Here is a 56,988-nt window from a genome sequence, read left to right as displayed (position 1 = left end):
GCCTCCGATTTCGGCCAGCACCCGATAGAGCACGCGCGCATCCGCCTCCTCGTCGGCGACGCTCCGGCGCGGGATGCCGTCGCGATAACGGCCGCGATAGGTCTTGAGCATGGCGGCGTCGGCCGTGCCGGTCAGCGGCGCGACCTTGTCCCAGGCCGCATCGGAGGTGACGAGCAACTGCTTGGCCTTGCGGGTCATCGCGATGAAGCGCGCCACCGCGTCGCGATGGTTCGCCGCCCAGCTCTCGTCGAAGACATAGCCGACCGCGGAAACCGCTCCCTTGGCGCCGAGCTTCGGCAGAATGTCCTCGATGCCGGCGAGGCGCCGGAAGCCCTTGGCCTCCAATTGCGCGCAGAAATTCCAGAAGTTGAGGCTCGCGTCCATCTCGCCGTCGGCCGCCTTGGCGGCGATCAAGGGCGGCGCACCATAGGCGATGGTCGCCTCCGATTTCAGGTCGATGCCGTCCTGCTTCATCCGCGCCTGAAGCAGCAGCCAGCTCTTGTCGATGGGGCCACCGCCGACTCCGAGCTTGCGGCCCTTGAGGTCGGCGAGGGTCTTGATCGGCGAGGCCGCCGGCACCATCACCGCGCCGAGCGCGCTGGAATAGGGATAGAACGTCAGCTTGGCGCCGAGCGCGCGCTCGCGCGATACCCAGAGCCAGTCCGAGAGCATGATATCCGCATTGCCGGCGCGAAGCGCGATCTTGCCGGCCTCGGGACTCGCGAGCTCGGTGACCTCCAGCGACAGGTCGGCCTCCTTGTCGAGACCGCTCGCGCGGATCGTGGCCAGCTCCCAGGAGAAGGTTCCGGTCTTCTGGACCGCAAGACGGATAGTATCCGCGGCGTGGCCGGGTGCAACCAGCGCCAGCGTCATCGCGAGCGTCAATGTTCGACCAAGAAGTTTCATCACCTTGTGAGCCGTTTCCTCGAAGCGAGTGCTTTTCAGGACAATACGCATAGCATAGCTTCCATCGCAACCAGCGGGAGGATGCTGATGGATTTGGCCGGACAGCTACGACCGATTGTCGCCGCGCTGGCGGTGCTCGCCGCAATCGCGTCTGCGGCGCGAGCCGATGAAGCCAATGATTATCCGACGACGGCGCGCGCCGAATATGTCTATGGCTGCATGAAGGCCAACGGCGAGAGCCGGCAGTCCATCGAGCAGTGTTCCTGCTCGATCGACGTGGTCGCCTCGATCGTGCCCTACGAGCGCTACGTCACCGCGGAAACCGCGCTCAGCATGTCCCAGGTCCGCGGCAATCTCGGCGCCCAGTTTCGCACCTCGGAGCAGGCGAACGCGGCGGTGAATGATCTCAGGCGCGCGCAGGCTGAGGCAGAGGTCAGGTGTTTCTGATACTTGCGCTGCTGCCTTCCCTTCTCCCCCTGTGGGAGAAGGTGGCGCGAAGCGCCGGATGAGGGGTATTTCTCCGCAATTTCGATTGTGAGAGGTGTGCTCGCGGAAGCAACCCCTCACCCGTCTCGCCGCTGCGCGGCGATCCACCCTCTCCCACAAGGCCCACAAGGGGAGAGGGAAATACAGCGCCCTCACGTCGCCGGCTTATCAACATCCCACTCGTTGCGGAACACATGGCCGTCCGTGTCCTTGGCCTCGGCGCGAAAACGCCGGGCGCCGTTGGAGACGTAGGTGAAGCGCAGATTGGGATCTTCCGAGATGGAGATGCCGCCTTCCATCGACAGCACGGGACTGTCGTCCTGCGTCAGCTTCAGCTGGTTGACGAAGAAGGCGGGAATATAAAGCTGCGTGACCTGGTCCATCTGGAGCCCGGAATTGTTGGGATGGCCGATCATGATCTGCGCCTCGCGGACGCGGCTCGCCGGCGCCTCCTCGCGCGCGAATTGCCGATAACGCATCTGGCCGAGATGATTCCGGGCTTCCTCGGCATTCTTTCCCGCCGGTGCCGAGCAGCCGCCGGAGGCTTTTACATAGGTCTTGGAGACATAGAGCTGGCCGTCGCTTAGCTCCGCCACCGCATGGACATCGGTATAGTTGTTGACCCGCACGCGCGTCGAGATTTCGGTGACGTTGGCGTCTGCTCCAAGCTCGAACTTCGCCGCCATCGGTGCCGGGTTGCGGTCGATCACCAGCGTGATCGAACGGATGCGGCGGCTGTCGGCCGGCGAGAGCTTGCTGCGCAAGGTCACCGGGACGATCGCCGCGTCCTCGGCGCGATAGGGCATCTCGATGCCGATCACGCCGGCACCATCGTTCATCGGACGGTTATTGAAAATGTCCTGCACCAGACCCGGCCAGGGATCATAGGCCTCTTCCGCGCTCGCCGGTGCGGCAAGGGCGATGCCGGCAAATGCGGCGATCAAGGTCAGGCGGAGCATATGTCGCATCATGGGTGTGATCCCGTGCGGGCGAAGCGGCACTCGAGCTTCAGCGTAGCGCGTCCGCTACTCCCATTCAATTTCCGAAAATGCTGCGGTTGCGTTGCGGGCGTTGTAGTCGTCGAAAAGGTCCCAACGGGAACGCTCGGATGAGCCCGCTTGATCCGCCGCAGCCCGGATCGATTCGCCCTTCTTGTTGAGCGCGCGCACGTCGGACAGCAGCGTCGAAAGATAACGCCGCTCATCGGCCAATGCGGCAGGCCAGTCGCTCACGGGTCCGTGACCGGGAACGACGAGCTGCGCCGGAATGGTCTCCAATTCCTTCAGCAGGGCGAGCCAGCCACGGATGCTGCCGTCCACCACCGGAATGTGGCGGAGAAAGACGAGGTCACCCGCGAACAGCGTCTTCGTCGTCTCGTCGAACACCGTCAGGTCGTTATCGCTATGCGCCGGCGGCCACGCCCGCAAGGTCAGCCGGCGCGATCCGAGGTCGAGCGTCAGCGTGTCCGTGACCAGCAGCGTTGGCGGAACTATCTTCACGGGATCGATCAATTCGCCACCCATGATCTGCTTGAAGTTGTCCAGGTAGTAAGGCCCGCGCGTTGCCAGTGCCTGCGGCAGCTTGCTGTGGCCGATGAAGCTGGTTCTGTCGGCGATGAAGGCGGCATTGCCGAAGACATGGTCTGGATGTCCGTGGGTGTTGATGACGTAGCGGATCGGCTTGGTGGTGTGGGCCCGCACCGCCGCCAGCAACGCCTCGCCCTCGCGAACGCTGCCGCCGGTGTCGATCACGGCGACCGCCTCCTCGCCGACGATGAAACCGACATTGGCGATGTCGCCCTCGTTCTCGCGCGTCATCAGCGCGATGGTCCCGGAGTGTACGAAGATTCCCGGCGCGACTTCGCTCACAGGCAATTCGGCCGCCGCAGCGCGTGCTAACGTGGCGAGGCCCAGCAGGGCCAAGGCAGCAATCGTTGACGCGAGATGAGACACTTTTCCGCCTCAGTTCGGGGTTTTCTGCGCTGCACACGACAAGCCACCGCAGAGTTTGGCAAAACATGGTGCGTCCTGCGTTGCATGGATAGCATTGGGATGAAACGAGGAGGAAGTGCGATGACGGAGGCCGGGCGACATCGTCGCTGGTTAGTTTCACTATGTCTGATGGTCGCGTCCTGTGCGATCGGCGACGTCGCCGCGGCGCAGACCAACGAAACTGGCGATCTCTCATTCGAACTGGTCGATCCAAAGGTGCTGCGCGTCTGCGCTGATCCGCGCAACCTGCCGTTCTCCAACGAGAAGGGTGAGGGCATCGAAAACAAGGTCGCCGAACTGTTCGCCGAAAAGCTCCAGAGGAAGCTCGACTACGTGTTCTTTCCGCAGGCGACCGGCTTCGTGCGGATGACGCTGGGCGCGCACCGCTGCGACGTCATCATGGGCTTTCCGCAAGGCGATGATCTCGTGCAGGGGACCAATCCCTATTACCGCACGTCCTACGCGCTGGTCGCGAAGGTCGGCAGCGGGCTGGAAGATGTCGATACGCTTGAAGACGCGCGGCTCAAGGGCAAGCATCTCGGCATCATCGCGGGCACGCCGCCGGCCACCAACATGGCGATCGCCGGGTTGATGGGTGATGCGAAGCCGTATCCGCTGATGATCGACACCCGCTATGACAATTCGGCGCAGGCGATGATCGACGACCTTTCCGCCGGGAAGATCGATGCCGGCGTGTTGTGGGGACCGATGGCCGGCTTCTACGCCAAGAAAGCCGGCTCGCTTCACGTGATGCCGCTGGTGAAAGAAACCACCGGGCCAAAGCTGGTCTATCGTATCGGCATGGGCGTGCGTGCCGCCGACCAGAATTGGAAACGTCAGCTCAACAAGCTGATCCAGGAGAACCAGGGCGAGATCAACAAGATCCTGCTCGACTTCGGCGTACCGTTACTGGACGAGAGCGACCGGCCGCTCGGCGCGGAGACGGCCAAGAAGGCGCCATGAGACGGCCTCTTGCCGCTGCGGTCGTCGCCGTCATGCTGGCGGCGCCGGCATTAGCGCAGCAGCAGGAGCCGTTCGAGCCGGAGGGTTTTCGCACCGACAATTACCGTGCGCCGGTGCCGGCGACGCTGGAAGGCGCGCGCGTGCTGACGACGGCGGAAGCCGAGGCGATCTGGCGAGCCAGCAGTGGCGCGTTCATCGACGTGCTGCCGCGCGCGCCCAAGCCGAAGAACCTTCCCGAAGGCACTGTCTGGCGCGATACCCCGCGCAAAAACATTCCGGGCAGCGTCTGGCTGCCGGATACTGGCTACGGCACGCTTCCGCCGGCGATGGACGACTATTTACAGCGCGGTCTTGCGCGGGCGTCACGCGGCGACAAGGCCGCGCTGCTGGTGATCTATTGTCTGGCCGATTGCTGGATGTCGTGGAACGCCGCCAAGCGCGCGCTGGCGTACGGCTATGCCAACGTCGCCTGGTATCCGGACGGCACGGACGGCTGGGAGCGTGCGAAGCTTCCCACCGAGCAGGCGCAACCGGAGCCGCGCCCGGAACAGTGAGCGAGAGACCGTCATGCCCGGGCTTGTCCCGGGCATCCACGTTCTTCCTGAGCGTGGTTAGGCGTGGATGGCCGGGACAAGCCCGGCCATGACGCCGTGTCTACTGCTTCTGCAATTTGGTCAGCGTCCCCGTGCCGTTGGCTTCGGTCGCGGAATAGCTCACCTTGTCGCCGGCATGGACGGTATCGAGCATCGCGGCGTCCTTGGTCTTGTACTCCTGAAGCGCGCCGGCGCCGCCTGCGCTGCCGCCGACCGTGCCCTTCTGCGTCTGCTGGATCGAGATCGTGTTGTTGAGCCGATCGATCCTGGTGACCATTCCGGTCATATCGTCAGCAAACGCGCTGGATGCGAGCATGCCGATGGCCGCAGCGCCTGCGAAGATAAATTTTGCTGTTCCCATCGAGGTCTCCCCGGGTTGGAGCTTCACGTCGACAAGCCATCCTAGATCGATTTGGTTCCGGCAGATAGCGCGGCAAAGAGCTTAAGGATTTTATTGCGAGGACGGGAACCGCGGAGCCGTCAGCAACGCTGACGCTATTCCAATTCCTGCTGGATCACGCGTCCGAGCGCAAACAGGCGCTGGTCGATCGCGGTGGGAACCTCGCAGACGAATCGCACGACCTTGCGGCGATCCTCGAAGATGCGGGTTTCCCAGATCAACTGGTTGCTGAACGCCTCGACCTTGGCCTCGTCGCGTGGCGTTGCGTCCTGCAGCGCCTGAAGCTGGACTGTATCGTCGCGGATCTTGTCCGCGGCCTCACGCTGCTTGCGACTGACCCGTTCGAGCCCCCGCATGACCTGGGAGCGCTGGGCGTTGAGCGTGTCGAACAGGCCGGCGAACAAGAGCTTTGCGTTCCCGGTCTTGTCGGACCCGGAACTGGCCAGAAATTCTTTCACCGACTTCTCGGCGTCATCCAGCGGCGTTTTTCGCGCCGACAGCTTTGAGACCAGCGCGCTGACTTTCGCGTCGTCCTTCCACCGGGTCTCGGCGTCGTCGAGCGCCGGGCCGGCCCAGACGGCCGCGAGCGAGATCTCCGGCACCTTGGCCTGCGTGCAGGGCCAGTCCGGATAGCGCGGATCGGCCGCGCGCGCGGCCGTGCCCGACACCACGACCGCAAGGGCAGTAATGGCAAGAGCCCGAACCTTCATCCTTCGCCTCCGGCAGGCCCGCGCCGTGCTAGCCCGCGCGACGGATCATAGGCGAAAATCGCGCCGGTCATGAACACGATTGTGCAGGTCGCGACCACCGCGAGCGAGATCCAGTTGACCTGCCCGTAGAGCGCAAACCGGATCATCTCGACCGCATGGGTGAACGGATTTGCCTCGCAAACATAATAGAGATAGGGGCTGCCCTCCTGCACCCGCCACAGCGGGTAGAGCGCGGAGGATGCGAAGAACATCGGAAAGATCACGAAGTTCATCACGCCGGCAAAACTCTCGAGCTGCTTGATGCCGGAGGAGATCAGCATGCCGAGCGAGCCCAGCATCAGCCCTGACAGGATCAGCGCCGGCAGCACCGTGAGATAGCCGATCGGCGGAGGGGTGATGTCCCAGAACCAGGCGATCAGGAGGAATGCATAGACCTGAAGCAGCGAGACTGCGGTGCCCGCGAGCAGCTTGCAGAACAGGAGAAACCCGCGCGGCAGCGGGCTGACCAGCAGCGTGCGCATGTTGCCCATCTCGCGGTCATAGACCATCGAGAGCGAGGATTGCATGCCGTTGAAGAGCTGTATCATCGCCATCAGCCCGGGCGCGATAAAGACCTCGTAGAGAATATAGGTCTCGTAGGGCGGGATAATGGAGATGCCGAGCACCTGCCGGAAGCCCGCTGCAAAGATGAACAGCCACACCAGCGGGCGCACCAGCGCGGAGACGAAGCGCTCGCGCTGATGCAGGAAGCGCAGGCCCTCGCGCCAGACGATGCCCGTGAGACAGGTCATGTACTCGGCAAACGAGAATCCGCGCGGTGTGTCACGGGCGGTGATGCTGCTCATGCGGGGCCTCCCGGCATGATCTGCGCGCCCGTCAGCCGCATGAAGGCGGTGTTGACGTCCTGCGCACCGGCTTCCGCAATGACGCGGCCGACCGGGCCCTTGGCCAGCACCTTGCCCTGGTGCAGCACCACGAGGTCGTCGCCCGCATTGATCTCGTCGAACAGATGCGTGGCCCAGAGCACCCCGATGCCTTGTTCGGTGACGAGCTGGCGCACATGGCTGATGATGTCGGCGCGCGCCTTGACATCGAGGCCGACGGTCGGCTCGTCCAGCAGCAGCAGTCGCGGCTGGTGCAACAGCGCGCGCGCGATCTCCAGCCGCCGCATCTGCCCGCCGGAGAGATCGCGCACCTTGCTTGCAGCGCGCTCGCCAAGGCCGATGCGGCCGAGTAAATCGGCTGCGCGTGTGGCGGCCTCGCGGCGGCTGATGCCGTGCAGGGCGGCGTGATAGAGCAGGTTCTGCGTCAGCGACAGATCGAGATCGAGCGTGCGCGGCTGGAACACGACGCCGAGCAGCCGTAACGCTTCGCCGGGGCTATTGCTGATGTCGTGGCCGAAAATACCGACGCGGCCGGTCTGGATGCCGAACAGGCGCGTGATCAGCGAGAACAGCGTGCTCTTGCCGGCGCCATTGAGGCCGAGCAGCGCGGTGAAGCTCGCGGGCTGGACGTTGAAGGAGACGTCGATCAGCGCCCGGCGCGGTCCGTAGGCGTGGCTGACGCCGTCGATCGACAGCGCCGGCACCGCGGCCGGATCCGGCCTCAGTGTGGTCTCGCGTGGCTCGGCGATGGGGGCGGGGCTGGTCATGGCGCGATCGTGATGCCCCAGGGCAGCTCGCCCACCTGAATGGTCTTGATCACCTTCTGCGCGGCCACTTCGATCACCGAGACATCGTTGGAGACGCCGTTGGTCACCAGCAGGTATTTTTCATCCGGCGTGAACGCCATGTGCCAGACCCGCTGGCCGACCAGCAGATATTTCGTCACCTTGCGCGTGGCAGTATCAACCACCGCGACGCGGTTGGCGGGGCCGAGCGCGACGAAGGCGGTCTTGTCGTCCTTGGTCATGCCGATGCCGACCGGCTGGATCGCCTCGCGCCGCAGGCCCGGGATGTCGAACGTCACCTTGCCGATCACCTCGTGCTTTTTGGGATCGATGATCGACACCGTACCGCCGATCTCGGACGACACCCAGAGTTCTGAAGCGTCGTGCTTGAACTCGGCGAAGCGCGGGCGCGCATCGACCAGCACATTGGCGACGATCTGGCGCGAATTGGTATCGATGAAATGCGCCATGTTGGTCGTTTCCGACGTGTTGATCAGAATCTTGCCGTCGGGACTGACGGTCATGCCTTCGGGCTCGACGCCGACCTGGATGTCGCCGAGGCGGGCGCGCTTGTCCAGGTCGATCACCGTCACCGTGTTGTCGTTCTCGTTGGCGACATAGAGCGTCTTGCCGGTTGCATCCTGCGTGAACAGCTCGGGGTCGGGTCCGGAGGGCAGGGTGTCGACGATCGCTTGCGACCTGGCGTCGATCATCTGGATGGTGTCGTCATCGCCGACCGCGACCATCACGAACTTGCCGTCGCGCGTGAATTCGATGCCGCGCGGACGCTGGCCGACCTTGATCGTCTTGGTCACCGTCCAGCTCTCGGTGTCGATCACCGACACCGAGTTGCTCTTCTCGTTCGAGACATAGGCGATGAACGCATGGGCGGGGGGTGCCGTGAGCGCCAGTGCGGACAGCAATCCAACACGCCACATCCGCAGTATTCCGCTGCGGGTTGGCTTCACCTCCCCCGCTTGCGGGGGAGGTCGTATCGCATCGTTAGATGCGATACGGGAGAGGGCTCTTTCACCTTGGGGACTCTCGCTCGTGGAGACACCCTCTCCCCAACCCTCCCCCGCAGGCGGGGGACGGGGCACAGCGTCGTTGTGGTCGCAGCTCGAACTCATCTCACATAGCCCACTTCAGCTTGGCTCACTTCAGCTTGCATTTGCTCTCCGGACGGTCATAGCCGAGCGTGTCGAGCTCGGAGACCTGGTGCAAGAAACCCTCTTGCGGCGAGACCGACACCACCATGCGGCCATCGACCAGCAGGATCGGTTGGCGGAGCTGGAGGTTCCAGTCGCGCAGCGTCAGCTTTGTGCCCTTGAAGGCGGCCACGGAGAAGTCCGGTCCCTTGATGAACTCAGTGACCTTCTTGACGTCCCCGGAATTGGTGCGCGAGGTGCCTTCGCCGACCATGCGAACCGCGGTCCAGGCCTGCATGTCGAGCGCGGTCATCCGCCGTAAGTTCAGCTTCATGAAGCGGTTCTGCATCTGGGTTGCGCCCCATTGGTCCTGGGCCGCGTCCCAGCTGCGCGGCACCAGGCCGGCCGAGCCCGCGACGGGGCGCGGATCCCAGGTGCGGTAGGGCAGGTAAGCGCCGAACACCTCGCTCTCGTCGGCGGCGACCAATACGTCGTAAGTGGGGGCCTGCTGGGTGAACACCGGCATCTGCCGCTGGATCAGCGTCACGCCGCTATCGGTGCGCCGCGCGCCGCCGGTGTCCTCGAAGGTGCGCTCCTGCACGATCTTGGCGCCAAATCGGGTTGCGGTACGCCGGAGCGCGTCGGCAAACAGTTTGTCTGCGTCATGCGAGCCGACCACGAGCAGCCAGCGCTTCCACTGCTTCCACACCAGATACTGGCCGAGCGCGTCGGCCAGCATCGATCGCGTCGGTGCGGTGTGGATGATATTGGCGCGGCAATCGGCCTCGCGCAGCCGCTCGTCGATCGCGCCGGCGTTGAACAGCAGCGTGCCGCGATCGCGCAGGGCGTCGGCGACCTTCAGCAGCGTGTCGGCCGGCAAGTCGGCAATGATGAAGCCGTTATGCGCGGCGAGATCGGTCGCGGCCTGGACCGCATCCTCGCCCTCCTTGACCCGGCGCTCTTCCAGCGCAAAACGCTGGTTGAGAAATTTACCGGTGGTGTTGTTGTCCTCGATCGCGAGGCGTGCGCCGGCGACGCCGTCATTCTCGGCGGGCTGCTCGACCAGCGACAGCGTCGACCTGGTGCCGGCGACACCGAGATAGCCGACGCCGATCTGCACCGGGTCCGCCGCGAGCACTTGCGTCGCCGCCAGACTCAGGCCGATCAGGCCGGGCAACCATCGGATCATGCTTCCTCCGTACGTCTCCCCGGCTTGACCGCCGATGGAGAATTGTCTCCACTAAAGCATGACCGATTTGTCAGGGCATGCAACCCCGCATTTCGTCCTCGCGTGTGTGCGGACTGGAATCACGATCATGCGAGCGCTGCTTTGCTTCGCCGCTTTGCTGTTGACGCCATCGGCAGCGTTGGCCGATCCGCCGAAACTCGCGGTATTCGATTTCGAGCTGATCGACACCAGCCTGCCCGGCGAGTTCTACGGCTCAAAACCGGAGGAGGCGCGGCTCGCGCAGATCAGCGAGCAGCTGCGCAAGGAACTGGCGGACTCAGGCAGGTTCCAGCTGCTCGATATCGCGCCGGTCCGGGACGCCGCCCGTCACAGCAATTTGCAGGTTTGCGGCGGCTGCGACCTCAAGCTAGCTGCGCAATTGGGCGCCGATCTCGAGATCACCGGAATGGTACAGAAGGTCTCGAACCTGATCATCAACCTCAATATCTACCTGCGTGACGTGAACACCGGCAACCTGATCACAGCTGCCAGCGCCGACATGCGCGGCAACACCGACGAATCCTGGTCCCGCACCATGAGCTATCTGATCCGCAACCGATTGCTGGCGCCGAATTACGGGCGGCCGTGAGTCCTCGCCTCTCACCGCGTGCGCCGCTGCACCCTCGCCCCTTGTGGGAGAGGGTGGCTCGCCGCGCAGCGGCGAGACGGGTGAGGGGTTCTCTCCGCGTGCGAGTCTCTCGAGAGTGGAGTTCGAGGAGGTAACCCCTCATCCGGCGCTTCGCGCCACCTTCTCCCACAAGGGGAGAAGGACAAAACCTCACCCCTTCAATCTCTCCGCATGCCAGTGCAGATGATCACTCATGAACGTCGAGATGAAGTAATAGCTGTGGTCATATCCCGCCTGCCGCCGCAGCGTCAGCGGGATGTTGGCCTTGCTGCAGGCGGCTTGCAGCAATTCGGGCCGAAGCTGCTCGTTCAAATAATTATCGGCATCGCCGACGTCGACGAGAAAGCCCGAGAATTTCGCGCCGTCCTCGATCAGCGCCACTGTGTCATGGCTGCGCCAGGCCTCCTGGTTGGGCCCGAGATAGCCGGTCAGCGCCTTGATGCCCCACGGCACCTGTGAGGGCGCCACGATCGGCGCGAAGGCGCTGGCTGCGCGATAGCGGTGAGGGTTGCGTAGCGCCACCGTCAGCGCGCCGTGGCCGCCCATCGAATGGCCCAGCACCGATTGGCGTTTGGGATCGACCGGAAAATTCTCCGCCACCAGCTTCGGCAGCTCGTCGGTGACGTAGCTCCACATCCGATAGTTGCGCGCGAACGGCGCTTCGGTGGCGTCGACATAGAAGCCGGCCCCCAAGCCGAAATCATAGGAATTGTTGGGATCGCCGGGCACGTCGGGCCCGCGCGGGCTGGTGTCGGGCGCGACGAAGATCAAGCCAAGCTCGGCGCAGGCGCGGCGAAATTCGCCCTTCTCGGTCACGTTGGCATGCGTGCAGGTCAGCCCGGAGAGATACCAGACCACGGGCAGCTTGGCGCCCTCCGCATGTGGCGGAACATAGACCGAGAACACCATGTCGGTTCCGGTCGCCTGGCTGGCATGGCGATAGACGCCCTGCACGCCGCCAAAGGATGTGTTGGTCGAGACAGTCTGCATGGTCATGCCGTTTTGCTCCGTGGCATCTCACCACATCTCTGTTGCAACGCCTATGTGACCGAATTCGTGCCGGTGCGCCACGTGCGGCGCAAGATCAGGCCATGCCGCTGTCGATCGCCAGCCGCACCAGTTCGACCGAGGTCTTGACTCCGAGCTTCTGGCGCATGATCGAGGAGGTGTTGGCCACCGTCTTGTAGGAGGATTGCACCAGCCAGGCGATCTCGGACAGGCTCTTTCCGGCGCTGAGCAGCCGCAAGATCTCCATCTCGCGCGCGTTCAGCTTCGACAACGGGTTCTGCGCCAGCGCTGGTCCCGCGAAGGCGATGCGGCGTGCGATCGCGCTCGGCAGATAGGTGCCGCCGCCGCCCACCGTGCGGATCGCTTCGACGAGGTCATCGGGGTCGCCGGTCTTGGAAACATAACCTTTGGCGCCGCACTCGATCGCGCGGGCGGCGAAAGCGGGGTCGTCGTTCATGCTGAACATGATGATACGGGCATCAGCCGCGCGCTCGAGGATGCGGCGGGTGAGTTCGAAGCCGGAAACGGTGGGCAGGTTGATGTCGATGATGCAGAGGTCGGGGCGCTCGACGATGAAGACGCATTCGCCGCTTTCGGCGTCGGCGGCCTCCAGAATCTCGATATCGCCGTCGTCCGCCAGCACGGCTCGGCAGCCGGAGGCGACGATTGGATGATCGTCGACGATCAGAATGCGCATGGGCGTTCCCCGCGTCAGCGCCTCGGCTTGTTGTGAGCCGCATGAGCCGAACAAGACAACGGCGTGTCTCATGTCAGCTCATGCAACCCGGCCAGGATTGCTGTACGCTTTCGATTAGATATCGAGCGCTTCGGGTCTGTCAACGCTATCGGACGGGCACGAGCAGAGCTTGGCGGGGTACGGACGATACCAATGTGGCAAAATCTATCCTTGCGCGGGCGCATCAATCTGCTGCTGGCGCTGCTGCTGGCGCTGGGGCTCGCCGTCAATATCGCCAGGCAGGTGGCGGAGGCGGCGCCGCGCGTGCAGGCCGAGGACCAGAGCGTGATCCGGCTCGCGCGCGAATTCATTGAGATGATCGTGGCGGATCTCAACGACGCCCCCGATCCGGATGCCAGGCTGAACCAGATCGCGCGTGACCTCAACCGCCTCCGCCACGTCAGCATCTCGCTTCACGATTCCGGCGGGATTCCGCTGACGCCGCCGCGAACCGCGGCCGATGACGATACGCCCGGGCCGCCGGCCTGGTTCGTCAGTCTGGTTCATCCCGAGCAGACCGCGGTCAGCGTGCCGGTCTCGGTTCATGGCAAATCCGGCTCGCTGGTGATCACTTCGCATCCCACTGACGAGATCGCCGAGATCTGGGACGCCATCGTCACCCAGCTCGAGGTCGGCTCAGTCATCGCGCTCGCACTGTTCCTGGTAATGATGATGGTGGTGGGCCGGGCGCTCGCCCCGCTGCAGTCCCTGGCGCAAACCATGGCCGAGCTTGAAAGCGGTCGCTACGACGCGCGCGTGGCGCCGGGCGGTGCACCCGAGCTGGCCGCGATCTGCACCAAGCTCAATCATCTGGCGGCGACACTGGGGGAGGCGGTCGAGGACAAGCGCCGGCTCGCCGAGCGCGCGGTCTCGCTTCAGGACCTCGAGCGCAAAGAGATCGCGCGCGAGCTGCATGACGAGTTCGGGCCGTATCTGTTCTCGCTGCGCGCACATGCGAGCGCGCTGGCGAAGCTTGCGGACGGGCGCGCCCCGAACGCCGATGCCGTGCGAAGACACGGCAGCGCCCTGCTGGAGCAGATCAACGCGCTTCAGCAATTCACCCGCCGCGTGCTGGAGCGCTTGAGGCCGGTCGGCCTCGCCGAGCTTGGCCTGGGTCAGGCGCTCGAATCGCTGTCGCGGCTGTGGCGGGAGTCGCATCCCGACGTCGCGATCGAAACCACGATCTCGCCCGCGCTCGGGCCGGTCGGCGAGACCGCCGATCTCACCATCTACCGCGTTGTGCAGGAGGCGCTCACCAACGCGTTTCGTCATGCCGGTGCGACCTCGATCAATGTCGTGATCGAGCCGGCGGAGTCGCCGGGCAGCGATGGCCGCGGCTGCGCCCGGGTGCGCGTCAGCGACAACGGCCACGGCATGGAGCCGGGCCAGAAGCTGGGCTTCGGTCTCGTCGGCATGCGCGAGCGCATTCTGGCGTTGGGCGGCACGCTCCACGTCGCCTCGGGCGATGGCGGCGTCACCGTGGAGGCGTTGGTTCCGACGGCGGCGGCCTGATCGCGAAAGGCCGATCGGGAAGAATTCCCGATTTCGTCGGGAAAACGGGGGCGAGAGTGCCCGACCTTTTGTGGCTGGCGCACGCATGACGGCCGACTACACTTCTCGACGCAATCGGCGACGTTCAGAACAGCCGGCGCTTGGGAATGGGACGGCAGGGATGGGCGTGCGAAAGCTTTTGATGGCCTCGATGTCGACGGGGCTGATGCTTTGGACTGACGCCGCCACGGCGGCGCAGGACGAGGACACCAACGTCCAGAACCTCCCTGCGGTGGAGGTGGTGGCGCCGCAGCCGACCGCGCGTCGCAGCGCGCCGCGCGCGCCGACGCGCGTCGTAAGTTCCGGCAAACCCAACACCCGCATCTACGTCTACCCGACGGCGCCGGGCAATGCGAAGGGCCTTGATGTCGACAAGGTCCCCTCCAGCATCAACGCGGTCGATGCCAGCCAGATCAAGCGCACCGGCTCGATGAACGTCACCGACGCGCTGCGTGACAATGTCGCGAGCGTCAACATCACCGAGGTGAGCGGCAATCCGTTTCAGCCGAATGTCGAGTTTCGCGGCTTCGTGGCCTCGCCGATCGTCGGCACGCCGCAAGGGCTTGCCGTCTACCAGAACGGCGTGCGCATCAACGAAGCATTCGCCGACAGCGTCAATTGGGACCTGATCCCGACCGCCGCGATCCGCTCGGTCACGGTGGTGACCAACAATCCCGCCTTCGGCCTCAACGCGCTCGGCGGCGCGGTCAACCTGCAAATGAAGGACGGATTTACCTATCAAGGCGCCGAGATCGATACGATGGGCGGCTCGTTCGGCCGCATCCAGAGCTCGGCACAATGGGGCAAGCAGGTCGATACCAATTACGCCGTCTACGCCGCGCTGGAGGGCTTGCACGACAGTGGCTTCCGCAACTCCGCGCAATCGGACGTGCGCCGCTTCTACGGCGACATCGGCTACAAGGGCGGGGATAGCGAATTTCACGTCAACATGGGGCTTGCCAACAACAACTTTGGTGCCTCCGCCACTGTTCCCGCCGAGCTGTTGCAGCAATATTGGGGCGCAATCTACACCAACCCGCAGACCACCAACAATCGCGTCGGCTACGTCAACCTGACCGGCAAGGTCGAGGCGACGCCGACCTGGACGTTCGAAAGCACAGCGCATGCACGCGTGTTCGAGCAGCACGTCGTCGATGGCAATCCCACCAGCGTGCAGGAGTGCGCCGTCCCCGGCTTGCTGTGCTTTGGCGACGACACCTCGGCCGCCAATGGCCTGAACGGCGCGCAGCTCGTAAACCCCTTCGCGTCGGGCACGCTGCTCGGCGAGATCGATCGCACGACGACGCGATCGACGACGTTCGGTGTCTCCTCGCAGGCGACCAATACCGACAAGCTGTTCGAGCACGAGAATCGCTTCGTGGTCGGCGCGAGCTTCGACGCCAGCGTCACGCGTTTCAACGCCATGGCCGAGCTCGGGACCATCGGCACCGACTATGTCGTCAGCGGCAGCGGGATTTTTCTGGGACCATCCGGCACACCGGCGACCGGCGAGATGGGCCCGGTGTCGCTGCGCACCGTCAATCAATATTCCGGCCTCTATGCGCTCGACACCTTCAACGTGACCGATGCCTTCGCGATCACCGGGGGGGGCCGCTTCAACCACGCCCGCGTCACGCTGGAGGACCAGCTTGGCACCGCGCTCAACGGCGATCACAGCTACGACCGCTTCAATCCGATCATCGGCGGCACCTACAAGATTACGCCCGAGCTCACCGCCTATGCCGGTTACTCCGAGGCCAACCGCGTGCCGACGCCGCTCGAGCTCGGCTGCGCCGATCCGAACAACCCCTGCTTGATCGCATCCTTCCTGGTCTCCGATCCGCCGCTCAAGCAGGTGGTGTCCAAGACGGTCGAGGCGGGCCTGCGCGGGACGAGGGAGTTGAACATCGGCACGCTCGGCTGGAAGATCGGCGGCTTCCGGGCGACCAATTATGACGACATCATGGGCCTGCCGGTGGCGGGACGGCAGGGTTTCGGCTTCTTCCAGAACGTCGGCGCGACGCGCCGGCAGGGCATCGAGGCCGAGGTCAACCTCAAATCGGAGACGCTCCAGTTCCACGCCAGCTATGCTTTGGTGGACGCGCGCTTCCTCGATGCGCTCGAGCTCTCGTCCAACAGTCCCTTTGCCGCCGGCGGCACCATCCACGTCGTTCCCGGCAACCAGATTCCGGCCGTGCCACGCCACCGCGTCAAGGCCGGGATCGAATATGCCGTGACCGACGCCTGGAAAATCGGCGGCGATGCGTTGTTCGTGTCGAGCCAATATCTGGTCGGAGACGAGTCCAATCAGGCCTCGAAGCTGCCTTCCTACACCGTGTTCAACCTGCACACCTCCTACCAGCTCAGCAAGAACGTCCAGCTCTACGGCAAGATCGACAACATCTTCGACAATCGCTACGCGACCTACGGCACCTTCTTCGACACCACCGCGGTGCCCAACTTCGGCAACGGCGGCAATCCCTTCACCGACCCACGCTCGCTGAGCCCGGCAAGGCCGCGCGCATTCTACGCGGGCGCGCGCGTGACGTTCTAGAGCCGGATGAATCCTCGTTGCATCAGTCCTCGCATAGGTCGCTTGTGGCCTGAATGTGGTCACCGGCGCTGCAGCTGTTGCAACCAAGGTCGCTGCTGGGACGTTGCCTCGGGAATGTGGTATGCCTGCAAAGCAGCAGGCTTTTGCGCTCCGACCGGCGGCAGATATGTCCTCGACCGATGGTACAGGTGCAACCAGTGACGTAGCCCGCCGGCGGCGGAGAAGGGGCAACACGTTATTGCTGATCCTGGGAGTCGGATTCCTCATTTTTGCTGGCGCAGCGGGCGCGCTGTATTACGCGTTGCAGCCGGTCACGCTCCGGATTGCGGTCGGACCGGCGGGAAGCGACGATCACAAGGTTGTTCAGGCTGCGGCCGAGGCCTTCGCCAGCGAAAGCAGGACAGTCAGGTTGTCCGTGATCACGACTGACGGCGCGGTCGAAGCGCTCGGCCTGCTCGGTGCCCGCAAGGCCCAGCTTGCGGTGGGCCGCGCCGACCTGGACATGCCGGCCGATGCGCAGACCGTGGCCACGTTGCGCAAGAACTTCGTTGTGCTGTGGTCGCCTTCCGGACTTGCGGGCAAGAGCTCCAGGAGAAAGCCCGCGGCGAAAATCAAGGAGATCGCCGATCTTGCCGGCCACAGGGTCGGCGTGATCGGCCGGACTCCGGCGAACGTCGCGTTGCTGCGGGTGATCCTGAGCGCCTGCGGGGTTCAGGCGGACAAGGTCGCGGTTACCCAATTCGGCACGGATCAACTCGACCAGCTGGCGAGCGACAAGACGCTCGATGCATTCATGGCGGTCGGTCCGCTCGACAGCAAGATCACCTCGCAGGCCATCGCAGCAACGGTCCGGGCCCGAGGCGAGCCCAAGTTTCTCGCGATCGACGCGTCAGAGGCGATCGCGCTGAAAGACCCGCGTTATGAATCCGAAGAAATTCCGCCCAGCGTCTTCAACGCAAATCCGGCCTGGCCGGACGACAAGGTCGAGACGGTCAGCGTCAGCCACCTGATCGTGGCGCAGCGAGCCTTGTCCGAAACGACAGTAGCGGCCTTCTTCCGGCAATTGTTCGCCGTCCGTCAGGTGATTGCCCGGCGCGTGCCCGGCGTTGCGCACATCGCCAAGCCGGACACCGACAAGGACGCCGAGTTGCCGGTGCATCGCGGAGCGGCAGCCGTCATCGACGGCACCGAACGCACCTTTCTCGACCGCTACGGCGATTACTTCTGGTTTGCCCTCCTGCTTCTCTCCGGAATCGGTTCGGTCGGGGCCTGGCTGCGCCACTATTTGAATCGCGATGAAAGGGACGAAAACACCGGTCATCGCAACCGAATCCTGGCCATGGTCTCCGGGGTGCGGACTGCGGAAACCAACCAGCAACTCCTGGCGATGCAGCGCGAGGTCGACGACATCATCGGTGAAACGCTCGAATGCTATGGTGACGGCGCCATCGAGGAAGAGGAGCTGGCGGCCTTTGGCCTGGTGCTCGACCTGTTCAACCACGCCATCATCGAGCGGCGCGCGACATTGCAAGCGGACGCGCCCGAACCGGTCCGCGGCGCGGCAGCAGGCCGTGGTTTCACGTCGCCACGATGAGATAGCCACGTCAAAGATCACCCGCGATCTCGCCGCTGGTCACTCCGGCAGGCCCGCCGATCGCAGCGCTCCCGCCCATTTGGCGAAGTCCTCCGGCCTGCGCAGCGGGAGCAGATCCCCGAGACCGGAAACGCGCAGAGTGGGATCCATCTCGGTTACGCGATCCATGAACTTTTTGGCCTCCTTGGGCCGCCCTGCAAGCGCATGGCTGACAGCGGCCATGCGCACCGCGGTCAGCCAGGTGGGGCGCGCACGCACGGCTCTCTCCGCCCAGGTGCTGGCCTCGTCGTAGTTGCCTGCAAAGAAATGAGCATAGGCCATTCCGGCCTGCATCCGGAAAAGCAATGGATCACGCGGACTGAGACGCATGGCGGTTTGCAAGCGCTCGATCGCCTGCTCCGGATCCCCGGCGTAGACCAACAGCCAACCGCTTACGTACCAAGCGGCGGCCAGATTTGGATTGAGGTCCATCGCGCGATCCAGGCAAAGGATGCCCTCGTCGAGCTCGAGCGCGAGATAGGCGATCGCAAAGCCGCCCCAACACAGCGCCGCCGCATCGTCGTTGCCGAGCTCAAGAGCCCGCCTCGCCAAGCTGGCGCCCTCTGCGGTCTCCGCTTGGCGGTCGACCATCCAGCCGTTCGACTTGCGGGTTACGAAAATCCAGGACGCCCAGCCATAGGCCACGGCAAAGTCGGGATCGAGTTCGGTGGCACGGTAGAATAGCCCCAACGCTTGATCGTCGCCTTCCCGCGTGTATGCCACCGCGCTGGCGACGGCGCGCAGGTAGCTATCGTAGGCGTCGAGGCTTTCGGTCGGCTTGTTTTTCACGCGATCGATCTCGACCTGCTCCAGCTTCGGCACCAGCGCGGTGACGACGCTCGTGGTCACCTTGTCCTGCACATTGCCGCTCGCCATTCCGCGCTGGATCTCGATCGCGCAACGAACCGCGTCGACCGCGCTTGCGAACTCGACGAGCACGCCGTCCCCGGTCGTTTTGACGATGCGGCCTCGGTGCTCCTCGATTTTGGGATCCATCAGCGCCCGACGACAGGCCTTCAGCCGTTCGAGCGTGCCCTTCTTCGTCTTCGCCCATGAGGCGGCTGTAGCCCGCGACATCCGCGGCCAATACCGCCTCGAGTCGGCGCTCAATGCGCTTGGTCAACAAGGCGTCCCCATCTCAGGTTCTGCATATCAGCTTAAAGGCTCTGAAATGAGGGCGCCAGCGATTACCGACAGACCCAGACGCCGTTGACCATCACGCGGTGACACCCCACCGCCGCTCCGCCCACGACGGCACCTCCGACGACGGCCCGTCGTGTGGTTCGACGGGCGACGCCGGCGTAGCTCATCGGCGTCAAGGGGCGGCCGACCCGGGCCTCCGCGCTGGTGATGGAGAACGACAAACCCTCGGTTTTAGACCAGGCGAGTGAACCTGAAATCCCGCACAGCACAACGCTTGCAGCAAGGAATCCTCTTCCCAATGCCTTCGTGTTCATAGTCGGCTCCTTTATGACGATCTTAGCCTTCTTCAGGTGCTCATGCCCGACGGCCGAAGGCCGGATCGTCGTCGAGCATGTCGTCCATTCTGCCGAGTGGACCGCCGCATCCACCCTCACATCAGCCGCCGGGCCACGATGGGGCGGACATCGCGGCCGCTAACGGGCCGACCGAGAGCGTCAGCCCGGAGCGCCTCAGGCCAGGATTTGTAGCAATCGTGGGATAACAAGCCGCTTCATGATCGCTCTCCTGAAAGGAGGGGATGCCTTACCGATCAACACGCAGAAGGACATTTCATCACTGCGACGAGCGCTAGGCAAGTTACTTCTTTGGCGCCAGCCAGCTCAAACAACCTGAGGTAAATACCACTTTTTTGCCGAGCGCCGTGCTCACGGCAATGCCAACGAACACGCGCAAGTTCGACCGATCGACGCGAAGCCACCGGCGGACTTGTCAGGTACATGCGTAAAAACTACCATCATAGTAACGGCGCCGTCCGAAGCGCACCCGTCAGAGGAGGATCGCCTTGCATCACCGAACCGAACATCCAACACATTGCGATTGCCTCGCCCGCCGGAAATTCCTGAAGATGGCCAGCGCCGCAACCGCCGTGGGCCTGGCAGGTAGCGGTCTCTTTCTCGCCGATGACGCCCGCGCGGACGCTCTCACCAGAGAGATGCGCGACAAGCTGAGCCCCGACCAGATCATCCAGGCCATGAAGAAAGGAAACGGGCGTTTCCGGAAGGGCGAGCGGAAAGACCGCAACTATCTGCGCGAACAGAAGGCGAGCGCTTCGGGACAATACCCGGCGGCCGCGCTGCTCAGCTGCATCGATTCGCGCGCTCCCGCCGAGGTCATCATGGACCTTGGGATCGGCGACATCTTTAACTGTCGCGTCGCCGGCAACATCGAAAATGCCGACATTCTCGGCAGTCTCGAGTTCGCCTGCAAGCTCGCCGGAGCCAAGGTCGTGCTCGTCATGGGCCATACCGCCTGCGGCGCGATCAAAGGGGCCATCGACAACGCGGAGCTCGGCAACCTCACCGGGCTGCTCGCCAGGATCAAGCCCGCGGTCGAAGCGACGACCTACTCCGGCGACCGGTCGGCCAAGAATTACGCCTTCGTCGATGCCGTCGCACGCAAGAACGTAGAGATGACCGTCGCAAATATCCGGAAGGACAGTCCGGTCCTCGCCGAACTGGAATCGAAGGGCAGTATCAAGATTGCCGGGGCGATGTACAACGTCGGAAGCGGCGCGGTGGAGTTCTTCGGCTGAACTGGATCTGGGATTCCAACGCTCGAAACATTTCAATCGACCAATCGCGGGGGATGGGCATGGCTGTAGCAGGCACAGCTCGGTGGACGTGGCTTTGGCCGGCGCTCGCGTGGGCCGTCTTGTTGGTCACGATCGTGCTCGGCGGAAACGGGATTCTTTACGCCGCGGCCGGAGCCGCTCTGTTCGGCACCGTGTTTGCTGCGGTGTATCATGCCGAGGTGGTCGCCCACCGCGTAGGCGAGCCGTTCGGCACACTGATCCTCGCCCTGGCGGTGACGGTGATCGAGACGGCGCTCATCGTCTCGGTCATGATCGCAGCGCCCGCCGAGAAGGCGGGACTGGCCCGCGACACGGTTTTCGCGGCGGTCATGATCGTCTGCAACGGCATAGTTGGCGCCTGCTTGTTGTGGGGCGGCGTCCGCCACCACGAGCAGGGCTTCCAGGCGCAAGGCGCGAGCGCCGCTCTGGCCGTGCTCGTCGCGCTGACCAGTCTGACGATGGTCCTTCCGAACCTTGCGGCGCAAGAACTCGGGCCGCTGTACAACACGCCGCAACTCGTCTTTGCCGCGCTTGCTTCTCTGGTTCTCTATCTCGCGTTCGTGTTCATCCAAACGGTAAGGCACCGTGATTATTTCCTTGCCGCAAAGGGTGGCACGGCCGACGATCATTCGCCACCTCCGGACAACGGAACGACGACCCTCAGCGCCGTTCTCCTCGTCCTCTCCCTTGTGGCCGTGGTGGGGCTTGCCAAGGTCCTGACGCCCACCGTCGAGGGAGCGATAGACTTCCTCCAGGTACCCAAAGCCGTGGTCGGCACAATCATCGCCGCCCTGGTTCTTCTTCCGGAGGCGGTGGCGGCCATCAAGGCCGCTCAAAGCGACCGGCTGCAGACCAGCCTCAACCTTGCGCTCGGCTCGGCGCTGGCGACGATCGGTCTGACCATCCCCGCAGTGGCCGGGGTGTCGATCGCTCTCGGCTACCGGCTCGAACTCGGGTTGGACGTCAAGGAGTTGGGGCTGCTGCTGGTTACGCTGCTGTTGAGTGTCATCACGCTCGGCACCGGCCGGACGACGGTGCTGCAGGGTGTCGTTCACCTGGTGATCTTCGCAGGGTTTCTGTTTTTTGCGGTGGTGCCGTGAGTTGTCGGTTCGATACGGCTGGTCGAAGCCCTCTCCGGACAGACCAAGGGGAATGCCGGCAATGATCGGACGAATACCGCGATTGGCGGCCCTTGCCCTGCTTGTCGTCGGCCTGCAGGGCTGCGGCGAAAAAAAGAAGGAAGCGAACGAACAGCCGGTCCGCGGTCTGCGCGCCTACAAAGTGGCTGCAACCGCGGAGAGCCGCGTGCGCCGGTTTCCGAGCGTTCTGCAGCCCGCCGATGTCAGCGCTTTGTCGTTCGAGATCGGTGGCCAGTTGAAAGCCGTCGGCCTCACCGTCGGCGAGAAGGTGCAACTCGGAGACGTTCTTGCCGAAATCGATCCGAGATCGCTGCAGAGCCAGGTGGACCAGGCCAGCGCGGGCGTGCAGCAGGCGCAGGCGCAGCTCGACAACGCGCAGTCCGACTTCCAGCGCAAGGAAGAACTCCTCAAGCGCGGCGTTGCCACCCAGGCCGCTTTCGAACAGTCGAACGCGACCCTGCTCAGTTCGAGAGCCCAACTCGACCAAGCGCGCCGGCAGCTCGAGTTGGCCAACCACAACCTCGACCGGAGCAAGCTGCTGGCCCCCTTCGCCGGCACCATCGCCCGCGTGGAGGTCAAATCCTTCGCCCAGGTCGCTGCGGGACAGCCGGTCGCCACACTCTACAGCGACGACAGCTTCGAAATGAGCTTTCTGGTCCCGGCTGCGACCTTCCAGAGCCTCAAGGTCGGACAGAAGGTCGAAGTGAAAGTCGCCGACAAACCCGACCTTCCGCTCAAAGGCGAGATCAAAGAGCTCGGGTCCAAAGCCGAGCAGGTATCGGCCTTCCCGGTCGTGGTCAGGCTCGACAACAACGCCCCTGGTCTGAACGCGGGCATGTCGGTCGAAGTGACGATCGAAGAACCGCTGGTCGTGGGTCGCAGAGGGTTTCTCGTCCCGCTGAGCGTCCTTGTGCCCGAAGGCGGAAAGGTGCTGCAGAACACCGGCACCGTGTTCCGCTATGACGAAGCAAGTTCGACGGTGAAGAAGCGCGTCATCACGGTCGGCGGGATCCGCGAGAATCGTCTGGTCGTCGTGGATGGCGTCACGCCGGGCGACATCCTGGCCTCCGCAGGCGTGTCCTATCTCTCGGACGGAGAGCAAGTGAAGCTGCTGCCGTTGGAGCAGGAGGCACCGTGAACCTCCTCACCGGCTTCGGTCTTGCGCGATCCCGATTCACCATCGCGGCCATGATCGGGCTGCTGATCGCCGGCATCGGCCTCTATCCGAACTTCCCGAAGCGCGAAGATCCAGTCATCGTCATCCGGACGGCCGTCGTGTCGGCGCTCTTCCCGGGCATGGCGCCCGAGCGGATGGAGAACCTCGTCGCCGTTCCCATCGAGCGAAAGATCCGCGAGCTCGCCGAGGTCAAGGACATCAGAACGCTTGCGGGTGAAGGATCCCTGACGATCTACGTCGACCTGAAGGACGAGATCGCCAATGTCAACGCCACTTGGCAGCGGCTGCGCGACAAGATGGCCGACGCCAAGGTCGAACTGCCCGACGGGGTTGTCGGGCCATTCGTCAACAGCGACTTCGGCGATGTCGCGATCGCGACCATCGCCATCACCGGCGAAGGCTTTTCGCCGCGCGAACTGAAGGACACGGCCGAGGACTTTCGGAAGAAGCTCTATCAGATCGCCGGCATCTCCAAGGTCGAGCTTCACGGTGTGCAGGACGAACGGGTATGGCTGGAACTGGATACAAGGAAACTGGCCGCCATCGGCGTTCAAGTGAACGCCCTGATCAAGGACCTTCAGGGTCAGAACGTGGTGCTGCCCTCCGGCAACATCAACGCGGACGGCACCCGTCTTCTGCTGGAAACGTCCGGAGATTTTCCGAACGTTCGGGCGATCGAGACGATGCTGACCCGGGTCGGGACCACCGACAGCCTGGTGAGGCTCGCCGATATCGTCACGGTCCGCCGCGACTACGTCTCGCCCAAGGTCAAGCCGATCTATTTCAACGGCCGTCCCGCCGTCGTGCTCAGCGTCATCATGCAGCCGGACCAGGACGTCACGCAGCTCGGCGGCAAGCTGCGCGAAGCCGCAAGCCAGTACGAGCAGCGCCTTCCGATCGGCTACGCCGTCACCTTCGCGACCTACCAGGCCGATCAGGTCAGCGCCTCCGTCAATTCCGCCCTGTCCAGCGTCGCGCAGACCTTCGTCGTCGTGGCAGTGCTCGTGATCGTTTTCCTTGGGCTGCGGGCGGGTACCATCGCCGCGATGATCGTGCCCTTCGCCGTGATGTTCTCGCTGATCGGCATGCGGGCGCTCGGGATCGCCCTGGAGCAGGTCTCGATCGCGGCGATCATCATCGCGCTCGGGCTGCTGGTCGACAATGGGGTCGTGATCGTCGAGGACATCGTCAGCCGGATCGGCCGCGGAATGCCTCCCGAGGAGGCCGGGCTGGCGTCGGGAGAGCAGTATGCGCTTCCGCTCCTGATCTCCTCGATAACCACCATCGCGGCGTTCTTGCCGCTCATGCTGCTGTCGGGGGCGTCCGGCGAGTATGCGTTCTCGCTGGCGGCCGTGGTGGCGCTCACGCTGGGAGGCTCCTGGATCACAGCGCTGTACATTCTTCCAGCCCTGACCGTTTGGCTGATCAGGCAGCGGGGTAGATCCGGCAATGAGGACGCGCCGCCGTCCCGGCTGCAGCGGCTCTACGCGTCCGCGCTCGGTTCGGCTTTGCGCTTCTCGCCCCTTGTGCTGGTGGGATGTGTCGCGCTGGTGGTGATCGCGCTCACTCAGTTCAGCCGCATTCCCAAGGAGATGTTTCCGCTCAGCGAACGCAGCCAGTTCCTGGTCTACATGAACATGCCTGACGGGACCGATATCTCGCAAACCGAAGCTCGCGCGCGCAAGATCGAGCGATGGCTCGGCGACAAGGCGGCCAATCCGGAGATCTCCAGCGAGATCCTGTACGTGGGTGACGGCGGTCCGAGGTTCTATCTCACCTTGACCCCCGTTCCGCCGGACCCGGCGTCTGCGTTCTTCCTGGTCAACACGACGGATTACCAGGGCGCGATCCGTGCCGCCAATCGCGCCTGGAAATACCTGTACGCCAATCACCCGGAAGCAAGCTTCAAGATCAAGCGGCTGGCCATGGGCGCCGTCGAATCCGGCGTCGTGGAGCTGGAGATATCGGGCCCGGATGGGGACCGACTGCTCGCGCTTAGCGAACGGGCCCGATCCCTGCTGCAGCGGGCACCGAACGTCCGTGAGAACGACGACGACTGGGGCAACAAGATCGTCAAGGTGGTCGTCGAGATCGACCAGGACCGGGCGCGCCAGCTTGGGGTGACCTCCGAGGAAGTCACTCGGCTGCTGAACACCTATTTCAGCGGCACCGCGGTCTCGATCTACCGCGAAGGCGACAACTCGATCCCGATCGTGTTGCGCGCCGGCGCCTACACGTCGCAGAGCCTGGAAGGCCTCACCAGCGCGACCTTCGCGAAGAACGGCGGCCTCATCTCGCTGGCCCAGGTCGCGAGGCTGAAGCCCGGGTTCGACTTCGCGCGGATCCGCCGCAAGAACCAGGAACGGACGATCACGGTGACGGCCCGCAGCACCTCGCTGACCGCCGGGCAGCTGCTGGAATCCATCCAGCCCGGGCTCAACGAGATGGACATGACCGGGGGTTATCACGTGACCGTCGGGGGCGAGATCCAGAAAAGCGCGGAGACCAACCAGAAGCTCGCCGCCGGCTTTCCGATCGCGCTTGCCGTGATGGTGCTGGCGATCATCCTGCAGTTCAACTCGTTCCGGCGCACGCTCCTGACCTTCATGAGCATACCGCTGATCCTAACCGGCATCCCGTTCGGGCTGCTGGTAACCGGACAACCGCTGTCGTTCTTCGGGACCCTCGGCATCATCAGCCTGTCGGGGATCATCATCAACAACGCCATCGTGCTGATCGACCAGATCGATATCGAGCGGCAGAGACTCCCGCTGCGCCAAGCGGTCGTGGCCGCATCGGAGAAGCGGTTGCGTCCGATCCTGCTGACCTCGGCGACGACGGTTCTAGGGTTGGCTCCGATGGCCATCGCCGGCGGCGCGTTGTGGCAGCCGATGGCGGTGCTCATGATGTCGGGGCTTGCAATTGCCTCGCTGCTGACGCTGTTCTTCGTTCCAGCCGGATACGTCCTGCTATTCTGGTTCGATAAGGAGCTGCTTCTGGCAGATCAGCGCTAGCCCTGAATGCGTTAGTGCCCCACCTACCCATTTTTGCCGGTTTGCGCTGTGATGGCAACAGGGCTGCATTCAGCTCAAACGCGAAGGCGTGCGCGCCAAATCGGCTTGAGAGCCTCGAGAACCAGTAGCACGGCTGCCGCTGCAACCATGGTGACGAGGAGGTCGTCGCCATGCAGCGGGCCGAAGCGAAACAGCAAGGAGGCTGCGGGCCAGTACAGGACCGCCGCAAGGACCGCCGCGATCGTCAGGAGGATCCAAACAAGCGCGGCGTTCGGGCGGCGGAAGGCAACGATCAGCGAGGAGCTGAAAGAGCGGTTGACCAGTACAAGGCTGAAGATCGTCAGCACGAGCGCGAAAAACCCGAGCGCGCGGGCTTCGTTTTCCGGCATGCCGCGGCGCAGCCCAACGATATAGACGAGCGCGACGACGGCGAAAGCAAGCGCTCCCTGGACAATGCTCCATACGATCAGGGACCATGAGAACAGCGGCGCGTCGGGCGGGCGTGGCGGCCGGTTCATGATGTCGCGCTCGTCGGTTTCCGCCTCGAAAACCAGCGAGCACACGGGATCGATCACCATCTCCAGAAAGGCAATGTGGATCGGGCTGAAAAAGATCGGCAGGCCCAGGACCAGCGGCAGCAGCGCCATGCCCGCGATGGGGACGTGCACCGCGAAAATAAAGCTCATGGCCTTGCGTAGATTGTCGTAGATGCGCCGCCCGAGGCGGATTGCGGTCACGATCGAGCCGAAGTCGTCATCGAGCAGCACGATCGAGGACGCCTCTCGCGCGACGTCCGTGCCGCGCCCACCCATGGCGACGCCGATATGAGCGGCCTTGAGCGAGGGAGCATCGTTGACCCCGTCGCCAGTCATCGCGACGACCTCACCGTTCGTCTTCAATGCCTGGACGATCCGCAACTTCTGCTCCGGCACGATGCGCGCGAAGACATTGACCATTTCGACACGTCGCGCGAGCGCGGCGTCGTCGACCTGCCGGAGTGCGTCCCCACTCAGAACATCGGACGTCTTGATGCCGGCTTGCCGGGCGATGGCCTGCGCCGTGGCCGGATAGTCCCCGGTGATCATCACGACGCGGATGCCCGCCATGAGACATTCCCGCACGGCATCCGGCACGCTCGAGCGAAGCGGATCGGCAAGGCCAACCAGCCCAACAAGGCGGAGAGCGAATTCGGTCTGGGACTCTGGGAGCGTCGCCCCATCGTATGAAGCGCCGGCCACGCCCAGCACGCGCAAGCCGTCGGCGGCCATGGCATCGGTCGCCTCGCGCAAGGCGATCATCTCCGGCTCTGCGAGCCCGCAAAGACGCGCGATGGCCTCGGGAGCCCCCTTGCTCGCGACCAGGAGCTGCGTCGCACCGGGCCGTTGCCAGACCTGGGTCATGGCAAGAAGATCGGGGCGCAGACCATAGCTGCGTACGAGGCACCAGCCATTGCCCGGGACATCGAGGCGCGCAGCTGGCGCCTGCTGGACGAAGCTGTAAAATGCCTTCTCCATGGGATCGAATGGCTCCGGCGTACTCGCGAGCAGGCCATGAACGGCGATCCGGCCGAACTCCGCAGGGAGGTGCGGCAGCGAGAGCGCGGACTTGCGCAGCGTGCTGCCGTCCGGACGGCGCAACTCGGCAATCGTCATGCGGTTCTCGGTGAGCGTGCCGGTCTTGTCCGTGCACAGGACCGTTGCCGAGCCCAGGGTTTCGATCGAGGCGGCACGGCGGGTCAGCACCCGGGCCTTGGAGATACGCCAGGCGCCCATCGCCATGAATACCGTCAGCACGACCGGAAATTCCTCCGGCAGCATGGACATTCCGATCGCGATACCCGCCAGAAACGCTTCAAGCCAGCCACCCCGAAGGGTTCCATAAAGCACGACCGCCAATACACTGACCAACACGCCTCCGAGTGCGCACCAGCGCACGAGCGCGGAAGTCTGTTGCTGAAGCCGCGGCGGCTCGCTATCGAGGCTTTGCAGCGACTGGCCGATCTTTCCGATTTCGCTGCGCGGCCCGGTCGCGATCACTTCGGCAATCCCGGTACCTCGTACGACCAGCGAGCCTGAATAGACGTAAGGCTGGTCGTCGCCGCCGGGACGGGGATGGTCAACGGCAACGCGATCGGCTGCGACCTTGCGCACGGGCACGGATTCGCCGGTGAGCAGGGACTCGTCCGTCTGCAGGTCTGAGGCTTCACACAGCGATCCATCAGCGGGAACGCGGTCTCCTTCGGCGAGCACGATGAGGTCACCTCGAGCGACGTCGCGCCCGGCAATGCGCCGCCGTTCGCCGTCCCGGATCACCAGTGCCCTGGGGCTGGTCAAATCCCGCAACGCCTCGAGCACACGCTCGGTGCGGGTCTCCTGGATCACGGTGATGACGACCGACATAAGCCCGAACGCCAGCAGGATCAGCGCTTCCTTGAGGTCCCCCAGTAAGAGATAGACCAGCCCTGCGCCAACCAGCAGCGCCAGCATCGGTTCGCGCAACACCTCCAGGACGATGCGAAGCGGCGTCCGCCGAGCCTGTCGTGGCAGCTCATTGTAGCCTTCGGCTTCGAGCCGGGTCCGGGCTTGCTGTTCCGTCAGGCCCGTGACTGCGGGTGTTGAGCTGGCGGTCATCGCGGCGGACCTGAACGTTTCATTGTGAATTGCATCGCGTGACAGGCACGGTGCGGCGGTCAGGCAATGGTGCCGAAATCAGTCACCGGCGTTACCCAATATACGACGTTGGTGCCGGCGAATGAAACTCGAACCCGCTCGAGCAAACGTTCGGCACTGGCGCGTTGCAGGATAATCCGGACCAGCACCTGGTCCGCGTGTCCCTTGACGCGTTCGCTGGGGGTTTGCAGCAGCACGTTGGCCCCGTGTCCGGCAGCGTCCGAAGCATTGAAGCCGGACACCAGATCTCCCTGTTCGCTCAGATAGTCGAACAGTTCGTCGCGAAGATTGCGCGCAGCGATCAGGGTGAGGCAAACCGTGTCGTTTTTCATTTCGCCACCTTCGCGGCGCCGCCGAACCGCTGGTAGAGGATCGGCAGCAGGATCAGGGTCAGCACCGTCGATGATAGCAAGCCACCGATCACCACAATGGCGAGCGGGCGCTGGATCTCGGATCCGGGCCCGGAAGCAAACAGCAGTGGGATCAGTCCCAGCGCGGTGATGCTGGCTGTCATCAGCACTGGCCGGAGCCGCCGCTTGGCACCCTCGACAACGATACGCTCCTCGGCAAGGCCATGCGCGCGCAACTGATTGAAGTAAGAGACCAGCACTACGCCGTTCAGGACCGCGATCCCGAGGAGAGCAATGAAACCAACGGAAGCCGGGACCGACAGGTATTCCCCGGTCGACACCAGGGCGAATACGCCACCGATCAAGGCGAAAGGGATGTTCACAAGCACCAACAAAGCCTGCCGCACGGAACCGAACGTGGTGAACAGCAGCACGAAGATCAGGCCAATCGCGATGGGCACCACGATCGACAGCCGGGCGGCGGCACGCTGCTGGTTCTCGAACTGTCCGCCCCAGCTCAACCGATAGCCTTTCGGCAGCGGAAGCTCGGTCGCGACCTTCTGTTGGGCCGCCTGGACAAACCCGACCATATCGCGGCCGCGGACGTTGGCCCTGACGACGCTCATCCGGTTGCCGTCCTCGCGGTCGATCTTCACGGGACCGTCGACGCGCTGGATTCGGGCGACCTGCGACAGCGCAACATGTTGCCCGGACGACAACGTCAGCGGCAGGCTTGCAAGCAGCGTCGGAGCCTCCCGTGTCGTCTCGCCGCCGCGGACCAGGATCGGCGTACGGCGACCATCCTCGAGCGCGGTGCCGATGGTTCGTCCCTCGATCTGGGTACGGAGCGTGTTGGCAATGGAATCCACCGTCAGGCCAAGTCGGCCGGCCTCCATCCGGTTCACGGCCACAGTGTAGTATTGGGCGCCCTCGTTGAGCGTCGTGTACACATCTTCGGCCCCCTCAATGCCCGAGACAATGGCGGACAATTTTGCCGCAATCTCGTTAAGCTGGCCAATGTCAGTGCCGAAGATCTTGACCGCGACGTCGCCGCGCACGCCACTGATCATCTCCTGCACGCGCATGTCGATCGGCTGCGTGAAGCTGAGCGACAAGCCAGGAAAATCTGCGAGCACATCGCGCAGCTCTTGCAGAAGGGCCGAGCGGTCTCGGGCTTGCCTCTGCTCGACAGGCTTGAGCACCAGGAACGTATCGGTCTGGTTCGGACCCATCGGATCAAGACCGAGCTCATCAGAACCGGTTCGGGCGACTATTCCAGTGACGTCCGGCACCTTCATAAGGGCCGACTGGAGTCTGGCGTTGACGGCAATGGATTCGTCGAGATTGACAGACGGCAGAGTTTCCACGCTGACGATGACGTCGCCTTCATCCATGGTCGGCATGAACGTCTTGCCAAGCTGCGTATAGGCGTAACCGGCGGCGGCGAGCCCCAGCACAGCCGCGACAACGACCTTGCGCTCGTTCCTCAGTGACCAATCGAGGGCGGGCTCATAGACCCTTAGCGCGATGCGGATGAGTAGCGGATCGCCATGGGCCGTAGATTTGAGCAAAAACGAGGTCGCAACCGGAATGACCGTGAGCGCCAGCAGCAACGAGCTGGCGAGCGCAAAGATGATGGCGAGCGCGACAGGGATGAAAAGCTTTCCCTCAAGTCCTTGTAGCGTCAGCAGAGGCACGAACACGATGATGATGATCAGGACACCGGACGCGACCGGTTGCAGCACCTCGCAAACGGATCGGAACACAATGTGGATCAGTGGAGTTGTTTTTCCCGGCTCGTGCTTGGCGAGATTGCCGACGATATTTTCGACCACGACCACGAGAGCGTCGATGAGCATGCCGATCGCGATCGCGAGCCCGCCGAGGCTCATCAGATTGGCCGACATGCCAACGGCGCGCATGACGAGGAGCGCCATGACGATCGCTAGCGGCAGGCTGAGCGCGATGACGAGGGAGGCGCGCCAATTGCCGAGGAACAGCAACAGGAGGACGACGACGAGCACGGTGGCTTCGCCGAGTGCACGTACGACGGTCCCGACGGCACGTCCGACCAGCCGGCTCCGGTCATAGAACACATTGATCGAGACGCTCTTCGGCAGAGAGGGCTGTAGTGCCTCAAGTCGCAGGCGGACATCGCGGACGAGTTGGCCGGCATTGGCGCCGCGCAGCCCGAGCACGAGCCCCTCGACCGTTTCGCCACGGCCGTCGGAGGTGACCGCGCCGTAGCGGCTCAGGGCGCCGACCTTGACCCGGGCGACGTCGTTCACACGGATCGGAACGCCGTCGCGCGTGTCGACGACGATGGCCCTGATGTCATCAATTGTACGGATGCTGCCTTCGATCCGCACCAGCGAGCTGTCCTCCCCCTGGTTCACGCGTCCGGCACCATCGTTGCGGCTGTTGGCCTCGATGGCGCGACGAAATAGCTCGGAGGAGATCCCGCGGGCCGCAAGCGCGGCGTCGCGGGGGACAATCTCGAAGGCTCGGACATAGCCGCCGAGCGCGTTGACGTCGGCGACGCCGGGGACCGTACGCAGCGCGGGGCGGATCACCCAATCGAGCAAGGTTCGCCGCTCCGCGAGCGAGAGTTCCGGGCTGTCGATCGTGAACATGAACATCTCACCGAGCGGGCTCGTGATCGGCGCCAATCCGCCGCTCACCCCCTCGGGAAAATCGCGCGAAACATTCGAAAGTCGCTCCGACACTTGACTGCGCGCCCAGTAGATGTCGGTGCCGTCCTCGAAATCCACGGTCACATCGGCCAGGGCATATTTGGTCGTAGTGCGAAGAATCTTCTTGTTGGGCAGTCCAAGCAATTCCAGTTCGATCGGAACTGTAATGCGCTGCTCGACCTCCTCAGGGGTGAGGCCAGGTGCCTTCATGATGATCTTCACCTGGACCGGAGAAACGTCGGGAAAGGCGTCGATCGGCAGGCTTGGAAGAAAAGCCGCGGCCGCGCCGACCAGCAAGAGCACGCTCAAGGCGACGAACAACCGCTGTGACAACGCAAATGCGACCAGCCGTGGCAGCATTACTGTCCCGCCCCGAGCCGCAAGAGAATGCCCCGAAGCGCAGAGATGCCGGCGATTGCGATCTGATCCTTCTCGGCGATCGGCCCGGAGATCACGACGTGGTCCTGGTCTTCCGCGAGCAACGTCACGGGCACCAGACGAAAGCCGCCATCGATGGCGACGAAAACAGACGCCTGCTCGCCGCGGCGAACGAGTCCGCTATAGGGAATTTCCCAGGCGCTCTCGTCCGCGGAGAGAAAGCTGACGCGCGCCGCCGCAGTCTGACCGGGACGCAAGCCGCCATTCTCATTCGGGATCTCCGCGCGCACGAGAATAGTCTGCGTTGCCGCGTCGGCCGTCTCGGATACCAGGATCACGCGGCCTGACGCATCGTAACCCTCGACGTCGACCTTGGCGCCGGGCCGAATGGCTCGGATACTGGTTGCCGGGATCGCAATCTCGGCCCATAGCGGTGACAGCCGCGCAAGTTTTACCAGAGACGCGGCCTGCTCCAGGCGCTGACCGGGCGAAACAGCGATATCGACGACGGATGCGGCCTGTGGCGCGCTGACGGTGAGCGTTGCGCTGATCGCTGCATCGTTGATTAGACGAGAGATCCCGTCGTCCGACATGCCGCTCAGATGAAGCATTTGTCGTCGTTCGGCGAGGATGGTGCCGGCCTGGCGAGCCTCCGTCTGACTCGCCTCCAGCACACGTTGCGGTACTGCCTTGCCGTCGAACAAGTCGGCGTTCCGCTTGAGCTGCTGATCGGCAAGAACCTCCTGAGCGATTGCCTGCAGGTAGTCGCGTTGCAATGTGACAAAGCTTGGGCTCTGCAGGGTCACGAGCGGTTGACCCGCGGTGACTCGATCGCCGCGCGCCGCCGCCAGATTGGTGACCATGCCGGCGACCGGAGCGCTCACGACCCACAATTGCGCCGTCGGAATGACGATCTGTGCTGGATAGGGCAGTGTTTGATCGGTCCGGCTCGAGATCGGATGGGCCATGCGGACGCCCAGGTTCTGAGCCTGTGTCGCCGTGAGCTTGACGTCCTCATCGGCCGTCGCAACGTTGGGCAGGACGGCAAGCGAGAGCACAAGCAAAATTGGACGCAGCATCCGCATTTGGTGCGGAGAGCGCTTCATCCTTGAGACGAGCATCACTACCAACTGATTTGAGCCAAGAATCTTTCATACTCCGGATCGCTCCACTGGTATTGACCCACGTCAATCGGAACTGCCATGCGTCAATCGGCCTCGGATAATCGCAGCGGAACGGACCGAGATTGAGACCAGGAAAGGAGCGACGGCATGCTAGCGAACGCGAAAGTGGCAACCCGGCTTCCAGCAAAAGACCTTGATCGGGCGCGGGCGTTCTATTCCGAGAAACTCGGGCTCGAGCCGGTCGAGCAGCGCGAGGGTGGGCTCCGCTACGTCTGTGCCGCTGGCGAGTTTGCGATCTTCGTCTCGGCCGGAACGCAATCCGGGACGCAGACGCAGATGGGTTGGGAAGTCGAGGACATCGAGGCCACCGTGCGCGAGCTTCGCCTACGAGGGGTCGCGTTCGAGGAATATGACTTCCCCGGCTTGAAGACCGTTGGCGGGATTGCGGAGATTGCCGGCAATTACGCCAGCAAAGGTATCGGCGAGCGGGGCGCGTGGTTCCGCGACAGCGAAGGTAATCTGCTGGGAATCGGGCAACCGGTTCGATCTTGAAGCTGGCTCCGTCGTCCACGCTTTTCAAATCGCTTGTGACCCGCCATTGTGCGACCGCAACAGCGCCCAAAGCGGAGCAGCATCGATGTCGGACAAGATCTCGCGGCGCCAGTTCGCGAAGCTCGCGGGGCTGTCGGCTGCCGGGATGGCAAGTCCGCTGGAGGTCAGGGCCCAGCCGGCTTCGACGCCGGGCCGTGCCGGCAGCTTTCCGCCAGGTTTTCTCTGGGGCACCGCCACCTCGTCCTACCAGGTCGAGGGCGCGGTCAACGAGGACGGGCGTGGCGCCTCGATCTGGGACAAGTTCGTCCGCATCCCCGGCAAGATCGAGGACGGCACCAATGGCGACCGCGCCAACGAGCACTATCACCGCTACAAGGAGGACATCGCGCTCATCAAGGAGCTCGGCTGCAAGGCCTATCGCTTTTCGGTGGCCTGGCCGCGCGTGTTTCCGGACGGCGACGGCAAACCGAATCCGAAGGGGCTTGATTTCTACAACCGCCTCGTCGACGAACTCCTGAAGAACGGCATCGAGCCGTGGCTGACGCTCTACCATTGGGACCTCCCGCAATCGCTTCAGGACCGTTTTGGCGGCTGGCGCTCCACCGAGACCTGCAAGATTTTTGGCGACTACGCGGCCTATGTTGCCGAGCACCTGACCGACCGCGTCAGGAACGTGTTCACGCTGAACGAGAGCGGCCGCTTCGTCTATTTCGGCTATGGCATCGGCATCGACGCGCCGGGCCTGATGTTGCCGCAGGCCGAGGTCAACCAGGTCAGGCACAACAGCGCGCTTGCGCACGGGCTCGCGGTGCAGGCAGTGCGTGCCCATGGCCGCCAAGGCACCCGCGTCGGCCCGGCCGAGAACATCGATGCCTGCATTCCCGCGATCGATACGCCCGACCATGTCCGCGCCGCCGCAATCGCGCTGCGCGAGCTGAATGCGGGATATCTCAACGTCATCATGGAGGGTCGCTATACCGACGCCTTCCTGAAGTTCGCCGGCCGCGACGCGCCGAAATACACCGACGCGGAATTGAAGATCATCTCCTCCCCGGTCGATTTCCTCGGCCTCAACATCTACGCGCCGCAGCACTACATCGTGCCGTCCGACCAGGGCGCGGGTTTTGCGCCGCTGCCGATCCCGAAATCATTTCCGCACATGAATTCGGACTGGCTGCGCGTCGGCCCCGAGACGATCTATTGGGTGCCGAAGCTCGCCGCAAATATCTGGAAGACGGACGCGATCTATATCAGCGAGAACGGCACCTCCGGCGAGGACCAGGTCACGCCCGACGGCAAGATCTACGACACCGATCGCATCATGTACCTGCGCAATTATCTCGCCCAGCTCCAGCGCGCCACCGTCGAAGGCGTTCCGGTGCGCGGCTACTTCCTCTGGAGTCTGATGGACAATTTCGAGTGGGTGTTCGGGCTCAACAAGCGCTTCGGGCTCTATCACGTCAATTTCGAAACGCAGGTGCGCACGGCAAAACTCAGCGCCAGCTTTTATCGCAACGTGATCGCGAACAACGCGGCGGGAGCTTAGCTCTCCCTCGCAGCATTCTTACGGGAGAGGGCGGGGTGAGGAGCTCTATCCACCAGTCCGTCTGTCACTGCTCTCGCGGACGAACCGGGCCATGATCAACTACTGCTCCTGTTTTGCCCGACGAGTCAATCGCTTCGCAGGCGGGCGAGGCGCCATCCCGGGGCCTGCATTTCTACTGTGCATGGGGTTGTTTTTGAGTTTTTTGCAAAGAGGGTGCCGCATCAGGGCGTCTGCGCCGACGCCGCAGCGATCCTTATCGAGCGGATCCAGGCCTTATTTTTCGGGGTGAATCGCGACCGGCCTTGCACAAAGAGGCCGGTCGTCGCTTGTCGAAAGCAGCGAATCAGCTTTAGCAAGGCTGCTTGCGGGCCTTTGAAACAAGGCAAAAACCGCTGCCGGAGGCTCCTTCCGCCCAGGAAGCGGCTAAAATGCAGGGTTTTTTGCCGGAGGGGGCCAGAAAAGCCCGTAAAACGCGACAAAACTGTGCAGAAGGCAGTAGAGCCTTCAACGGTTGGTCTAGTATGCAACCGGCAACGAATCAGAGGAGACACGATGCCAACCCAAATGTCCAAATCGCAGCTGATCGAAAAGATTTCGACCGTCACCGAGCTTTCCAAGCGCGACGTCAAGAGCGTCATGGAGACGCTGACCGACGTCGGCCACAAGGAGCTCAAGAAGAACGGCCTGTTCCTGGTGCCGGGCTTCGCCAAGTTCGTGGTCATCAAGAAGCCCGCGACCAAGGCGCGCAAGGGCACCAACCCGTTCACGGGTGAAGAGATGATGTTCAAGGCCAAGCCGGCCCGGAAGATCGTCCGCGCCCGCCCGGTCAAGGCCGCCAAGGACGCTGTGGCCTGATAAGCAAAGGCCCCCTCCAGAAGAGGGGGCCTTTTGTGTTGTGACCGCAAGGGCTGATGCTGAGGGGATCAGCCGTTGCGGCGCTTCACCCGCACGGGAATCGGCCGAAGCCGCGGCCCAGGTGCCGCCAGCGCCTCGCGAACCCGATCGATCGCGCGATCGAGCAACTGCCGTAGCCGCTGCGCTCTCCGCGATTTCGTCGCTCGTTCCAACAATCCGCTCATTGCCTTACTCCGCCGCTTCGACCTTGGCCTCGGCTGGCTCGAGCACCGCGGCGATGGCCTCGTCGACGCGCTCGAGCCAGATGAATTCGAGGTCGTCCCGCGCGCTCTTCGGGATGTCGTCGTAATCCCGCCTATTGCGCGCAGGCAGCATCACGCGCTTCAGTCCGGCGGCGGCAGCCGCCACCACTTTCTCCTTGATGCCGCCGACCGGCAGCACCAGCCCGCGCAGCGAGATCTCGCCGGTCATCGCGGTGTCGCTGCGCACCGTGCGATTGGTGAGCAGTGAGGTCAGCGCCGTGAACATCGCTACCCCGGCGCTCGGCCCGTCCTTGGGGGTTGCGCCCGCCGGCACGTGAACGTGGATGTCGCTCTTCTCGAACAGCGACGGTTCGATGCCGATCTGCGAGGCTCTGCTCTTCACCAGGGTCAGTGCCGCCTGCACGCTCTCGCGCATGACGTCGCCGAGCTGGCCGGTCAGGATTAAATTGCCCCTGCCGGGCACCCGCGTTGCCTCGATGAACAGGATGTCGCCGCCGACCGGCGTCCAGGCAAGGCCGGTGGCCACGCCGGGAACGCTGGTGCGCTGCGCGATCTCGCCCTCGAAGCGCGGCTGGCCGAGCACGGTGGCGATGTCCTTCGGGCCGACCACGACCTTCGTGGCCGTGCCCTCCGCGACCTGCACCGCTGCGTGCCGGAACAGTTTTCCGATCTCACGCTCCAGGTTACGCACCCCGGCTTCCCTTGTGTAGCCCTTCACGACCAGCTTCAGTGCTTCCGGTTCGATCTCGGCTTGCTCGGCGCTCAGGCCGTTGGCCTCGAGCTGCCGGCGCACCAGATAGCGTTGCGCGATCTCGAGCTTCTCCTCCTGAGTGTAGCCGGCCAGGCTGATCAGCTCCATGCGATCCAACAGCGGACCGGGAATCTGGTCCAGCATGTTGGCGGTCGCGATGAACACCACGCGCGACAGGTCGAAGGGCACGCCGAGGTAATTGTCCCGGAACGTCCCGTTCTGCTCGGGGTCGAGCACCTCCAGCATCGCAGCCGAGGGATCGCCCTGCACGCCGCGGCCCATCTTGTCGATCTCGTCCAGCATCATCACGCAGTTCCGCGCGCCTGCCTTCTTGATGCCCTGGATGATGTTGCCGGGCAGCGCGCCGATATAGGTGCGCCGGTGACCGCGGATCTCAGCCTCGTCATGCAGGCCGCCCAGGCTGACACGCACGAAGGGGCGATCCATCGCGCGCGCGATGGATTGTCCGAGCGAGGTCTTGCCGACGCCGGGCGGACCGACGAAGCACAGGATCGGCGCCTTGCCCTGCGGGGCGAGCTTGCGCACCGCCAGATATTCGATGATCCGGCTCTTGATCTTCTCCAGGCCGAAATGGTCGGCATCCAGGATGCGGCGCGCCTCCTTGATGTCGATCGGCTTCTCCTCGGGCAGGGCCCAGGGCAGCTCGATCAGCCAGTCGAGATAAGTGCGGACCATGCCTGCTTCGCCAGCAGCCTCCGGCATGCGCTCGTAGCGGCGCAGCTCCTTTTTCGCATGCGCGTCCGCCTCCGGCGGCATGTTGGCCTGGGCGATGGCGGCGGTCAGCTCGGCGACCTCGGCTGCCTTGCCGTCGCTTTCGCCGAGCTGGCGCTGGATTGTCGCCATCTGCTCGCGCAGGATCGCCTCGCGCTGCCGCTCGTCGAAGCTGGCGCGGGTCTGCTGGCCGATCTCGTTGGAGATGCGCAGCACCTCCAGCCGCTCGGCCAGATGCTTCGACACCTTCTCGACGCGCAGGGAGAGGTCGATGGTCTCCAGGACCTCCTGCTTGTCCTGCGGCTTGATGTCCATGAACGAGGTCGCCAGATCCGCCAGCGCGCCGGGCGCACTGGTGCTCTGGAACATCGCGACCAGCTCCGGCGGCGCCTGCGGCAGCAACTCGACCGCCTCGATCGCCTGGCGCTGCAAATTCAGAGCGCGCGCCTCGATCTCGGGCGAGATCGTGGTCGGCTCCGGAATCTGCTGAATCCGCGCGGCCGGGAACGGCGTCCCGGGCAGGAAGTCGAGGATGCGGGCACGCTGCACGCCCTGGCAGACGATGTGATGGGTGCCATCGGGTGCGGTGATATAGCGCACGATGTTGGCGATGGTTGCGACCCGATAAAGGTCGTCGGGCCCCGGCTCTTCGGTCGCGGGGCTGCGTTGCAGGACGACGCCGATCGGCCGCTGCTCCCGTAGCGCCTGCTGTGCGGCGGCGATCGACTTCGGCCGCGCGATCGCGATCGGCGCGATGGCGCCGGGGAATAGCACCATCTCGCGCACGGGAACGATGATCAGCGCGTCTTCGGGAATCTTCACGTCGGAGTTGTTTTGGGAATTGATCTGTGCGGTGTTCATCTGTTCGGTGGCCATGATCGACCTCAGGATTTGGCGAGGCGCAGTGCGACGCAGCCGTCCATCACGAAACGGCTGATGGCGTAGCGCCCAAGGGGCAATGCAATGCGGCGCTCAAAACGCCCCTGCGGCAGCTCCAGCCGGTGGATGCGGGCATTGCGAAGCTCCGACGGAAGCGTGCGCTGGCCGGAGATGACGAGCACACCGTCATGGATCACCGTCTCGACGTTGTCGGGATTGACGCCTGGCAGCGCGACGAGAATCAAAAGCTCATGCTCGGTCTCGAGCACGTCGATCGGAGGCTCCCAGCAGGCTTCCTGGCGGCCGAACTGCTGGCGCATCCGTTCGGCGCGGGTCAGCGACTCGAGGGCTTCGGACAGCATCCAGTCGAGGGGATTTTTGGGTTGCATGGCATAACTCGGGGGAGGGCGCTGCGATTGGAAAAAAGGCATATGGGGATGGTTCCCCGGAAATCCAGCAGCGCGCGTTTGGAGCATGGCTGACCCAACTGCCGGCGGGCGCCCCTTGTCATCAGACGTTTCGGCGCCACGGAGTGTCCGTGGCGCCGTTGGTAACCAATTCGGCCGCGCGGTGGCTCAGGCCGCTTCGCGGTATTCCTCTTCCGCTTCGAGGTTGATCACCGAGGTAGCGAGCTCGGTCAGGGTGTGATCGGTCGCTTCTTCCTCGTCCAGCGTTGCCTGGAGCAGCCTTGCGGCGTCCGGCATGCCGAGCTCCTCGGCCCAGGTGCGCAGAGTGCCGTACCGGGAGATCTCGTAGTGCTCGACGGCCTGGGCCGCCGCGAGCAGGCCGGCGTCGAGGGCGGGGGCGTTCTTGAAGTCCTTCATGATCTCGGCACCCTCATCGGTGATGCCGTTGATCGCTTCGCAAGGCTTGCCGCGGGCCGGCTTGCCCAACATCTTGAAAATCTGGTCCAGCCGTTTGACCTGACCCTGCGTCTCGCGCAGATGCTTGTTGAAGGCGGCCGCGAGGTCCTTCGAATGTGCGGCCTTGGCCATCTTAGGCAGCGTCTTGATGATCTTGTTCTCGGCGAAATAGATGTCCTTCAGCGTTTCCAGAAACAGGTCGCTCAGCAGCTTCGGCGCCTGACGCGTGCGGCGTCCTGCGCGCTTCTTTGTGGTGCGTTTCTTTGCTCGTTTGGCCATGGATCCTCCTGTCGAGGTGAACGGGAAGGCCCGGCCTTCCCTCGGGCGATCAAGACTTGGCGAGGCCAATGGTTCCCATTTTGCAACAGGGCCGCCGGCCAGCTAACCGTTCGTCGGGTCTTCCTGGTCCTGCCGTTCTCTTGTGACGCGATCGGAAGCGCACGCTCGCCTCGACGCAGGTGGCTGCAACAGCCCAGATCTGGCAGGGGCGGCCGACGGCGTGCCCTTCGGCTCGGCGGCCCGGGCGGCGAAATCGCCGGCCTCGGTCGAGGTGCGCAGCCACTTCGTCCCGTCACCGATCGCCTCACGCGGCGAGCGGCCGAACTTTCTCAGGCCCCGGAAATACTCGAGCTGAAGATGCGCCGAAGTGCCGCGTTTCGGGATGGCCTTGAGGTGCTGAACATCGTCCTCGATGCCGAGATGCGCGATGTCGGGCGCAAGCATCGCGATCACCGCCTCAAGCTAGCTCCTGAACGAGACCGGCTCGAACGACGCCAGATCGATATACGTTCCGTCCGTCCCGTAACGCTGGGCGCGCCAGCGGTTTTCCTCGATCAGCGCGCGGTGCACGGCCGAATAGGTGGCGTTCAGATCCGGGTGGTGCACGACGTGTCTGACCAGCGCGCGATACACCGCCGCGATCGCCACCGTGTCGGCGATCGACGTGCAGCAATCGGTGATACGAAGCTCGAGGGTCGGATGCTGGAGCGAAGGCCGCAGCGCCCACCAGACATAGGTGGCGTTGGGAACGATGCCCGCGTCGACCAATGTCCTCACATAGGTCTCGTATTCGGCAAGGTTGCGAAACATCTCCGGGAAGCCGGTCCGCGGCAGGGCGTCGTTCGCGGCGTTGCGGTAGCCCAGCAATCCGGTTGGTAACCGCACCAGAACGGCGACGAAGTCGACCGCGCCAGCAGCAGCGGCAGGAACGGCACCAGGCGGTGCATGATCTCGACGCGCTGGTCTGGCTCGGGCACCTCGACGTGAACGTGCAGGCCGCTGATGGGATTGCCGAGCCCGACCATTCCGAGGTCGCTGATGACCTTGCTGTAGCGGCGCTTGCGCGTCATGCGCTGCTGCTGGGCTCCTGCAGTCCGCGGCAGACGAACAGGGTGGGGATGCCGCGCGCCAGCGCGCGCGGAATCAGGCGAAGAGCGACCTCGTCGCGGAATTCATCAAACGGGCCGTCGAGCGCCTGGTCGGCCATTTGGCCATAGCGGGACGGGTGAACATTGGTCTGCCCGCCGCCGACAAAGAGGCCGTCAAGACCGTCGAGATCGGCCTCCAGATCTGCTTCGGGAGCCGCGGGCAGGACCCGCGGAACGGCACCTGTGACCAGGCCGATGGCGTTGACGCAAATCATGGCAACGGACGAGAGCAGCTCGCCGCACGCAATCATTGAATCGGAGAGAAGCCCAACCTGCGGCGCGCCGCTGCGAGCTTTCCACTGACCATGGGAGGAGTTGAGCCGCCACTGTTGAAGTCCGTAGGCCACGGCATCCGCCGCGTTGCCGACTTGATGAATCGCGGCCTTGAGTTCTCTGACGTTTGTTCCTAATCGAAGCGCCCAGCGGCTGCCGGCAATGGGATCGTGCGCATCAATTCTGGGACGGAGCTCGTGCAATTGTCTCGTCTGCTTCTGTTTGAAGCTGCTGCCGAGTGAAACGGCAGTGTGGGGGAATGGTTGCTTCAATGTTGAGCTGCTTGGTTTTTTTCCGACCGCGGACCTTAATTTTGTTGTGGTATCCAAGTTGGACCAACAAGACGACCTCGGAGCATGCCTCCGATGTCGCGGTGTTTCCGCTGGCCATACCGATGATGGCCAGCCCCGGCGCGATCGCGACCACGCTGCTGCTGACAGGTGATGCCGGTTATGGGGCAAGGCTCGCGATCATCATCTTGGTCGTTGTTTTCGTGTGCCTGCTCTGCTTTGTCTCTGCGGGCCTGATCGCGCGCACGCTCGGGCGCACCGGCAATGCGGTGCTGTCGCGCGTGCTCGGGATGCTGCTCGCTGCCTATTCCGTGCATCTCGTAATCAACGGAATTGCTGCTGTCCGGACAAGCCTGTCATAAGGCTGCGACAATCTGTTAATTTGTCGATTTTACGGTATATCTCGTGATCTGGTGGTGCCGCCGCCGATGCGGGTGCGCGATCCGGTCCGCTTTCTCTTGCGCTGCCATATTGCTTTGACGTACTCCCGCTCTCACAAGGCCCATCGCCGGGAAATCGAATGTCGACGACAGCTGACGAACTCGACAAGAGACAGGCCATCATCGACGCCTGCCACCGCATGAATGCGCTCGGCATCAACCAGCGCATGGCCGGCTACGGCATGTCGGAAGGTTAGGGCAGGCGGTGTTCGCGCGGATCAGACATATCGCCGATCGCAAGGGATCCAACCGCCTCATGGTTCGGCTGCGTGCGCTGTTGCGCAGCAACGAGTTCTACCTGATCCCGCTGGCGCTGGTGATCGGCACGCTGGCCGGCGCCATCGTGACCCTGATGGCCGAGATCGCGCAGATTGCTCATATGGTGATCTACGGCATTCCCGTCGACGTCCGCCTGTCCGCCAACGCACGTGTCAGTCCTTGGGCGGCGCTGCTTGCACCCGCGCTCGGCGGGTTGGCACTCGGCATCATGGAATGGTGGCGGCGGCGGCTGAAGATATCCAGCGCCGTCGACCCGATCGAGGCCAATGCGCTGCGCGGCGGCAATCTCTCCATGCGCGACAGCGTCGTGGTGTCGAGCCAGACGCTGATCTCGAACGGCTGTGGCGCCTCGGTCGGTCTCGAGGCTGGGTACACCCAGATCGGCTCCGGCATCGCCTCACTGCTCGGCAAGTTCTTCAATCTGCGCCGCAACGATCTTCGCCTGATCGTCGGCTGCGGCGCTGCTGCGGCGATTGCGGCAGCGTTCGGCGCGCCGATCACCGGCGCTTTCTACGCCTGCGAACTCATCGTCGGCGTCTATTCGGTCGGCAGCGCCGCGCCGATCCTGGCGGCTTCGCTCGCCGGCGCGCTGACCGCGCAATGGCTCGGCGGCGCGCCGTACTCCATTGAAATACCCAAGGTGAGCGCGGTCGGCATCGAGCAATATCTGGCGCTGATCGGGCTTGCGCTTGTCACCAGCGGCGTCGGCATCGCCGTGATGCGCTCGTCTTCGACCTTCGAGCGCCTGTTCGCCTGGTTGCCGGTCTGGCTGCGACCGGTGATCGGCGGTCTCGTCGTCGGCGGCTTTGCCATCGTCACGCCGCAGGTGCTCGCGGCCGGCCACGGCGCCATGGTGCTCGATCTGTTTCACGAGATGACCATCGGCCTGATCGCAATCATCATCGCCCTGAAGGTGACGGCCTGCCTGATCTCGCTTGCCTCGGGCTTTCGCGGCGGTCTGTTCTTTGCCTCGCTATTCGTCGGCAGCCTGATCGGAAAGTTCTTTGCGGCCGTCCTTCTGCTCATCAGCCCGAACTTCGTGATCGATCCGCTGGTCGCGATGCTGACCGGCATGGCGACGCTGGGCGTCGCCATCGTCGGCGGTCCCTTGACCATGTCGTTCCTCGTGCTCGAAATGACCCGCAATGTCGACGTCACCGCCGTGGTGCTCGCCGGCTGCATCGTCACCTCGATCTGCGTCCGCTTCATGTTCGGACATTCGTTCTCGACCTGGCGCCTGCATCTGCGCGGCGAGACCATCCGCAGCGCCAACGATGTCGGTTGGCTGCGCAACCTCACCGTCGAGCGGCTGATGCGCTCCGACGTCGGCAAGGTGCCGTCGACCACGACGATTGCCGCCGTCCGGAACGAATTTCCGCTGGGATCGCGGCCCGGCATCGTCATCGTCAACAATGCGGACGAATATGTCGGCCTCGTCTTGCTGCCCGACCTGTTCACCAGCGATCTCGATAGCATCGCCGACGAGATCCAAGTCATCGAGCTCGCGCGCCTGACGGACATCGTGCTCATCCCGGAAATGAACGTAAAGTCGGCCATGGCGGTGTTCGACGAAGCGGAGGCCGAGATGCTGGCCGTGGTGGATTCCACCGACAGCCGCAAGGTCGTCGGTTTCCTGACCGAGACCACCGCCCGCCGCCGCTATGTCGAGGAGATCGACAAGGCCACGCGCGGCGTGCTGGGGGCGCTGTCGTAAAGGGGGGGACCGGCAAAGCGAGGCTTGCACGCGCGACGGCCTTGTCGCATCATCCACAACCTCTAGGCTAGAGAGACGAACGGGCGGCCGATTTGGCCACCCTCAGCGACAAGGGCCGTGCGATGTCCGACACGCTTCGCCTGTTGCTTGCCTTGCTCGAGCTCGGGCCGCAAATGGAGCATTTGCTCGGCGGCAGATGGCCGCCCTATCGCGACGAATTGTTGGAGCTCGCCGGGCGCGCCAACGATGGCGATGATCCCAACGAGCTCCGCCGCGCGCTCGACGCACTGGTTCAGCGGCTGCTTGCCGAAGAGCCGGCCGCAGAACTCGTTCGGCGCACCCTGCCGGAACCGGCTCCCGCCCGGGAATTCGTCGTCCGCCGTGGCCGCGCGTCCCCGCCCTTGGTCTCGGAGATCGTTCGGCCGAGCGCGGACGAGGCGACCGGCATCGTCACGATCCCCGTTTTCTACGGCACCGATCGCGCCCGGGGCGACGACACGCCGGCGAACTATTTTCGAGGGGAGCGTGGCGGGCTTGCATTCGGGATCGCGGAGGTCAGCGTGCCCACGCGCGGACGCGACCTCGGCGAACTAACCGGGCCGAGCTGGTGGCATCTTGAATTTACCGCCGATCCGGCAAGGCATGTGATCCTCAAGAGCGTCGGAGTGCTTGGCCGGGATGTCTTCATCACGAGCCTCGCGGACTCGCTCGCCGCTGCGGACGGGCGCGACGTCCTGATCTTCGTGCACGGCTATAACGTCGCGTTCGAGGATGCGGCGCGGCGGGCCGCGCAGATCTCCGTCGACCTGAAATTTGCCGGGAGGACGCTTCTCTACAGCTGGGCTTCTGCGGCGGATACGAAGAAGTACACCGTAGACGAGAGCACGATCGAATGGTCGCGCGACCATTTTGAGGCGTTTCTCCAGCTTGCGCTGAGCGAAATCGGCGCCCGTGAGGTTCACGTCATCGCCCACAGCATGGGCAACCGCGCCGTGATCAATACGCTCGAACGCGTCACCTCCTGGCAGCTACCGGCCGGCGCCGCCAAGCTGGGCCAGGTTATCTTTGCCGCGCCCGACATCGATCGCGACCGCTTCATCCAGCTCGCTGCGAAGTTCAACGGTTGCGCTGCGCGCTTCACGCTCTATGCCTCGTCGCGCGACGTCGCGCTGCTGGCGTCGAAATTCATGCACGGCTATCCAAGGGCGGGGGAGGCTGGCGAAGCGTTGCTGGTCGTCGACGGTGTCGATACGATCGATGCATCGCTGGTCGACACCAGCCTGGTCGGCTTGCGCCATTCCTATTTCGGCGACAAGCGCTCGATCCTCAACGACATGTTCAACCTGATCACGCAGCAACTCGCGCCGGACAAGCGCTTTGATCTCGATGCCGTGGGCGATGCGCTCAGGAGATATTGGAGCTACCGCGCCTAAGGGTCTGAAAGCGAGACGGCGTGCGCCGCCGTCCGTGCCGGTTGAGACCATTTCCGCGGTTTGCGCATCGCATGCTGTTGCATATCTCTACTTTGGGCAAGAACAGAGGACGTCAAGATGAGTGATAGACATGTGAATTCGAGGATCGGCCGCAGTAGCCTGCTGGCTGTATTCGCAAGCCTCGCCCTGGCGGCGGCCCCCGTGTCCCCCTCGGCTGCCGCGTCATCGGTGCCCAAGACGCCCCCCGCAAAGGTAGCTATGGCGGGCCAGCGCTCATCCGACGTCACCGATTTCAGCGCGGCCCGACGTCGCCACTATTATCGACGCGGGCCGAATGCCGCGGGCCTCGCTTTCATGGGCCTGGCGGCAGGTTTGATCGGAGGTGCGATCGCGGAGAGCCGGCGCCAGGAATACTACGACAACAACTATTACTATGGCGGCCCGCCCACCTATTACGGTCCCGGTTATGGCTATAGCGGTGGTCCGCGCTACTACTACAGGCCATACTGATTGTTGCGCGCTGATCACTCATGAAGAGTGCTGAGTGTACCCTGTGATGACACCCAGTGGCGGGACGCCAACGCATCCCGCCACTTATGCTACCGTGCCGCCGGTGCCGACAGAGCCTCACGATGGGGCGAGCCAATTGTTTGATCTCGGCTAAGTATTCGGCAACCGCCCTCGCTGGTCCGATGGACTTGCCCCGCGCAATCCGGTTGAATGGGACCAATTGAGGTTCTTTGGGCGACAGTGATGTCGAAATATCTGCTGGTCCTTCTGCTGATCGTCTCGCCGGCCGCGGCGCAGGTCAAGTTGACTCCAAAAACCTCGGCGGCGCATCCCGACCTCTGTGCGCCGATCGGGCGCACCGCGGATGGCAAGCTGGTCTACTCCATGAGGTGTGAGACCCTGCCGGCGCCGCCCGCGCCACCGCCCCAGGCGGAACTGAAGGAGGCGCCTCAGCCCGCCGCCGAGCCGGAGCCGGAAGTGCGCCGTAGCAGCATTCTGGGCTGGTCCTACGACCGCAGGTAATGAGCCGCGCCACTTGCGCGAAGCGCTCTGGAATGCTCTTTGCTTGAAAGTTCCCCGTGGGGCCCACCGCCCCCGATCCAGAGAGATGAGATGAGCAAACTCGTTATCCGCACCGGCGACTACACCTTCGATGCCCGCTTTGAGGAGCAGCTTGCACCCAAGACTGTCGCTGCGTTCCGCAAGGCGCTGCCGTTCGAGAGCCACATCATCCATGTGCGCTGGAGTGGCGAGGGTGTGTGGATGCCGCTCGGCGATCTCGACTTCGGGGTCGGCTACGAGAACCACACCAGCTATCCCGCGCCTGGCCAGATCATCCTCTATCCCGGCGGCATCAGCGAGACCGAGATTTTGCTCGCCTATGGCGGCGTGCATTTCGCAAGCAAGATGGGCCAGCTTGCCGGGAACCACTTCATCACGCTGACCTCGGGCCTGGAGAATCTGGCGACGCTCGGCAAGAGTGTGCTTTGGAAGGGCGCGCTCCCGATCCGCTTCGAGGAAGTCTGATTTGCAGGACGCCCGCTATCCGCGCGACCTCCGCGGCTACGGCCGTAACCCGCCGCATCCGCGGTGGCCCGACAATGCGCGGGTCGCGGTGCAGTTCGTCATCAACTTCGAAGAGGGCGGCGAGAACAACATTTTGCACGGCGACCGTGCGTCGGAAGCATTCCTGTCCGACGTGCTCGGCGCGCAGCCCTGGCCGGGCCAGCGCCATGCCAACATCGAATCGATGTTCGAATATGGCTCGCGCGCCGGCTTCTGGCGGCTGTGGCGGCTGTTCAGCGAGCGGAAGTGGCCGACCACCGTGTTCGGCGTCGCGACTGCGCTGAAGCGCAATCCGGAAATCGTCGCGGCGATGAAGGAGGCGGGCTGGGACATCGCGAGCCATAGCCTGAGATGGATCGAGCACAAGGATATGACCGAGGCGCAGGAGCGCGACGAGATTGCGCAAGCGATCCACGTTCACACCGAGGCCACCGGATCGCGGCCGCTCGGATGGTACACCGGGCGCTCTTCGATCAACACCAACCGTCTCCTGATGGAGGAGGGTGGCTTCCGCTACCTCTGCGACTCCTATGCCGACGATCTGCCCTATTGGATCAAGGGCGCGAACGGCAAGCAACTGATCATCCCCTATACGCTTGATGCCAACGACATGCGTTTTATCAATCCGCAGGGCTTTGCCGAGGGCGAACAACTCTTCACCTATCTGAAGGATGCCTTCGACGTGCTCTATGCCGAAGGCGAGACCGCGCCGAAGATGATGTCGGTGGGGCTGCATTGCCGTCTCGCCGGGCGGCCCGGCCGCGCTGCGGGGCTGATCCGTTTTCTGGATTACATCGGCAAGCACGAGCGCGTTTGGGTGCCGACGCGGTTGCAAATCGCACAGCACTGGCACGACAAACTCGCGCATCTTGCGACCGATGCGTTCGAGATCGAGTGAGCCGATCATGTCGCAGATTTCGCTCGCCGATCTCAACGCCGCTGATACGGCCAGTTTCGTCACCGCGCTTGCCAATGTGGTCGAATACTCGCCGTGGATCGCCGAGCGGATCGCCGAACAGCGGCCGTTCGCCAGTCTCCATCAATTGCACGCCGCGCTGATCGCTGCGATCCAGAGTGCCGACCCCGATCTCCAGCTGGCGCTGATCCGGGCGCATCCCGATCTCGCCAACAAGACCCAGCGCGCCGCGGGCCTCACCGCGGAATCGACCGATGAGCAGAACAGCGCCGGCCTCGACCGGCTGTCCGACGCCGAATACGCCGCATTCGAGCGCGTCAACAATGCCTATCGTGAGAAGTTCGGCATCCCCTATATCGTCTGCGTGCGCCGTCACACCAAGGATTCCGTGCTGCGCGATTTCGAAACGCGGTTGCGCAATATCGCCAAGACCGAGACGCGCCGCGCGATCGAGGAGATCGGCCGCATCTCGGCTCTGCGGCTCGATCAGCTCGTCGTCGCCGAGGATAGGCTGAAGGTACATGGCCGGCTCTCGACACATGTGCTCGACAATCACGCCGGCAAGCCGGCGCCGGGCATCGCCGTCGAGCTCGTCGAGCTCGCGACTCTCGGCGAGAACCGCGTCATCGCCCGCACCGTGACCAACGCGGATGGCCGCACGGACCAGCCGTTGATCGGCGGCCGGCCGCTGCCGATCGGTCGTTACGAGCTCAAATTCAGCGTCGCCAGATATTACGTCGAGCGCAACGTGCAGCTCACCGACCCGCCGTTCCTGGACGAGATCCCGCTGCGCTTTGCGATCAGCGAGCCGGAAAGCCACTATCACGTGCCGCTTCTGGTCACGCCCTGGAGCTATTCGACCTATCGCGGCAGTTAGGATCCGAACTTATCGTGCAGGGCCGGAAACAACCGATCCGGCTTGAAGGGCGGTGCGGTGAAGCGGATGCCGGTGGCATCGGCAATCGCGTTGGCGAGCGCGGCGGCGACCGGATTGTACGGGCTCTCGCTCATCGACTTCGCGCCGAGCGGCCCGATCGTGTCTGATGTTTCGGCGAAGAACACTTCGGTGCGCGGCACGTCTGCGTACGACGGCAGGTGGTAGTCGCGGAATTTCGGGTTGGTGACGCGGCCGGTCGCGTCGATCACCATCTCCTCGTAGAGCGCCGCGCCAAGCGCCTGCGCCACGCCGCCTTCGACCTGGCCGCGGCACTGCATGGGATTGGCGACGACGCCTGCATCAGCGGCCTGCACGCTCCTGAGAATCTTGATCTCGCCGGTGGCTTTGTTCACCGCGACGCGAAAGCCCTGGACGTTGAAGCCGACCGATCGCGGCGTTCCGCTGGAGTTGCCGCTGACTGCGAGCGGTTGGCCCTGCTCGCGCGCGAGCTTTGCCAATTCCGCGAACGGCATCCGCCGCACGCCGCTCACCACCGAGTCGCCATCAAGCACGCAGGTTTCCACATCGCACAGCCAGGCGCCGGCGGCGCTGGTCCGCAATTTGGTCGCAAGCTGCATGGCCGCTTCGTGCGTCGCCTTGCCGGCAACGAAAGTGCCCGCGCTGCCATAGGCGCCGGTATCGTGGCCACCATGGGCGGTGTCGGATTGGCGCAGGCGGATTCTGTCAACCGTGGTTGCCAACGTCGTCGCCGCGATCTGCCGGTGCACGGTGCTGGTGCCGTTGCCGAACTCCGCGGTGCCGACGGTGAGGTCGAAGCCGCCATCGTCGCGCAACGCGATCGTCGCATCGGCGAAATGGCCGGCCGGCGGCACCGTATCGATCATGGTCAGCGCCACGCCCTCGCCGATCAGCCACTCCGGCGACAGGGCTGGCTGCGGCGCGTCGGCCTGCATCGCGCGCTCGACCAGGTCGAGGCACTGGTCGAGGCCGTAGGAGCCATAAAGCACGTCGTGATATTCGGACGGCGGCGGCGCCAGCATGGGATCTCCGGGCTTGACGATGTTGCGGCGACGGATGTCGTAGGGGCTGATGCCAAGCTGCTTCGCCAATTCGTCGATCGCGGCCTCCACTGCGATCAGGGTTTGCGGCAGACCGTAGCCGCGAAACGCGCCCGCGGGCACCGTGTTGGTGTAGACCGCGACGCCATCGACCTTCTTGTTCGGGCAATTATAGACGCTGATGGACTCAGACAACGCGTGGAACATCACGGAGCCGGCGTGATTGCCATAGGCGCCGGTGTTGGAGAGCACGTCGAGCTGCAGCGCGGTGAGCTTGCCGACCGCATCGGCGCCGGCCTTGATGTGGACCCGCATCGGGTGCCGCGTCGAGGTCGCGATGAACTGCTCCTCGCGCGTGAACTCCAGCTTGACCGGGCGCCCGGTCTTGAGTGCAGCGAGTGCCAGGATGTCTTCGACGAACATCTCCTGCTTGCCGCCGAAGCCGCCGCCGACGCGCTCGCAGAACACGCGGACCTTGTCCATGGGAAGCGCGAAAATGTTCGACAGCGCGCGCCGGGTCAGGAACGGCACCTGCGTGGAGCAGCGGACATTGAGCACGCCAGTATCATCGAGCCAGGCCAGGCCGCCATGGGTCTCCAGCGCGGCGTGCTGCACGCGATGGCTGTGGAAGATGCCCTTAAAGGTGACAGCGGATGTGGCGAGCGCGGCCGCGACATCGCCGAACTCCCCGTGAGTCTCTGCGACGAGATTACGCCGGGCGTCGGCGACGCGATTCTCGGTGGTCCGGTCAGGATGAATGATGGGCGCCCCTGGCGCCATCGCCTGCTCGGAATCGACTAGCGCGGGCAGGATCTCGTACTCGACCTTTAGCCGCCGGCACGCCTCCTCGGCGGCGCCTTCGCTCTCGGCGACGACAGCGGCGACCTTCTGGCCGGTGAAGCGGACCACGTCGTCGAGGACGCGGGTGTCTTCGGGGTCCATCCAGTCCTTCTCGTGCCGCGCGGTCGAGAACAGCTTAGATGGTGCGTCCTCATGCGTCAGCACCGCGTGCACGCCAGGAACGGCCAGCGCCGCCGACTTGTCGATCCCGATGACTTTTGCGTGGGCGTGCGGTGAGCGGAGCAGCTTGATGTGCAGCAGACCGTCCATTGCGGTGTCGAACGTGTACTGCGCCTTGCCGCGCACGATGTCGGGGCCTGCGGGTGCCGGCAAACTGCGGCCGAACGCTGCGCCGGCCTCGACGCTCTCCTCGACATTGGTCTTGCCGAGGATCGCGTCCTCGATCGAACGATAGCCGGTGCAGCGGCAGATGTTGCCCTTCAGCGCTCCGCCAAGATCGGTGCGTTGCGCCTGGTTGAGCGAGGCCGAGGTGAGGATCATGCCTGCAGTACAGAAGCCGCACTGAAAGCCCTGCGCGTCGAGGAAGGCCTGCTGCATTGGATGCGCGCCGCTATCTCCGCCAAGTCCTTCGATCGTGGTGACCGTGCGGCCTTCGGCGCGGAAGGCTGGGATGAGGCAGCTGTGCACGGGCTCGCCGTCGAGCAGCACGGTACAGGCGCCGCAATCCCCGGCGTCGCAGCCCTTCTTCACGCCGAAATGGCCGAGTTCGCGCAGGAACGTACGCAGGCACTGGCCCGCGCGCGGCTCTTGCCAAAACCGCTTGCCGTTGATCTCGAAGCTCATGGCTGAACAATCCCCAGCAATTCGCCGCGGATCTCCTCGGCGAGCCGCTGCGTCATGTGCTTGCGCCAGAGCGGCTTGCCGTGAATGTCGGTGTGATACAGATCGTCCGTGATCTGCTCCGAGAGCGCGGCGCGAAGCGCGCTCGCACCGGGCGGCTCGGGAAACGACAGTTGGATCGGGCGCACCGTCGATGCGGTGATTGTCAGCGTCAGCGCGCCGCCGGCATCGAGGCTGCCGATCAGAAGCGCCGCAGAGCGGCCGACCGGCGTGAGCGAGATCTGGCGAAACGCCGAGCGTCGCCTCAGTGCTGAAACTGGAATATCGATCTGCCGCAACAGGTCGCCGGACGTCAGTCGGTTTCGCTGGTTACCGGTGACGAAGTCGACGACGGAAATCTTCTGTTCGCCGCCGCTGGCCTTCCAGATGGTGCAGACGCCGTCGAGCGCGGACATCAGCGAGATCATCGGTCCCGCGGGCAGCGACATGCAGAGATTGCCGCCAACGGTCGCCGTCTTCCAGATCTTGAAGGAGGCGAGGAAGGCGCGGCAGCACTGGCTGATCAGTGGTGCCGCGAGCCAGTCGGCCGGGCAGGCCAGCGCATCAAGTTGAGAAATCGTGCAGGTGGCGGCGATGGTGAGGTGGTTTTCCGTCATCGTTAACGCCGGCCATTTCAGATCGGTAAGATCGATGAGCCGTGTCAGGTGGACTTGTGGCTCCGAGAACAGCCAGGTGCCGCCCGCGAGCCAAGCATCGCCTGGCGTCCAAACGGGCAGCTGCGCACGCGTTTGCGGATGGGCGACTGCTGTGATGGTATTCAAGTCCATGGCTGCGCCAACGCTTCCACCAAGTGATTTGCTTACGGAAAGTCTTGCAAGACCAGCGCCAAGTGGCAACAACAAGTCGTAACGATATCGCTCTCGGGCTGGCCTCCGCCTTGCAGGCCTGTCGTCAGCGATGTGGGGAGAAGCAGGATCATGAGCGACGCAAAGCCGATCTGGATCAGGGATCCGCTCGCCATCCTCGCCAGCGGCGCCGAGCGCGGGGTCGTGGCGAAAGACGGCCGGATCATCGAGCTTGTTCCGGCCGGCGGAGCGCCCGCGACTGCGGATGCGGCCGTGTTCGATGCGAGCGAGCATGTCGTGCTGCCGGGCCTCATCAACACGCATCATCATTTCTACCAGACGCTGACGCGCGCGCTGCCGGCGGCGATGGACCGCGAGCTGTTTCCATGGCTTCAGGCGCTCTATCCGGTGTGGGCGAGGATGACGCCGGAATCACTGGAGCTCGGCGTCACCGTGGCGATGTCCGAGCTGCTGCTCTCGGGCTGCACCACGACGACGGATCACCACTATGTATTTCCGGCAGGGCTTGAGCAGTCCGTCGATATCGAAGTCGGGGTCGCGAAACGGCTCGGCATGCGCGTGCTGCTGACGCGCGGCTCGATGAACCTGTCGCAGCGTGATGGCGGCCTGCCGCCGGATAGCGTCGTGCAGGACGAGGATACCATTCTCGCCGACAGCACGCGGGTGGTCGCAAAGCACCATCAGCGCGGAGCGGACGCGATGGTGCAGATCGCTCTCGCACCTTGCTCGCCCTTTTCGGTGACGACATCGCTGATGCGCGCCACCGCCGATCTCGCCGACAAGCTCGACGTGCGCCTGCATACCCATCTCGCCGAGACCGAAGACGAGAACAGGTTCTGCCAGCAGATGTACGGCTGCCGCCCGCTCGACTATCTTGAGCAATGCGGCTGGCTCAATGACCGCACCTGGCTTGCCCACGGAATCTTCTTCAATGCCGACGAGATGAAACGGCTCGGAAAAGCCAAGACCACCATCAGCCATTGCGCCTGTAGCAACCAGCTGCTGGCCTCCGGCTGCTGCCCGGTGTGCGACATGGAAGACGCCGGCGTCGGCATCGGTATCGGCGTGGACGGCTCGGCGTCGAACGACGGATCGAACCTGATGCAGGAGGTTCGCTCTGCCTTCCTGCTGCAGCGGGCGCGCTACGGGGTGAGGAAGGTCAGCCACAAGGACGCATTGCGCTGGGCCACCAAGGGGTCGGCAGCGTGCGTAGGTCGGCCGGAGCTTGGGGAGATCGCCGTCGGCAAGGCTGCCGACCTTGCGCTGTTCAAGCTGGACGAGCTGCGCTTCTCAGGCCACGGCGATCCGCTGGCCGCGCTGGTGCTGTGCGGGGCGCATCAGGCCGACCGGGTGATGGTGGCGGGAAGATGGGCCGTTATCGACGGCGCCGTTCCGGGGCTGGACGTGGCGGATCTCGTCCGTCGCCACAGTTCCGCGGCGCGAGCGATGCAGGCCGGATAGCACCGGAACAAAAAGAGGGGGCGACCACAAGTGCCGGGTGCTTCTGGCCACCCCCTCCGAACCTCCTCCGGGAGGAGCAGGTCGTCAAATCAATGCAAGAAGCGTGCTACTTGCCTGGCAGCTTGTCGTCGATGCCCTTGACGTAGAAATTCATGCCGAGGATCTGGCCGTCAGCGAGATTGGCGCCGCCCTTGCACTCGATCTCCTTGCCGTCCTGCCCAATGACCGGGCACTTGAACGGATGCAGCTTGCCGGCGGCGATCGCGGCCTGGGCATCCTCGGCGATCTTCTTCACGTCATCAGGCATGTTGGTGTAGGGCGCCATCGCGAACATGTGGCTGTCGAGACCACCCCAGGTGTCCTCCGATTTCCAGCTGCCATCGAGTTCCGCCTTCACGCGGGCGATGTAGTAGGGCGCCCAGGTGTCGAGGATCGAGGTCAGCTGCGTCTTGGGCCCGAACTTGATCATCTCGGAATCCTGGCCGAAGGCGAGCTTGCCGCGTTCGCTGGCGATCTGCATCGCCGCGGGCGAATCGGTGTGCTGCATGATGATGTCGGCGCCCTGGTCGATCAGCGCCTTGGCGGCGTCGGCTTCCTTGCCCGGGTCGAACCAGGTGTTGGCCCAGATGATCTTGACCTTGATGTTCGGGTTGATGGTCTGCGCCGCAAGGATCGTCGCGTTGATGCCGGAGACAACCTCGGGGATTGGGAACGAGCCGATATAGCCGAGCACGCCGGACTTCGACATCTTGGCCGCGATCAGGCCCTGGATGTAGCGGCCCTGATACCATTTGGCCGAATAGGTCGACATGTTCTTGTCGCGCTTGTAGCCTGTGGAATGCTCGAAATGCACATTCGGATACTTCTTCGCGACCTTCAGTGTCGGATCCATGTAACCGAATGAAGTGGTGAAGATCAGCTTGTTGCCGGCGCGCACGAGCTGCTCGATGGCGCGCTCGGCGTCCGGACCTTCGGGAACGTTCTCGAGATAAGTCGTCTCGATCTTGTCGCCGAGCTCCTTCACCAGCGCTTGGCGGGCGAGCTCATGCTGATAGGTCCAGCCGAGATCGCCGACCGGGCCGAGGTAAATAAAGCCCACCTTCAACTTGTCGTCGGCAGAGGCTGCACTGACGCTCCCGGCAAGCAAGAGTCCGGCAGCCAGCGCAAGAAGTGATTTCCTCATCATCAATCTCCAAACAGTCGGGGAAACTACGATCCGCAACACGCGCGCCCCATCGCACATGCCGCGGAATGAAAACCCTAGCGGTCGGGTACGAATACGGTGCCGAGCGCGGCCGGCGCGGTCGAGCCGCCGGTGCGCGCGCGGGAGAGCAGGACCAGGACGATCACGGTCGCAAGATAAGGCAGCGCCGACATGAACTGCGAGGGAATACCGACGCCCCAGCCCTGCGCGTGCAGTTGCAGGATCGTCACCGCGCCGAACAGGTAAGCGCCGACGACGAGCCGGCCCGGCCGCCAGGACGCGAATACCACCAGCGCCAGCGCGATCCAGCCGCGGCCCGCGGTCATGCCGGGAATGAAGAAGGGCGTATAGGCGAGCGGCAGGTAGGCGCCGGCAAGCCCAGCGCAGGCGCCGCCGAACATCACGGCGAAGGTGCGGATGCGCAGCACGGGATAGCCGAGCGCATGTGCGGAGATGTGGTTGTCGCCGCAGGCGCGCAGGATCAATCCCGCCCGCGTGCGGTACAGGAACCACCAGACGGCCACGATCAGTGCGATGGAGAAATAGACGAAAGCGTCCTCGCCGAACAGCACGCGGCCGATCAGCGGGATATCGGTGAGACCCGGAATGTAAAGATGCACAGCCGGCGCGATGCGTTCGCCGACGAAGCCCGCGCCGATCAGGCCGGACAGTCCGATCCCGAGAATGGTCAGCGCCAAGCCCGTCGCGACTTGGTTGACGGCAAGCCCGAGCGCCATCAGTGCGAAGATCAGCGACATCAGCATTCCGGCGACCATGCCAAAGAGTGCGCCGATGAAGATCGAGCCGGTCAGCCACGCGCCGCCAAAACCGCAGGCCGCGCCGACGATCATCATGCCCTCGACGCCGAGGTTGAGCACGCCGGAGCGCTCGGTCACGAGCTCGCCGCTCGCTGCGATCAGCAGCGGTGTCGATGCGGCGAGCACCGCCAGGATGATGGCTTCAACCAGCTCCACGGGTCACCTGACGGCTCGGGAAAACCAGCTTGAAGCGGTAGAGGATGAGGGAGTCGCAGGCGAGCACGTAGAACAGCAGGATGCCCTGAAAAACCTTGGTGACATCCAACGGGATCTTCATTGCGATCTGCGCCTGCTCGCCGCCGATAAAGGTCAATGCGAGAAAAAGGCCTGCAATTAATATTCCAAGCGGGTTCAGCCGGCCGAGGAAGGCGACGATGATCGCGGTAAAACCGTAGCCCGGTGAGATGCCGGGCTGGAGATGCCCGACGGGACCTGCGACCTCGATGATGCCGGCGAGGCCCGCCAGCGCGCCGGAGACCGCGAAGGTGAGGATGATCAGCTGGTTGGCGTTGAAGCCGCCAAACCGTGCCGCACGCGGCGCGGCACCGACCACGCGGATCTCGAAACCCTTGATGGTCCGTCCAAGCAATATGGCTGCAGCCGCGACAACCAGCAGCGCGATGATGGAGCCGAGATGCAGCCGGCCGCCTTCGATCAGGAGCGGGACAGTGGCGACCGGATCGAACTCGGCCGTGGTAGGGAAGTTGAAGCCTTGCGGATCGCGCCAGGGGCC

50 protein-coding genes and 4 pseudogenes (2 of these 54 only partly in view) are annotated in these 56,988 nt (G+C 64.1%); 24 read left to right on the top strand and 30 right to left on the bottom strand.

Annotated features, from left to right (window positions below; translation table 11 throughout):
- A protein-coding gene (locus AC0L2O_RS11430; RefSeq protein ID WP_473369903.1) for an ABC transporter substrate-binding protein crosses the window boundary here: on the bottom strand, window positions 1-906 show its 5' portion. It extends 69 nt beyond the left edge of the window; 906 of the gene's 975 nt are visible here — the first part of the coding sequence; the start codon lies at window positions 904-906; the stop codon falls past the left edge of the window.
- An 87-nt stretch (window positions 907-993) separates the two neighbouring features.
- On the opposite strand from AC0L2O_RS11430, the gene AC0L2O_RS11425 reads away from it, so the two are divergent.
- The gene (locus tag AC0L2O_RS11425; RefSeq protein ID WP_369722314.1) at window positions 994-1,353 is read left to right on the top strand and encodes a hypothetical protein; all 360 of its coding nucleotides are present in this window, start codon (window positions 994-996) and stop codon (window positions 1,351-1,353) included.
- Window positions 1,354-1,544: 191 nt separating this feature from the next.
- On the opposite strand, the gene AC0L2O_RS11420 is transcribed toward AC0L2O_RS11425, so the two are convergent.
- Window positions 1,545-2,363, bottom strand: a complete 819-nt coding sequence (locus AC0L2O_RS11420) for a quinoprotein dehydrogenase-associated SoxYZ-like carrier (protein ID WP_473369785.1) — start codon at window positions 2,361-2,363, stop codon at window positions 1,545-1,547.
- Between the two features lie 54 nt (window positions 2,364-2,417).
- Window positions 2,418-3,344: a quinoprotein relay system zinc metallohydrolase 2 gene (locus AC0L2O_RS11415; protein ID WP_473369784.1), complete on the bottom strand. Its 927-nt coding sequence runs from the start codon at window positions 3,342-3,344 to the stop codon at window positions 2,418-2,420.
- 120 nt (window positions 3,345-3,464) lie between these two features.
- Here AC0L2O_RS11415 and AC0L2O_RS11410 point away from each other — a divergent pair, with 120 nt between their 5' ends.
- The gene (locus AC0L2O_RS11410) at window positions 3,465-4,346 is read left to right on the top strand and encodes a substrate-binding domain-containing protein (protein ID WP_473369783.1); all 882 of its coding nucleotides are present in this window, start codon (window positions 3,465-3,467) and stop codon (window positions 4,344-4,346) included.
- Window positions 4,343-4,900 carry a PQQ-dependent catabolism-associated CXXCW motif protein gene (locus AC0L2O_RS11405; RefSeq protein ID WP_473369782.1) on the top strand — a complete coding sequence of 186 codons (558 nt, stop codon included), beginning with the start codon at window positions 4,343-4,345 and terminating at the stop codon, window positions 4,898-4,900. The genes AC0L2O_RS11410 and AC0L2O_RS11405 overlap by 4 nt, the downstream gene beginning before the upstream one ends.
- A gap of 100 nt (window positions 4,901-5,000) precedes the next feature.
- On the opposite strand, the gene AC0L2O_RS11400 is transcribed toward AC0L2O_RS11405, so the two are convergent.
- The 6 genes from AC0L2O_RS11400 to AC0L2O_RS11375 form a co-directional block, all read right to left on the bottom strand.
- Window positions 5,001-5,300 (bottom strand): copper-binding protein, encoded by a 300-nt coding sequence (locus AC0L2O_RS11400; RefSeq protein ID WP_369722318.1) that lies wholly within the window; start codon window positions 5,298-5,300, stop codon window positions 5,001-5,003.
- Window positions 5,301-5,434: 134 nt separating this feature from the next.
- Window positions 5,435-6,049, bottom strand: a complete 615-nt coding sequence (locus AC0L2O_RS11395) for a hypothetical protein (RefSeq protein WP_409187774.1) — start codon at window positions 6,047-6,049, stop codon at window positions 5,435-5,437.
- A complete protein-coding gene (locus AC0L2O_RS11390) occupies window positions 6,046-6,894 on the bottom strand; it encodes an ABC transporter permease (RefSeq protein WP_473369781.1) in 849 nt (282 codons plus the stop codon). The genes AC0L2O_RS11395 and AC0L2O_RS11390 overlap by 4 nt, the downstream gene beginning before the upstream one ends.
- Complete coding sequence (locus AC0L2O_RS11385; RefSeq protein WP_473369780.1) at window positions 6,891-7,700, bottom strand: ABC transporter ATP-binding protein; 810 nt, start codon at window positions 7,698-7,700, stop codon at window positions 6,891-6,893. The genes AC0L2O_RS11390 and AC0L2O_RS11385 overlap by 4 nt, the downstream gene beginning before the upstream one ends.
- Complete coding sequence (locus tag AC0L2O_RS11380; RefSeq protein ID WP_473369779.1) at window positions 7,697-8,656, bottom strand: YVTN family beta-propeller repeat protein; 960 nt, start codon at window positions 8,654-8,656, stop codon at window positions 7,697-7,699. Before AC0L2O_RS11380 ends, AC0L2O_RS11385 begins: the two co-directional genes overlap by 4 nt.
- A gap of 217 nt (window positions 8,657-8,873) precedes the next feature.
- Entirely contained in the window at window positions 8,874-10,055 is a 1,182-nt protein-coding gene (locus AC0L2O_RS11375) for an ABC transporter substrate-binding protein (RefSeq protein WP_473369778.1), read from the bottom strand.
- A 58-nt stretch (window positions 10,056-10,113) separates the two neighbouring features.
- Between AC0L2O_RS11375 and AC0L2O_RS11370 the strand changes: the two genes are divergently transcribed.
- Window positions 10,114-10,683, top strand: a complete 570-nt coding sequence (locus AC0L2O_RS11370; RefSeq protein ID WP_473369777.1) for a DUF3280 domain-containing protein — start codon at window positions 10,114-10,116, stop codon at window positions 10,681-10,683.
- A 189-nt stretch (window positions 10,684-10,872) separates the two neighbouring features.
- Here AC0L2O_RS11370 and fghA read toward each other — a convergent pair whose 3' ends face one another.
- Together fghA and AC0L2O_RS11360 are read right to left on the bottom strand one after the other, a co-directional pair.
- Window positions 10,873-11,718 (bottom strand): S-formylglutathione hydrolase, encoded by an 846-nt coding sequence (gene fghA, locus AC0L2O_RS11365; RefSeq protein ID WP_473369776.1) that lies wholly within the window; start codon window positions 11,716-11,718, stop codon window positions 10,873-10,875.
- An 88-nt stretch (window positions 11,719-11,806) separates the two neighbouring features.
- Window positions 11,807-12,427, bottom strand: coding sequence for a response regulator (locus tag AC0L2O_RS11360; RefSeq protein ID WP_369722326.1), 621 nt, complete (start codon window positions 12,425-12,427; stop codon window positions 11,807-11,809).
- 192 nt (window positions 12,428-12,619) lie between these two features.
- Here AC0L2O_RS11360 and AC0L2O_RS11355 point away from each other — a divergent pair, with 192 nt between their 5' ends.
- From AC0L2O_RS11355 to AC0L2O_RS11345, 3 genes are all read left to right on the top strand, one after another.
- Window positions 12,620-13,978, top strand: a complete 1,359-nt coding sequence (locus tag AC0L2O_RS11355) for a histidine kinase (protein ID WP_473369775.1) — start codon at window positions 12,620-12,622, stop codon at window positions 13,976-13,978.
- Between the two features lie 160 nt (window positions 13,979-14,138).
- Window positions 14,139-16,571 (top strand): TonB-dependent receptor, encoded by a 2,433-nt coding sequence (locus AC0L2O_RS11350; RefSeq protein WP_473369774.1) that lies wholly within the window; start codon window positions 14,139-14,141, stop codon window positions 16,569-16,571.
- Between the two features lie 166 nt (window positions 16,572-16,737).
- A complete protein-coding gene (locus AC0L2O_RS11345; protein WP_473369902.1) occupies window positions 16,738-18,165 on the top strand; it encodes a TAXI family TRAP transporter solute-binding subunit in 1,428 nt (475 codons plus the stop codon).
- A 39-nt stretch (window positions 18,166-18,204) separates the two neighbouring features.
- Here the strand turns inward: AC0L2O_RS11345 and AC0L2O_RS11340 are convergent, their stop codons facing one another.
- The 3 genes and pseudogenes from AC0L2O_RS11340 to AC0L2O_RS11330 all read right to left on the bottom strand — a co-directional run bounded on the left by AC0L2O_RS11340 (window position 18,205) and on the right by AC0L2O_RS11330 (window position 19,661).
- Window positions 18,205-18,636: a tetratricopeptide repeat protein gene (locus AC0L2O_RS11340; RefSeq protein ID WP_473369901.1), complete on the bottom strand. Its 432-nt coding sequence runs from the start codon at window positions 18,634-18,636 to the stop codon at window positions 18,205-18,207.
- Window positions 18,637-19,065: 429 nt separating this feature from the next.
- Window positions 19,066-19,315, bottom strand: a pseudogene (locus AC0L2O_RS11335) (nucleotidyl cyclase domain-containing protein); the annotation flags it as partial.
- A gap of 76 nt (window positions 19,316-19,391) precedes the next feature.
- On the bottom strand, window positions 19,392-19,661 hold the full coding sequence (locus AC0L2O_RS11330; protein ID WP_473369773.1) for a hypothetical protein: 270 nt from the start codon (window positions 19,659-19,661) through the stop codon (window positions 19,392-19,394).
- Window positions 19,662-20,188: 527 nt separating this feature from the next.
- Here AC0L2O_RS11330 and AC0L2O_RS11325 point away from each other — a divergent pair.
- The 4 genes from AC0L2O_RS11325 to AC0L2O_RS11310 all read left to right on the top strand — a co-directional run bounded on the left by AC0L2O_RS11325 (window position 20,189) and on the right by AC0L2O_RS11310 (window position 26,307).
- The gene (locus tag AC0L2O_RS11325; protein WP_473369772.1) at window positions 20,189-20,938 is read left to right on the top strand and encodes a carbonic anhydrase family protein; all 750 of its coding nucleotides are present in this window, start codon (window positions 20,189-20,191) and stop codon (window positions 20,936-20,938) included.
- Window positions 20,939-20,991: 53 nt separating this feature from the next.
- Window positions 20,992-22,077: a calcium:cation antiporter gene (locus AC0L2O_RS11320; RefSeq protein WP_369722332.1), complete on the top strand. Its 1,086-nt coding sequence runs from the start codon at window positions 20,992-20,994 to the stop codon at window positions 22,075-22,077.
- A gap of 61 nt (window positions 22,078-22,138) precedes the next feature.
- On the top strand, window positions 22,139-23,254 hold the full coding sequence (locus AC0L2O_RS11315; RefSeq protein ID WP_473369771.1) for an efflux RND transporter periplasmic adaptor subunit: 1,116 nt from the start codon (window positions 22,139-22,141) through the stop codon (window positions 23,252-23,254).
- Window positions 23,251-26,307, top strand: a complete 3,057-nt coding sequence (locus AC0L2O_RS11310; protein WP_473369770.1) for an efflux RND transporter permease subunit — start codon at window positions 23,251-23,253, stop codon at window positions 26,305-26,307. The genes AC0L2O_RS11315 and AC0L2O_RS11310 overlap by 4 nt, the downstream gene beginning before the upstream one ends.
- A gap of 74 nt (window positions 26,308-26,381) precedes the next feature.
- On the opposite strand, the gene AC0L2O_RS11305 is transcribed toward AC0L2O_RS11310, so the two are convergent.
- Genes AC0L2O_RS11305 through AC0L2O_RS11290 form a run of 4 tightly spaced genes read right to left on the bottom strand, consistent with a single transcriptional unit; the run spans window position 26,382 to window position 33,476 of the window.
- Window positions 26,382-28,937, bottom strand: coding sequence for a cation-translocating P-type ATPase (locus AC0L2O_RS11305; protein ID WP_473369769.1), 2,556 nt, complete (start codon window positions 28,935-28,937; stop codon window positions 26,382-26,384).
- Window positions 28,938-28,996: 59 nt separating this feature from the next.
- On the bottom strand, window positions 28,997-29,308 hold the full coding sequence (locus AC0L2O_RS11300; protein ID WP_409187787.1) for a DUF3240 family protein: 312 nt from the start codon (window positions 29,306-29,308) through the stop codon (window positions 28,997-28,999).
- Entirely contained in the window at window positions 29,305-32,379 is a 3,075-nt protein-coding gene (locus AC0L2O_RS11295; protein ID WP_473369768.1) for an efflux RND transporter permease subunit, read from the bottom strand. Before AC0L2O_RS11295 ends, AC0L2O_RS11300 begins: the two co-directional genes overlap by 4 nt.
- Window positions 32,379-33,476 carry an efflux RND transporter periplasmic adaptor subunit gene (locus AC0L2O_RS11290; RefSeq protein ID WP_473369767.1) on the bottom strand — a complete coding sequence of 366 codons (1,098 nt, stop codon included), beginning with the start codon at window positions 33,474-33,476 and terminating at the stop codon, window positions 32,379-32,381. Before AC0L2O_RS11290 ends, AC0L2O_RS11295 begins: the two co-directional genes overlap by 1 nt.
- A gap of 192 nt (window positions 33,477-33,668) precedes the next feature.
- On the opposite strand from AC0L2O_RS11290, the gene AC0L2O_RS11285 reads away from it, so the two are divergent.
- The 3 genes from AC0L2O_RS11285 to AC0L2O_RS11275 all read left to right on the top strand — a co-directional run bounded on the left by AC0L2O_RS11285 (window position 33,669) and on the right by AC0L2O_RS11275 (window position 36,474).
- Window positions 33,669-34,073, top strand: a complete 405-nt coding sequence (locus AC0L2O_RS11285; RefSeq protein ID WP_473369766.1) for a VOC family protein — start codon at window positions 33,669-33,671, stop codon at window positions 34,071-34,073.
- Between the two features lie 85 nt (window positions 34,074-34,158).
- A complete protein-coding gene (locus AC0L2O_RS11280; RefSeq protein ID WP_473369765.1) occupies window positions 34,159-35,619 on the top strand; it encodes a GH1 family beta-glucosidase in 1,461 nt (486 codons plus the stop codon).
- Between the two features lie 552 nt (window positions 35,620-36,171).
- Entirely contained in the window at window positions 36,172-36,474 is a 303-nt protein-coding gene (locus tag AC0L2O_RS11275) for an HU family DNA-binding protein (protein WP_369722343.1), read from the top strand.
- Between the two features lie 68 nt (window positions 36,475-36,542).
- On the opposite strand, the gene AC0L2O_RS11270 is transcribed toward AC0L2O_RS11275, so the two are convergent.
- From AC0L2O_RS11270 to AC0L2O_RS11240, 7 genes and pseudogenes are all read right to left on the bottom strand, one after another.
- On the bottom strand, window positions 36,543-36,698 hold the full coding sequence (locus AC0L2O_RS11270) for a hypothetical protein (protein ID WP_473369764.1): 156 nt from the start codon (window positions 36,696-36,698) through the stop codon (window positions 36,543-36,545).
- Window positions 36,699-36,702: 4 nt separating this feature from the next.
- Complete coding sequence (gene lon, locus AC0L2O_RS11265) at window positions 36,703-39,096, bottom strand: endopeptidase La (RefSeq protein ID WP_473369763.1); 2,394 nt, start codon at window positions 39,094-39,096, stop codon at window positions 36,703-36,705.
- Between the two features lie 8 nt (window positions 39,097-39,104).
- Window positions 39,105-39,488, bottom strand: a complete 384-nt coding sequence (locus AC0L2O_RS11260) for an Hsp20/alpha crystallin family protein (RefSeq protein WP_473369762.1) — start codon at window positions 39,486-39,488, stop codon at window positions 39,105-39,107.
- Window positions 39,489-39,674: 186 nt separating this feature from the next.
- A complete protein-coding gene (locus tag AC0L2O_RS11255; RefSeq protein WP_473369761.1) occupies window positions 39,675-40,241 on the bottom strand; it encodes a YciE/YciF ferroxidase family protein in 567 nt (188 codons plus the stop codon).
- Window positions 40,242-40,343: 102 nt separating this feature from the next.
- A complete protein-coding gene (locus tag AC0L2O_RS11250) occupies window positions 40,344-40,694 on the bottom strand; it encodes a hypothetical protein (RefSeq protein WP_473369760.1) in 351 nt (116 codons plus the stop codon).
- Window positions 40,695-40,703: 9 nt separating this feature from the next.
- Window positions 40,704-41,311 (bottom strand): annotated as a pseudogene (locus AC0L2O_RS11245) (YbdK family carboxylate-amine ligase).
- On the bottom strand, window positions 41,308-41,934 hold the full coding sequence (locus AC0L2O_RS11240; protein ID WP_473369759.1) for a gamma-glutamyl-gamma-aminobutyrate hydrolase family protein: 627 nt from the start codon (window positions 41,932-41,934) through the stop codon (window positions 41,308-41,310). The pseudogene AC0L2O_RS11245 and the gene AC0L2O_RS11240 overlap by 4 nt, the downstream one beginning before the upstream one ends.
- Window positions 41,935-41,999: 65 nt before the next feature.
- Here AC0L2O_RS11240 and AC0L2O_RS11235 point away from each other — a divergent pair.
- From AC0L2O_RS11235 to uraD, 9 genes and pseudogenes are all read left to right on the top strand, one after another.
- A pseudogene (locus AC0L2O_RS11235) lies at window positions 42,000-42,314 on the top strand (MarC family protein); the annotation flags it as partial.
- Window positions 42,315-42,472: 158 nt separating this feature from the next.
- Window positions 42,473-42,568, top strand: a pseudogene (locus AC0L2O_RS11230) (class II aldolase); the annotation flags it as partial.
- 29 nt (window positions 42,569-42,597) lie between these two features.
- Window positions 42,598-44,385 carry a chloride channel protein gene (locus AC0L2O_RS11225; protein WP_369722352.1) on the top strand — a complete coding sequence of 596 codons (1,788 nt, stop codon included), beginning with the start codon at window positions 42,598-42,600 and terminating at the stop codon, window positions 44,383-44,385.
- 92 nt (window positions 44,386-44,477) lie between these two features.
- Window positions 44,478-45,818 (top strand): alpha/beta hydrolase, encoded by a 1,341-nt coding sequence (locus tag AC0L2O_RS11220; RefSeq protein ID WP_369722354.1) that lies wholly within the window; start codon window positions 44,478-44,480, stop codon window positions 45,816-45,818.
- A gap of 117 nt (window positions 45,819-45,935) precedes the next feature.
- Window positions 45,936-46,328, top strand: coding sequence for a hypothetical protein (locus AC0L2O_RS11215; RefSeq protein WP_473369758.1), 393 nt, complete (start codon window positions 45,936-45,938; stop codon window positions 46,326-46,328).
- A 243-nt stretch (window positions 46,329-46,571) separates the two neighbouring features.
- Window positions 46,572-46,850, top strand: coding sequence for a hypothetical protein (locus AC0L2O_RS11210; RefSeq protein WP_473369757.1), 279 nt, complete (start codon window positions 46,572-46,574; stop codon window positions 46,848-46,850).
- Between the two features lie 90 nt (window positions 46,851-46,940).
- Window positions 46,941-47,354 (top strand): DUF3830 family protein, encoded by a 414-nt coding sequence (locus tag AC0L2O_RS11205; RefSeq protein WP_369722358.1) that lies wholly within the window; start codon window positions 46,941-46,943, stop codon window positions 47,352-47,354.
- Between the two features lies 1 nt (window position 47,355).
- Window positions 47,356-48,291: an allantoinase PuuE gene (gene puuE / locus AC0L2O_RS11200; protein WP_473369756.1), complete on the top strand. Its 936-nt coding sequence runs from the start codon at window positions 47,356-47,358 to the stop codon at window positions 48,289-48,291.
- Between the two features lie 7 nt (window positions 48,292-48,298).
- On the top strand, window positions 48,299-49,186 hold the full coding sequence (gene uraD, locus AC0L2O_RS11195; protein ID WP_473369755.1) for a 2-oxo-4-hydroxy-4-carboxy-5-ureidoimidazoline decarboxylase: 888 nt from the start codon (window positions 48,299-48,301) through the stop codon (window positions 49,184-49,186).
- Here uraD and AC0L2O_RS11190 read toward each other — a convergent pair.
- Together AC0L2O_RS11190 and AC0L2O_RS11185 are read right to left on the bottom strand one after the other, a co-directional pair.
- A complete protein-coding gene (locus AC0L2O_RS11190) occupies window positions 49,183-51,909 on the bottom strand; it encodes a molybdopterin-dependent oxidoreductase (RefSeq protein WP_473369754.1) in 2,727 nt (908 codons plus the stop codon). The two genes, uraD and AC0L2O_RS11190, sit on opposite strands and share 4 nt — an antisense overlap.
- Window positions 51,906-52,733, bottom strand: a complete 828-nt coding sequence (locus AC0L2O_RS11185) for an FAD binding domain-containing protein (RefSeq protein WP_473369753.1) — start codon at window positions 52,731-52,733, stop codon at window positions 51,906-51,908. Before AC0L2O_RS11185 ends, AC0L2O_RS11190 begins: the two co-directional genes overlap by 4 nt.
- A gap of 150 nt (window positions 52,734-52,883) precedes the next feature.
- On the opposite strand from AC0L2O_RS11185, the gene AC0L2O_RS11180 reads away from it, so the two are divergent.
- Window positions 52,884-54,233, top strand: coding sequence for an 8-oxoguanine deaminase (locus AC0L2O_RS11180; RefSeq protein WP_369722363.1), 1,350 nt, complete (start codon window positions 52,884-52,886; stop codon window positions 54,231-54,233).
- Between the two features lie 106 nt (window positions 54,234-54,339).
- On the opposite strand, the gene AC0L2O_RS11175 is transcribed toward AC0L2O_RS11180, so the two are convergent.
- The 3 genes from AC0L2O_RS11175 to AC0L2O_RS11165 form a co-directional block, all read right to left on the bottom strand.
- Entirely contained in the window at window positions 54,340-55,416 is a 1,077-nt protein-coding gene (locus AC0L2O_RS11175) for a BMP family ABC transporter substrate-binding protein (RefSeq protein WP_369722364.1), read from the bottom strand.
- A gap of 77 nt (window positions 55,417-55,493) precedes the next feature.
- Complete coding sequence (locus AC0L2O_RS11170; protein WP_473369752.1) at window positions 55,494-56,411, bottom strand: ABC transporter permease; 918 nt, start codon at window positions 56,409-56,411, stop codon at window positions 55,494-55,496.
- Window positions 56,398-56,988, bottom strand: the 3' portion of a protein-coding gene (locus AC0L2O_RS11165) for an ABC transporter permease (RefSeq protein WP_473369751.1). It continues 501 nt past the right edge of the window; 591 of the gene's 1,092 nt are visible here — the last part of the coding sequence; the start codon falls outside the window, past its right edge — the gene reads right to left on this strand; it ends in the stop codon at window positions 56,398-56,400. Before AC0L2O_RS11165 ends, AC0L2O_RS11170 begins: the two co-directional genes overlap by 14 nt.

Source organism: Bradyrhizobium sp. Kon10 (assembly GCF_055807395.1).
This window is presented reverse-complemented; position numbering and strand designations above follow the sequence as displayed.

Bases quoted from the DNA above. Each gene is read 5' to 3' on its own strand.
- AC0L2O_RS11425 (WP_369722314.1), top strand. From the start codon at position 994: ATGGATTTGGCCGGACAGCTACGACCGATTGTCGCCGCGCTGGCGGTG.
- AC0L2O_RS11420 (WP_473369785.1), bottom strand. From the start codon at position 2,363: ATGATGCGACATATGCTCCGCCTGACCTTGATCGCCGCATTTGCCGGC.
- AC0L2O_RS11410 (WP_473369783.1), top strand. From the start codon at position 3,465: ATGACGGAGGCCGGGCGACATCGTCGCTGGTTAGTTTCACTATGTCTG.
- AC0L2O_RS11405 (WP_473369782.1), top strand. From the start codon at position 4,343: ATGAGACGGCCTCTTGCCGCTGCGGTCGTCGCCGTCATGCTGGCGGCG.
- AC0L2O_RS11400 (WP_369722318.1), bottom strand. From the start codon at position 5,300: ATGGGAACAGCAAAATTTATCTTCGCAGGCGCTGCGGCCATCGGCATG.
- AC0L2O_RS11395 (WP_409187774.1), bottom strand. From the start codon at position 6,049: ATGAAGGTTCGGGCTCTTGCCATTACTGCCCTTGCGGTCGTGGTGTCG.
- AC0L2O_RS11390 (WP_473369781.1), bottom strand. From the start codon at position 6,894: ATGAGCAGCATCACCGCCCGTGACACACCGCGCGGATTCTCGTTTGCC.
- AC0L2O_RS11385 (WP_473369780.1), bottom strand. From the start codon at position 7,700: ATGACCAGCCCCGCCCCCATCGCCGAGCCACGCGAGACCACACTGAGG.
- AC0L2O_RS11380 (WP_473369779.1), bottom strand. From the start codon at position 8,656: ATGTGGCGTGTTGGATTGCTGTCCGCACTGGCGCTCACGGCACCCCCC.
- AC0L2O_RS11375 (WP_473369778.1), bottom strand. From the start codon at position 10,055: ATGATCCGATGGTTGCCCGGCCTGATCGGCCTGAGTCTGGCGGCGACG.
- AC0L2O_RS11370 (WP_473369777.1), top strand. From the start codon at position 10,114: ATGACCGATTTGTCAGGGCATGCAACCCCGCATTTCGTCCTCGCGTGT.
- fghA (WP_473369776.1), bottom strand. From the start codon at position 11,718: ATGACCATGCAGACTGTCTCGACCAACACATCCTTTGGCGGCGTGCAG.
- AC0L2O_RS11360 (WP_369722326.1), bottom strand. From the start codon at position 12,427: ATGCGCATTCTGATCGTCGACGATCATCCAATCGTCGCCTCCGGCTGC.
- AC0L2O_RS11355 (WP_473369775.1), top strand. From the start codon at position 12,620: ATGTGGCAAAATCTATCCTTGCGCGGGCGCATCAATCTGCTGCTGGCG.
- AC0L2O_RS11350 (WP_473369774.1), top strand. From the start codon at position 14,139: ATGGGCGTGCGAAAGCTTTTGATGGCCTCGATGTCGACGGGGCTGATG.
- AC0L2O_RS11345 (WP_473369902.1), top strand. From the start codon at position 16,738: ATGTCCTCGACCGATGGTACAGGTGCAACCAGTGACGTAGCCCGCCGG.
- AC0L2O_RS11340 (WP_473369901.1), bottom strand. From the start codon at position 18,636: ATGGACCTCAATCCAAATCTGGCCGCCGCTTGGTACGTAAGCGGTTGG.
- AC0L2O_RS11330 (WP_473369773.1), bottom strand. From the start codon at position 19,661: ATGAACACGAAGGCATTGGGAAGAGGATTCCTTGCTGCAAGCGTTGTG.
- AC0L2O_RS11320 (WP_369722332.1), top strand. From the start codon at position 20,992: ATGGGCATGGCTGTAGCAGGCACAGCTCGGTGGACGTGGCTTTGGCCG.
- AC0L2O_RS11315 (WP_473369771.1), top strand. From the start codon at position 22,139: ATGATCGGACGAATACCGCGATTGGCGGCCCTTGCCCTGCTTGTCGTC.
- AC0L2O_RS11305 (WP_473369769.1), bottom strand. From the start codon at position 28,937: ATGACCGCCAGCTCAACACCCGCAGTCACGGGCCTGACGGAACAGCAA.
- AC0L2O_RS11300 (WP_409187787.1), bottom strand. From the start codon at position 29,308: ATGAAAAACGACACGGTTTGCCTCACCCTGATCGCTGCGCGCAATCTT.
- AC0L2O_RS11295 (WP_473369768.1), bottom strand. From the start codon at position 32,379: ATGCTGCCACGGCTGGTCGCATTTGCGTTGTCACAGCGGTTGTTCGTC.
- AC0L2O_RS11290 (WP_473369767.1), bottom strand. From the start codon at position 33,476: ATGCTGCGTCCAATTTTGCTTGTGCTCTCGCTTGCCGTCCTGCCCAAC.
- AC0L2O_RS11285 (WP_473369766.1), top strand. From the start codon at position 33,669: ATGCTAGCGAACGCGAAAGTGGCAACCCGGCTTCCAGCAAAAGACCTT.
- AC0L2O_RS11280 (WP_473369765.1), top strand. From the start codon at position 34,159: ATGTCGGACAAGATCTCGCGGCGCCAGTTCGCGAAGCTCGCGGGGCTG.
- AC0L2O_RS11275 (WP_369722343.1), top strand. From the start codon at position 36,172: ATGCCAACCCAAATGTCCAAATCGCAGCTGATCGAAAAGATTTCGACC.
- AC0L2O_RS11270 (WP_473369764.1), bottom strand. From the start codon at position 36,698: ATGAGCGGATTGTTGGAACGAGCGACGAAATCGCGGAGAGCGCAGCGG.
- lon (WP_473369763.1), bottom strand. From the start codon at position 39,096: ATGGCCACCGAACAGATGAACACCGCACAGATCAATTCCCAAAACAAC.
- AC0L2O_RS11260 (WP_473369762.1), bottom strand. From the start codon at position 39,488: ATGCAACCCAAAAATCCCCTCGACTGGATGCTGTCCGAAGCCCTCGAG.
- AC0L2O_RS11255 (WP_473369761.1), bottom strand. From the start codon at position 40,241: ATGGCCAAACGAGCAAAGAAACGCACCACAAAGAAGCGCGCAGGACGC.
- AC0L2O_RS11215 (WP_473369758.1), top strand. From the start codon at position 45,936: ATGAGTGATAGACATGTGAATTCGAGGATCGGCCGCAGTAGCCTGCTG.
- AC0L2O_RS11210 (WP_473369757.1), top strand. From the start codon at position 46,572: ATGTCGAAATATCTGCTGGTCCTTCTGCTGATCGTCTCGCCGGCCGCG.
- AC0L2O_RS11205 (WP_369722358.1), top strand. From the start codon at position 46,941: ATGAGCAAACTCGTTATCCGCACCGGCGACTACACCTTCGATGCCCGC.
- uraD (WP_473369755.1), top strand. From the start codon at position 48,299: ATGTCGCAGATTTCGCTCGCCGATCTCAACGCCGCTGATACGGCCAGT.
- AC0L2O_RS11190 (WP_473369754.1), bottom strand. From the start codon at position 51,909: ATGAGCTTCGAGATCAACGGCAAGCGGTTTTGGCAAGAGCCGCGCGCG.
- AC0L2O_RS11185 (WP_473369753.1), bottom strand. From the start codon at position 52,733: ATGGACTTGAATACCATCACAGCAGTCGCCCATCCGCAAACGCGTGCG.
- AC0L2O_RS11180 (WP_369722363.1), top strand. From the start codon at position 52,884: ATGAGCGACGCAAAGCCGATCTGGATCAGGGATCCGCTCGCCATCCTC.
- AC0L2O_RS11175 (WP_369722364.1), bottom strand. From the start codon at position 55,416: ATGAGGAAATCACTTCTTGCGCTGGCTGCCGGACTCTTGCTTGCCGGG.